The following is a 57671-nucleotide window of genomic DNA, read 5'->3' as shown; positions in this document are numbered from 1 at the left end:
GCGTCGCCCGCCATTTGTTCTGCGCGCAGTGCGGGATCAAGTCGTATTACGTGCCGCGCTCCAACCCCGACGGTATCAGCCTCAATCTGAACTGCATCGAGGAACGTGGACAGCTTGATGTGCGCATCAGCGACTTCGATGGACAGAACTGGGAAGCACACGCCGCGTCGTTGCAGCACCTGTCGGCCTAGCGCGCGTCCTGGCTCAGGCAGTTGCGCTGGAACTGGCGCGGCGACACGCCTGTCAGCGCCCGGAAGGCGCGGGAGAAATGCGCCGCATCGGAATAGCCGAGTTCGAAAGCCACATCGGTGACACGCCCGCCCTCGGCCAGGCGTTGTTCGGCGCGCCGCCGAATCACCGTGTTGAGCACGCTGCGAAAAGCCACACCATGGGCACTCAGATGGCGCTGCAATGAGCGCGCGGACAACCCGATGTGCCGGCTGACCCAGTCGATCGTGGCGGTCCCTTCGAGCACGGCCAGATCAACCACCTGGGTGATGCAGGCCACGATGTCATCCTCACCGGGAATCGGCGCAACCTGCGGCCAGGTCGCCACGCCGAGCTGCGGGCGCGTGCGCGCCAGCAGCGCCGCGGGAAACACCACCGAGGCAAGCTCGCCACGCACCAGGTCGCAGCTCAGCAGCGCCTGTGCGACGCGCCGCTGGGCCTCGCTGGCGTCACGACTCTGCACGTAGTGCGGCGTCCAGTCCGGCCCCGCGTAACGGCGCAGCAGGTCCAGCATGTAGCCATAGGCCAGCAACTCGTTGCTGTTGCGCCCCACATCAACCGGGGTGGTGACCTGATAGCTCCAGTGCGCCCACGGACCGGTGAGTGTCAGCGTCATCGCGGTGCCGGCCTGCAGGCCGGTGCTGATGCTGCGGTTGGCAGCGGCAATCGCATCGCCCAGCGTTGGCGCCGACAGCACGGCACTGCCAAACGCGCCGAGGCCCGCCAGGCCGCCCTGCGTGGAAAGCCGCAGCGCCAACACCGGATCATCCAGCTCACGCGAGGCACCATCGACGATGCGCAGCTGATCCTTGAGCAGCAAGGTGCGTTCGGGCTCGTAAGCCAGACGCAGGGGCACGTCGGCCCGCTTGAAAACGCGCTCCAGACTGCCACCTGCACGCCTCACCACATCCGCAATCGGCCCCATCGAGCGGGCCTTGGTCATGGCGGTACTGGCGCCAGCATGCTTGGACTCGGACATCACACGACACCCCGCAATGCGACGAAGCGGCCATTGTGACCCATCTCCCGGCGCGCCCAAACCGGCTGGCGCGAAATGGCAGGCCCGCCGCTCGCGCCCCTCCTAGAGTACAAGGCGCCCGACCGGGCATGCATTCATCAAAGGAGACTCAAACCATGCAGGAACTGCTCGAAACCGTATCCCGACTGACCCCTTACCCGGTGTCGGAAATCAAATGGCACCGCCTGTTCGAGCCGGAAGCCCTGGGCTACCGCGTCGACTATTGGGTGGCGCCGCTGGGCACCGACCAGGCTGCGGGCAGGGCCGACTTTCTGGTCAAGTGGGAGCCGGACTGCTACTGCCATTTCCACCGTCATACCGGTGCAACCACGGTTCAGGTGCTGCAGGGCGAGCACCACGTGATCGAGGAGAGCGACACCGAAACGGTGCACAAAATTCGCAAGCCGGGCCACGTGGCGAAAAACCCGCCCGGTGATCTGCACATGGAATATGGTGGCCCGCAGGGCTCGATGCTGTTTTTCAGCATGCAGACCGATGACGGCATTCTGTTCGAGTTCGTGGACCGCAACAGCGGCGCCATCCTGCGTGAGGTCAGCGTCGACGATTTCACCAACAGCCACTTCTGAGCAGCACCACGCGGCTGACCCCAGGGCCAGCGGGTCAGCCGTGCCTGGACACCCTCAGGCCGTCAGGGGCAAGGCATAATTGTGCTTTTGCCCTCGCCCGACACCAGCATGACGGACGCACCGCCATCCACAGACACGGCCAAAGTCTTACGCTGGCGCGATGCCGAGCAGGCCAGCGTACGCGCCTTGCTCGGCACATTCGGTCTGAGCGTGGAATCCGTCGCCGATGGCCAGGACATCCCGGCCAGCTACTGGGGCGACGATGAAGCCGGCCTGATCGGCGCGCGGGTCATGGTGCGTGGCGACACGCCGCTGCATTCGCTGCTGCATGAAGCCTGCCATGCCATCTGCATGGGCGCGCAGCGCCGCGCCACCCTGCACACCGATGCCGGCGGCGATGATGCTGAAGAGAACGCCGTGTGCTATCTGCAGATCGTGCTGGCCGGGCGCATACCCGGCTTTGGCCGCCGGCGCTGCTGTGCCGACATGGATGCCTGGGGCTACAGCTTTCGCCTGGGTTCGGCACAGCGCTGGTTCGAACACGATGCCGCGGATGCCCAGGCCTGGTTGGCCGAGCGCGGCCTGCCCTGCGCATAAGGCTCAGCGCAGGGTCACCAACTCTTCCGATGCGGTCGGGTGGATGGCGATGGTGTCATCCAGATCACGCTTGCGCGCCCCCATCTTCACCGCCACGGCAAAGCCCTGCAGCATCTCGTCACTGCCCGGGCCAATGCTGTGCAAACCCACCACCCGCTCATCATCACCGACCACCACCAACTTCACGGCACTGGGTTGCTTGTGGGTCAGCAAGGCGTTGTGCAGGGCCTTGAACTCAGCGCTGTAAACCTTGACCGCGTCGCCGTAGCGCTCTCGCGCCTGCGCTTCACTCAGGCCCACGGTACCGATCGGCGGATGGCTGAACACCACGGTCGGCACACAATCATGGTCAAGCTTGGCCTCGCTCTGGCCACCGAACAGGCGGTCGGACAAACGCCGCCCGGCCTGAATGGCCACCGGGGTCAGGGCCGGCGCCGAGGTCACGTCACCGACCGCGTAAACCTGCGGCTGGCTGGTTTGCTGCCATTCATCAACCGCAATGTGGCCGCCGGCATCCAGCGCCAACTCGGCCTGCTCCAGGCCATCCAGATTGGGCCTGCGACCGGTCGCCCAGATCAGGCTGTCGACCTCCAGATCGTCACCGCTGGACAGCGTCACGCGCACGCCGTCAGCGGCCGGACTCAAGGCCTGCGGCGAGGTCTGCAGATGCAGGTTGATGCCACTTTCCTGCATGTACGGCGTCAGCGTGTGCGACAGAATGTCATCGAAATGACGCAGCACATGGTCGCCGCGCACCAGCAGGTGCACCTCGCTGCCCAGTGCCCGTAGCACCCCGGCCAGCTCCACCGCGATATAGCCCGCGCCAACCAGCGCAACCCGCTGCGGGCGCTGGGTCAGGGCAAAGAATCCATCCGAGGTGATACCCAGCTCGGCTCCGGGCAGATCCGGCACACTAGGCTTGCCACCGGTGGCGATCAGCACATGCTCGCCGCCAATCCGTTGTCCGTCGACCTCAACCTCGTGCGGATTCACAAAACGCGCCTGACCACGGTAGATGTCCACCGCATCTTTGTTCAGATTGTTTTCGTAAATGCCGTTGAGGCGCCGCAGATAGGCTTCGCGGTCGGCCACCAGCCTGGCCCAGTCATGGCTAGGCTGCAGCGGCGCGAAACCATAGCCCGGCGCATCCTCAAGCGCATGGGCAAGCTGCCCGGCGTGCCACATCAGCTTCTTGGGCACACAGCCCACATTGACGCAGGTGCCACCCAGTTGCGCAGCTTCCACCACCGCCACGCGAGCCCCGTACTGAGCCGCCCGCCGGGCGCTGGCGATACCGCCGCTGCCGCCACCGATAACCAGATAATCGTATTTCATAAATTCACATTCGCTGTGCAGTCACAGTGCTAGACTTCAGGCCTTTCCATCCACCGGGGATATTGGCATGGAAGAGGGAGCCAGCAACATTTCGACCTTCGTATTCTGGGGATTGATCGCCGCCGCCGTGGTGTACGCCGTGGTGATCTACAACAATCTGGTCAGTTTAAAGCACGCCGTCTCCAAAGCCTGGAGCAACATCGACGTGCTGCTCAAGCAGCGCCATGACGAACTGCCCAAACTGGTTGAAACCTGTCGCCAGTACAAAGACTTTGAGCAGGAAACCCTGGAAAAGGTCATGCAGGCACGCGCCGATGCACAGAACGCCCGGCAACGCGGCGATGTGAAAGGTGTGGGGCAAGCGGAAAGCGCCATGCGTCTGGGCCTGGGCAACCTGTTTGCCGTCGCCGAAGCCTACCCGGAACTCAAGGCGGACCAGGCCTTCCAGCAGCTGCAGGGCCGCATCACCGGCCTGGAGAATTCGATCGCCGATCGGCGTGAGTTCTACAACGAAAGCGTCAACCTGAACAATGTCCGCATCGAGCAGTTCCCGGACGTCATCATTGCGCGCATGCTGGGCTTCAAATCAGCTGATCTGCTCGAGTTCTCGCAAAGCGAAACGGCCGACGTCAACATCCGTTCGCTGTTCTCCTCCTAGAGGGCTTATCACCGCCCGATGAACCTCACAGAGCTGAGCCACCAAGTCCAGCTGCTGGAGCCCGACGAATTCTGGATCAGCACCGGCGTGCTGGCGCTGCTCTCCCTGATCGGCGCGGTCATGGCCTGGCTGAAGCTGCTCAAGGGACGCCAGATCCAGGACACGCCGACGTCGAAAATTCGCTCGGCCGCGCAGGGCTATGTCGAACTCGAAGGCATCGCGCGCATGCTGCCGGGCGACCCGGTGGTGTCACCGCTCAGCGGCCAGCAGTGCTGCTGGTGGAAATACGCGGTCGAGGAAAAACGCACCACCTACAGCAATGGCCGGCGCAACACGCGCTGGGCAACCATCGAATCGGCGTGCAGCGACGACCTCTTCCAGCTCGTCGACGAAACCGGCGACTGCGTGGTCGATCCCGACGGCGCCAGCATCATCCCCAATCAGCGCGTGCGCTGGTACGGCTCATCGCGACGGCCTCCGAGAAAGCCGGACAAAAGCCCGTTCTTCGGGCTTGGCTCATACCGCTACACCGAGCAGACCATCAGCATCGGCAGCCCGCTGTATGCGCTGGGCTGGTTTCGCACCCAGGGTGGCATCGCACACAGTTTTGACGACCGCAGCGCGGTGCGCGAATTGCTGGCGGAATGGAAGGCCGACCAGGCCCGACTGCTGCGCGAATTCGACAGCAACGGCGATGGCCAGATTGATATGCAGGAATGGGCCGCAGTGCGCGAAAAAGCCGTTCAGCAGGTGCGCCAGCGCCAGCTGGAAACGGCCATCGACCCGGATATTCATATACTGTGCCGCCCGCCGCACCGACGCCGCTTTTTGCTGTCTACCGTGGCCCAGCATGATTTGATCCGCCAGGCACGCTGGTACGTGATCGCTGGCATGACCCTGTTCCTGGGCTGCGGCGCCGCCGCAGTTTGGCTGGCCACCGCGCGTGGCGTCATTTGAACGAAGATTTTTTATGGCTGATGCACAAAACCCCCTACTCGACTGGCAGGGCCCGACCCCACCGTGGGATGCGATCCAACCGCAGCACCTCGAACCGGCGGTTGATCAGGTCATCGCCGATAACCGTGCACTGATCGAGCAGGTCACCGCACAGACCACGCACGACTGGGACAACACCGTGCGCGCGATGGAAGCGGCGGACAATCGCCTGCACAAAGCCTTTCAGCCGGGCTCGCACCTGCATTCGGTGTGCAACACCAGCGAATGGCGAGCCGCCTATGAAGCCTGCCTGCCCAAGCTGACCGCCTACAGCAGCGAGGTGGGCCAGAACGCTGCCCTGTTCGCCGCCTATCGCGCAGTCAGCCAACAGGACGGGCTCGATCAGGCACAGCGCCAGCTGCTGGATCATGCCCTGCGCGATTTCAAATTGTCCGGCGTGGCCCTGCAAGACACCGCCAAGCAGCGTTACCGCGAGATCCAGCTGCGCCTGGCCGAGCTGACCAATCATTTCGAGCGCAATCTGCTCGACGCCACCGACGCCTGGCAGCACCATGTCAGCGACGAGGCCGAGCTGGCCGGCCTGCCCGATTCGGCACGCCGCATGGCGGCCGGCAAGGCCCGCGAGAAAAACCTGGAAGGCTGGCTGTTCGGGCTGGACTTCCCCAGCTTCGATGCCGTCATCACTTACGCCGACAACCGGGATTGGCGCGAAACCGTCTACCGCGCCTACAGCACCCGGGCCTCCGATCAGGGCGAGGCTGCGGGCCACGACCCGAGCAAGGACAACGCGCCGCTGATGCGCGAGATTCTGGCCTTGCGCGCCGAAGAGGCCGAACTGCTCAGCTTCGCCAACTACGCCGAGCTCTCGTTGGCCAGCAAGATGGCCGAAAGCCCGGCCCAGGTTGAAAGCTTTCTGCTCGACATGGCCGCCAAAGCGCGACCGGCGGCCCAGCGCGAACTGGCCCGGCTCAGCGCCTTTGCCCAGGAACTGGGTGGCCCGAGCGAGCTGCAACCCTGGGACATCGCTTACTACTCAGAAAAGCTCAAAACCCGCCTGTTTGGCCTGGAAGACGAAGCGCTCAAGCCCTACTTCGCCCTGCCCAATGTGCTGGAAGGTATGTTCAGCGCCGCGCAGAAGTTGTTCCGGGTGAGTTTCCAGGAGCAGGATCTGGCGGTGTGGCACCCCCATGTGCGCGCCTTTGAGGTGCGCAACGAAGCAGGTGAGCTGATCGCCTGGTTCTATCTCGACCCCTATGCACGCGAGCAGAAACGCGGCGGCGCCTGGATGAATGACATGGCCGGCCGCATGCGCACCAGCGACGGCACGCAGCTGCCGATCGCCACGCTGACCTGCAACTCCGCGCCGCCCAGCGATGGCCGCCCGGCCCTGCTCACGCATGATGATGCGGTGACCCTGTTCCATGAATTCGGCCACGGTCTGCAGCACATGCTGACCCAGGTCGATCACTTGGGCGTGGCCGGCATCAACGGCGTGCCCTGGGATGCGGTCGAGCTGCCCAGCCAGTTCATGGAGAACTGGTGCTGGGAGGCCGAGTCGCTGCGCGAGTTCGCCCATCATTATGAAACCGGCGAACCCATCCCGGTCGACTGGATTGACCAGATTCGCGCCTCACGCACCTTCCACGCGGGCCTGGGCGCCATCCGCCAAATCGAGTTCGCACTGTTCGACCTGCGCCTGCACAACCGTCGCGATGAGGTCGACGTGCAAGCCCTGTTGCAGAGCGTGCGTGAGCAGGTCGCGGTGCTTCAGCCGCCAGCCTGGAACCGCTTCGCCAACAGCTTCTCGCACATCTTCGCCGGCGGCTACGCGGCCGGTTACTACAGCTACAAGTGGGCCGAAGTGCTGGCCGCCGACGCCTTCGAAGCGTTCCGCGAGAACGGCATCTTCGACCCAGCCACCGGCCTGCGCTTCCGTCAATGCATTCTGGAAACCGGCGGCAGCGAAGACGCCATGGCGCTGTTCAAACGCTTCCGTGGGCGCGAACCCAGCGTCGATGCACTGTTGCGCCAGGATGGCCTGCTCGAAGCCTCAGCCAGCTGACGTCAGCCGGAGCCCACTCTGAATTGAGCGCCGGGCGTGCCCAGCCGTGCAAGCTTGCCCAGCCTCCCACCATCGACCACAAGCCTTCACCATGAAAATCGCCACCTGGAACGTCAATTCGCTGAAAGTCCGCCTGCCCCACCTGCTCGAGTGGCTGGCCGAGGCCCAACCGGACGTGGTCGGACTGCAGGAGACCAAACTGCAGAACGAGAACTTTCCGGCCGACGCCTTGCGTGAGGCCGGCTACGAAGTGGCGTTTCACGGCCAGAAAACTTACAACGGCGTCGCGCTAATCGCGCGCAGCCAGCCGCAGGATGTGTGGACCGGTCTGTCCGATGGGCAAGCCCGTGTGATCACCGGCAGCGTTGATGGCGTGCGCATCATCTGCGCCTACGTGGTCAATGGTCAGGCCGTCGGCTCGGAAAAATTCGCCTACAAGATGTCCTGGCTTCAAGAACTCAAGCAGCGCCTCAGCGATGAGCTGCAGCAGCATGAACAGCTGGTGCTGATGGGCGACTTCAACATCGCACCACGGCCTTGCGACACCCACGACCCGGAACAATGGGAAGGCAAGATTCTGTGCTCGGACGAGGAGCGCGCCGCGCTGACAGAACTGCTGGATCTGGGCCTGGTCGACCCCTGGACGCGCTTTGATCACGGCGACGAAAGTGCCGCCGACAACAAGGACCGCTTCACCTGGTGGGATTACCGCGCCGCCGGCTTTCGCCGCAATCTGGGGCTGCGTATCGACCACACCCTGATCACGCCAGCGCTGGACGCACGCTGCACCGATTGTCGGGTTGATCTGGCGCCGCGTCGCCTTGAGCGCCCCTCAGACCATGCGCCGGTGGTGGTCACGCTGGATTGATCGCTCAATCCAGCGGCATGATTTTCACATCGTCACCGCGATAAGAACCGAGACTAGCGGTGGCATGCTGGTGAATCTCCACCGGGCGCTCGAACACCGATTCACCGGCCACGACAACATCCTGGCCCAGCACGATCACCACCCGCTTGGCGAGCTTGCGATTGTTGCCGGTATCCTCCACATGCAGCCCGCCATCGACACGCGTACCGTCACGCAAATCGATCCGCCCGTGGACCGTCTCAACGCTGCCGCGAACGGTCGCTGCAGTGGCCGTCAAGGCGCCGTTGACGGTGCTGATGTCACCGCCGATGCGCACCTCGGCAAGCAGTTCGATGTCGCCGTTCACGACTTCGATGTCGTCACCGATGGTACTGCCCGCACCGACATGCATGCGGCCATTGACCGACTCAATGCTTTCAATGCGGCAGCGCTGGCCAATCCGGATATCACCGTTCACCGAGGTCACCGACTCCGCCACGCTGGTATCACCGATGTCGATGTTGCCGTTCACCGATGACACGTCCTCGACAAAGCTGCCCGCCGGCAGAGTGATGTCACGGTTGACCGAATTGCGGTCGGCATCGCGCGGCTGGTCGTAACGGGCCTCGCCGGCATTGACCACCAGCACACAGGAACTCAGTGCCACGCACGCAGCCACAGCAGACATTTTCACAAACAGGTTCATGACGCACTCCGATAGATAAGTTTCATACCGACCTATCAAGCCTCATGCCAACATGTAAGCTCCTGTTTTTATTGAATTCACCCACGAAGAAATGAACATCGCGGGTGCTTTTCACCGATTAATGGTGTTTTTCACACCTGCTTCACCGCGAATCGCTGGATGCATCGGATGAAACGTAGGCTGCGCCAGCGGGCAGCGGCGCACCCCGCAACACCCGCCAGAACTCGGGAAATTCGATCACCAGCGTCGCCAGCACGCCAAGCCCGCTGAAAACCAGCGCCAGCGTGGAGGCCAGATGACCATGAGGCAGCCACAGGATCAGGGCCAGCACGACCAGACCGCTGGCCACAAAGCCGCCCAGACTCATGGCGCAGAACTGACGCGCACTGTTCACCGACGTATCGAAACGAAACAGAAACGGACTGGCCAGCAGACTGTCAGGGAAATGAACGCGCGCCCGCAGCAATCGCGCGCCCAGCAGGTGACCCCATTCATGCACCAGAAAGCCACACAGCACGGTCATCGCGGCCACCAGCACACTGATCACCACAGACGCACCACCACCCGCCGCAGGCAAAGCCCAGTGCCAGGCGGCCAGGGTGACCGCCAGCACCAGAGCATCTCGCCCGGCCAGTTTCGCAGCGCGCACGGTCGCAAGACCTAGGCGCGGCGCGGCGGCAAGGGCACCAGCCCCGAAACCTGACGCATATGCTCTGCGTAGGCCGGGCGGCGCTGCATGCTGCGTTTGTCCATCATCGGAATGCTCACAAACACGAACATCACCGTCATCGACAAGGCCCCCGGCACCAGCCACCACCAGGACTGTGGCGACACCACCAGGCCAAACAGCATCAGCCCCCACCAGAACGCGACCTCACCGAAATAATTCGGGTGACGCGACCACGCCCACAAGCCTTCATTGATGATGCCGCCGGGCTGCCGCCGGCGCAGGTAAGCATGCAGCTGCAAATCCGCGAACATCTCGATCAGGATGGCGCCAAAGGTCAGCGCAAACGCCACGGCATCCAGCCAGCCCAGCGGACCTGTGCCGAAGCGCATCACCGCGTAAACCGGCAAACAGCCGAGGAAAACCTGCACGGTGGGAAAGACGTGAATGCCCCCAAGATCGGCCCACATGGCCGCCTTGCCGGCGCCCTCACGGACCATGGGGTAGCGCCAGTCCTCGTGATGCAGACCGGGCCAGTTGACGGTCCAGTTGGCGGTCAGCCGGATCGCCCAGAACCACACCAAGCCCATCACCAGCCAGGCCCGTGCGCTCTCCATCGCTGCCGGGTAGCTGTACATCCAGTACACCGCCAGCAAGGGCGGAATAACGCTCCAGTAAGGGTCGTACATGCTGGAATTTCGTAAGCCGCGACTGAAGCCGAAAATCACAACCGTGGCCGCAATGTCTGCGGCGAAGGCGTCCCACGGCGCCGGCCACGGCACCACGTAGAGCACCCCCAACGCAGCCGCAACGCACGCGACATAGGCCACAAAAACCCAACCGAGATCACGACAATTCGGCATGGACATCTCCTCATTTATCTTGGTTTTAAGGAGATCATCTTACAAAATCATGCAAGCCTCGCGCGACACCTGCGCATGATTTGTATGCGTAGACGCTACGCCGCCTGCAGAGTGTTGTGGCAACGCTGAACTTCGAGCAACGCCTCGGCAATCAGGAATTCCGGAATATGCAGGTAACTGCGCAGCACAATTTCAACCGTCTCTTGGCTGATCGGCGGTGAGGCGGCAAAAAAGTGGCGCACACGCTGCAGATGGAGTGACCGCGTACTGGAATCAAGCGACATAGTGTTATCCGGCGTAGTGAACATCACCATCATCACCAAGCCGATGTGAAAACTTCGTCAGTGCCCGTTCCAGCATGCCGACCATGAATGATGGCTCTTGACCTAAAGCCGACTTCAAGTGACACGCTTATGTTGTTGCCCCACCGGGGCCCTTGTTCAGGAAACACACCGTGAGCGTTACCTTTCATGTCATTGCGCTCGGCATTGGCGCCACACTGATCGTTGATCTGTGGGCCTGGCTGCGTCTACGTATATTCCATATTCAGCAACCGGATTACGCACTGGTGGGACGCTGGTTTGGCCACATGCCGCACGGCCGGTTTCGTCATCAACGCATCGGCGACTCCACACCCATTCGAGGTGAACTGATCATCGGCTGGACGATGCATTACCTCATCGGCATCGCCTTTGCGGCGCTGCTGATCGGCTTTACCGGCCCGACCTGGCTGCACACCCCCAAGCTCTTGCCTGCACTGACACTGGGAGTAACCAGCGTGGCCGCGCCTTTTGTCTTGATGCAACCCGCCCTCGGCGCGGGTCTTGCCGCCCGGGCGACACCCCAGCCCGGCCGGGCACGCGCCCACAGCCTTGCTACGCACGCCATCTTTGGCATCGGCCTGTACCTAACCGCGGTAGCACTCAAGACTCTGAGCTGAACCTGAGACCGTCCATCACCCCGCCTGGCGCAGAAAGCAAACGGCCCGCGTAAAGCGGGCCGTTTTCATCCTGATAGCACTGCCGATCAGCGGTTAAGTGCCTCCGCAACTGCGGCAAACACATCGACCAGACCATGGCCCTTATCGAACGAGGTTGGCGTCGTCGGATTGGCTGGGTCAGCCTGGTACGCCGCGCCCGTTGTGATCGGTCGAGCGGTGTCTTCGAGAATGTCTTCAACCTGTGCCGGCGTCAGGCTCGGGTTGGCCTGCAGCATCAGCGCGACGATCCCCGCAATATGCGGCGCTGCCATCGAGGTACCGGACATCGTGGCGTACTCGTTGGAGCCGTTGGTGCCGGTCAGACAAATCGGCAAGGTCAGGCGGCACGGCGACAGAATGCCGTCCCCAGGCGCGGCAATGTCCGGATAGGTGTTCACCGCACCAGCCAGACCACGCGATGAAAAATCGGACATCGGTCCATTTTGAATGCCGCTGTCCTGGTCATTGTAGGACGCCACACAAATCACACCCGGCGTCGGATCTACACAGGTCGGGCTGGTGTTCTGAACCGAACCATCGCCACCATCATTACCAGCGGCAAACACCACCACCACGCCGGCATCGACCAGCGCACGGGTGGCAACCGAGGTTGCGCTGCCCGGGTCATAGGCACCACCACCGGCGCCCCAACTGTTGTTCACCACACGAATGGCCGGGCTGACCTGATCATGGTTATCCAGCACCCACTCCAGACCCGCCAGCGCATCATGCATGCTGATCGCCGTGCCGCCGGATACGCCATACAGCGTGGCACCGGGTGCCGCGCCATGATAGATGCCGTCGGAAGCCGCACCGGTCCCGGCAATCGTGCCGGCCACATGGGTGCCATGACCGCCCGCACTGATGGTGTCTGAATCAGTGACCGGAATCGCGATACCGGTCAGCGGCACGAGTTTGACGTTACCGCCCATGCGGTCGGACAGATCCGGATGGGTGCCGTCAACGCCACTGTCGACCACAGCCACACCAACGCCCGCGCCGTCATAAGCCACACCGCCAACAGCACCATTGAGCACATTCTGACCGCCGGTGGCCTGGTGCGAGGTATCCAGCAGGTACTGCAGCGGCTGGTTGTATTCGACCCGCGAGACCAGACCGGTCAGGGCCAGCGCCTGAAACAGACTGGCCGTGCCGGTGGCGCCAAATACGCCGATGTTGTCGAACACGCCGTTGATATCCAGCCCCACCGTCTGAGCTGCAGCAATCACCGCATCCAGCTCAATGCCCTCAGCGGGATGAACGATGGCCAGGGTGGCTGTGGTGGCGTGGGCCACCTGCGTATCGATCGCATTGAACAGAGCGCTGTTCAGCGACAGTGGACCAAGAGCCTGGGCCGAGGTGACCATGGCAAGCGAAGCGAAAGCGCTCGTTTTCAGCAAGCGCGCGAGTGAGTGATTCATGCAAATCCTTTCCTAGATTTTCGCCAACGGGTCTCTAACCCGACGAGTTTCCGCGTGCCGGAAGCCGAATCACCATGCCGCTTCGATCCGATATCGCCAGGGTCAAGCTGGTGTTCGCCTGACGATCGATCTAGCACGCGGATAAGAAGGAGCACGAACAACTCCCAGGAAAGGTTCCACACCCGTCCAGGTTGAAAACCCTGGATACTCCCCAGCGTCAGCGCGGCTCTAAAATCGCCAGTCCAGACGCAACCGCACTTGCCGTGGCTCAACCGGATGGAAATGAATATCCTCCACCGCACTGTTTTCGTTTTCGAGCTGTGATGCATAGAAGTACGTGATATCGGCATCGCTGCTGTCCAAAACGTTATACAAGCCAAGTTCCAGCTTCGCGCGTTCATGCAAGCGATATCCGACCTCAAGATTGACGACCGTGGTGGAATCCGAGCGCACGCTGTTGTCTTCGATCAACGGCGCTTTGCCCAGATAACGCACACGCACACCAGCCGACCACCCCTGAAAGTCGCTGAGCCCCAGCCCGGCTGACACCACGTGCTCGACGGCGCCAGGTATGCGGTCAGCCGGGCTATCGATATCGAAGCGGGCATGTGACCACGCGTAATCGATATCGGCGACAACCCGTGAAAATGGGCGGAAGTACGCCGCAGCTTCGATGCCGTAACGCTGACTGGCATCAGAGGCTTCCGTCGCACCACCATCACCCACGTAAACCAGCTCGGAATCAAGCTCAAGTGCCCACAGGCTCAGCGAGGCCTGAAGTTTCTCGCTTGGTCGCCAGACCGCGCCTAGATCCGCGCCATCCGCAGCCACCAGCGGCTGCACAGGCCTAACCTGGGCGAAGTTGTCATCAGCCGGATCAACCCGAATCACCGTTCCGCGCGCATCGTTGCTGTGGAAACCACGCCCCAAGTTGGCAAACAACTCAATACGCGGCGCTACCGACCAGGTCAGGCTGAACTTTGGTGCGACGATGGTATCGCTGGTTGAACCGGAATTGTCAGGCGTATCCGAACGCACATCAAAGCGGTAGGTGTCTGCCCTCACACCCGCAACGATACGCAGCGTGTCCGTTAATGGCATCTGCCATTCGGTAAATACGCCAAGGCTGGTTTCGTCAACCTTGTCCAGACGCACGGTGCTCAGGCGCTGCCGCGCTTGCGTGGAGAACAGCCCGACATCCCCAATCGCATCGTGTCTCAAATCTGCGCCAAGCACGAGCAACCCAGACATGATGCCCTGATCGATGGGCAGATGACGGTGCGCTGAGGCACCGTAGATTTGCCGACGATCAAGCTGCTCAAACTGATCACCGTTCTGCGTATCCTCAAGGAAATAGGTGAAGTTGGAGAACAGTTGCAAATCGTAACGGATGGCATAGACATCCAGCGCCCAATGCCCAACGCCTTCTTCCTGTTGCAAGCCAAATGACACGCTGTAACGTGACGTCTTGCCGCCAACCGTTGGATCAATCGCACCCAGGGGTGAAATGAGGTCAGCGCGCACCGCCCGGAGCGGGATTTGATCAGTGGCATCCCATTCGCTGTCGTAAGCCATCAATGTCAGGTGAAGGTCGCGCTGCGATGTTTTTTCAGCGTATCGGGCCAACAGCTTCAAACTACTCAAGTTCTGATCCAATACCCAGGGGCCATCGTAGCGGGTGGCATCTACCGCCATCAGCAGCGTCCCATCAGCCAAACGCGGAGCGCCAGCCATCATGGCTCTTGCAAAGCCGTCCTCGCCACCAGCGAGACTGAGCTGATTCGCATCCAGCGTGCGACGCAATCGAAATTGCGCGTTGCCTGCAGCAGCAAAGTCCCCGACATCAGCGTAGTAAGGGCCTTTTCTGTAGCTCAGGCTCTCGACCATCTCCGGAATTACAAAGTTGATGTCCGAATAGCCCTGACCGTGCCCATGAGACCGCATGTTGACGGGCATACCCTCAACAAAGGTGGCGAAATCCGTACCGTGGTCCAGATTGAAGCCACGCAAGAAGTATTGATTCGCCTTGCCTTCACCGCTGTGCTGCGTGGCGATCATGCCCGGAATGAACTCAAGCAATTCCGCCATCCGCGTTATGGGACGCGCCGCCAATTGCTCTTGCAGGACCACGCCTTGAGAGGCGCTGACTGCTCCTAAAGCATCCGAGGATTCGCCGATGACGGTGACATTCTCAAGTTGCGTTGCAGGCAATCCGCCACACAGGGCGACAGTGCTGAACAGCGCGATGGTCAGAGCGGCGAAGGATCGAGTGAAAGCCGTAAGCTGTTTCACGCTCGTATTGTCTCCATGTCCATTGCATTTGGTCTTTAAGACCTCGCACCGAACGCTACTATCGTGGCGAGATTTGCTGAGCATTGTTTTTCTGAACATCTTCAGCCTGTGACTGGTGCGGCGCATGTGGCCGCCACTGCCTGTGCGCAAGACGATGTTTGAGCTCGCTCTTGATGTCTCGCGCCCACAGCGCGCTAGCATCGGTGTGATCTTCTGGGATGTTCTCCAGAATGGACAGGGTCGCGCGGATCTCATCTTCTCCGGAGGCAACCTGACCAAGGCACGCCGCGACGATCCAGTCGGGCATCTGCGTACTCAGCGGGGCGCAGCTCGCACGCGCCCGCGACCAGTGCCCCGTTGCAGCTTCAACCGCAGACAGCACCAGCAACGCTTGTGGATCACCAGGATGTGCATCCAGGTGGCGCTTGAGCAAGCGTCGTGCACTTACAAAATCGTGTTCATGCTGCGCACGCATGGCTTCGGCCAGATCAGCGTGAACACCCGAAGGCAATTTCAGGTTGCCGTGTCCATGCACAGCGCCAGCCTTTGCTGCCAACGGCGCAAAAAGAAGAGCCGCGAGAATCGCGGCCCTCCTGATACTTCTGACAACCCTACTCACTGGAACACGTCCGAAAATGCTGAGTCATCCTCAGGAAAATCGAATTGTGTCGTTTCGATACTCACCGGCTCCAATGACGTGTTGGTGGGGTCAACCAACTCAAGCAATAACTCATCAAATGCCACAACTGCCGGCGTGGGCTCAGGCACTCCGGACAGTTGATCATTGGTCTCGCATGCCGCCACAAACATGACGGCCACAGCCATCAGTGTTAGCCGGCTCATGCGCCCGCTCCAGCAAACGGCGGTGCCAGGTAGGGGAAGCGCTCCAGATACGCTGACGGATCAGGCTTGGCTCCGTCGTTGGCCACGGCGCCAGCGTTCACCACGACAGGTTCAGGGCCAGAAACATCGCAGGTCTGCAAACTGTTCTGATTGGTCCCATCAACGGCACCAAGAACAACGTTCAGTGCAATATCCACCACGTCATCAATCGGGCGGCGACCGTTCGGGAAACCACTTAGATCGCAAGCCAGAAAGCCCAGGTCACTCTGGTCAGCCCGCGCGGTGGCAGGCACGGCAGTGTTTAAGCGCAGCATCTCGCCGACCCCAGACTGATTCTGTGGCTGAGTGAAGTTGAAGCTTGAACCATTCACATCAGCGGTAATCCCTGTCACAAAGGCAGCGACAAGATCGTTGCGAGGTGTTGCCGGAACCAGTTCACCGCCCCCTTCATTAAACAGGATATCGAGCAGAACCGGCAGGCTGGGGTTGGTCACGAAAGCTGCGAACTGGTTAAGGTCGTCCTTGGGCTCACTGGCGTTAAACGCATCTTTGCGATCCAGGCCGATCACGACCTCATTGACCAAAGGCGAGCCCAGGCGAGAAACCTGAACGGGCGCGCCTCCTTCTACCGCAGGCCCGGTGTTCGAGTCAGCGTTAGCCGGCGCCTGCGTTGCCGGATTCAGGATACGGCCCTGCGGCAAGCTCGCCGTTGTCCAGGCACCGATGATCGCCCCCTGGCCACCCGTCAGACAGCTGATCGGCAACTCCAGTGCCAGGCTCGTGATGTTGGTGTTCCCAATCACATTACTGCGTCCATCTCGAGGCCCGAAAGGATTGAGATTGACCAGATCGAAAACTTCGCCAAGGTTGACTACAAAACCTTCGGCTCGTTGACCGGCGAATACGCGCCCCTGGCCGCAGCCAGGAATAGATATGTCCCAAATATGGTCATCCGCGTAAGCGGCATAATCACTAAAACTCTTTGTGCCGATATTGTCTACCGGCTTTGCAAACTCGCTACCACCCAGCTCGGAGTTTTCCGCCAACGTGCTGGTACCGGTGCGACGATCACCCGAGATCATTCTGAGCTGATAACTCTCTTTAACCCCCACGAAGTCGGTATCCGCGGCATCGGGCCCAATCGGACCGATATTGATCAGGGGTACGCTGATCTGGGCACCATCAATATCAAGCACCGCGGGTGTAAAGCTCAGATCGAAGTCGAACTGGAAGGTCAGATCTTCAATCGCATCCCCATCGTTGTCGATGTGAATCTCGTAGATGGCCTGCGGGTCCAGATTGAAATAGTTTGGCCCACCGTATGCATCCTGCAATGGCAGGTAGTTTGCAATCAGGGTCACAAAGCCTTCACGCCCGGGCTCGTAGCTCCGAAACATGTAGAAATCAGTGCCATCAACTTTAGGCATTTCCGTGATGAACGGCGCCTCGCGATGACTGGATGACAGCGCGGGAAGCGCAAGGGTTGTGGCGAATGCGGCCACCAGGAACTGCGAACGTCGCATGGGAGTCTCCTTCGGATAGACCCCCTCTTTACGGATGTTTAACCGCTTTGGATGCAGTGGCCACAAAATCGCCCGTAATTAAGCGACCTATGGGGTCGCGCTAAGCGCGTAACCCTGCCGGGGAAAGTGCACGTGCACAAGGCCAAGAGCACTTGTTGCCCGGCGCAAAACAATGCGTTCATCGTTCACGCAGGCGAGCTCTCCAGTCACCGCAACAACACCATAGTCCGTGGGGGCAACCTGAACCCGCCTCCCCACCGCGAATTCACTGTCTGCGTTGTGGGCGGGCAAAGGACGCGGCTCAACATTGCGCGCCGCGGACCACGCGGCATCCGCATCGATTTCTTCGCGATGACCATGCCCAATGCGGGTCATGCGCTCGAACCAGTCGCGCACCCGCGGACCGCCGGGCGGCCCACTTCGTGAACAGCTCATGTTCAGCCAAAGCGGGTGGTAGACGGCAAAGTCCGCGAGCGCGGGCTCATCTCCTGTCACCCAGGCTTGATGGGCAAGGCGGACTTCCAAGGTATCGAGATGCCTGGCAAATAGCACCTTGGCCTGAGCGCCTTGAGCTGGGCGTACAGATGCCCCTTTCATGAGCCGCACCCGATCAGCCACGAAGCGAAACATGCCGACCGGCCCCATCCCAACCAACAGCGTGGTCAAGAGTTTGAGCGGCGATACCGAAGCAATAGCCGCGAAGAAAATCTCTCTTTCAGCTTCTTGCATCAACGCAAGCGCATCCTGATCCATGGCATTCACATCAAGCCTTTTTTCACCGCTCAATGCGACGATCTCCTGCGTGATGATGGCGGTATCACAAAACACATCAGCCCCCATCTGAGCCACAGGTATACGCCGGTACCCACCTGTCAGCTCATCCAGGTGTGGGCGAGGCGGCTGGATGGGCGCAATCAGAGACTGCCACTTGAGCCCAGTGAACCCCAACATCAGTCTGATTTTCTCAGCGTACGGCGACTCGTCATAGTGATGCAGGATCAAGGGCGCTGTCATGGTACGAGGTCTTGCTTCAATAGGACGTTCAATTCTGCCTTATTTAGCGTCCCACGCCGCACTTACTCGCCGGCGATCAGCTCCACCGCCTGAGCGAACCCCTGCCGCCCAGAGCCATGTTCAGCTAAAGCATCAAGTGCTTTACGGGTGACGAGCATCCAGCGCTGGTGCGATAAAGATGGGCGGATTCCAAGCAGGCTTTACGCCTTCTAGACCACAAAGGCCTAGCCTGCCGTTTTTCTCACCATCCTTGTGCCAGATGTCGACACCACGTGCGAACTGGCGACTGGTCTGCGTGCTGCTCACCGCCAGGCACCTGAAAACTTAGCGGTGGTCTTGTCGGCGTTTTTCATCCCCCCTCTGCTACGCAATGAACACACCAAATCACTGGACGCGGCCAGTAAAGGTATTTAGCCTTTGGCAAGTTTCTCGCGCTAATAATGCACCTGCTCGTGGCTGCAAGCTGACAAGGACGGCAGAGCCTGTCGGGCTGTTTACGAAAAGCCATCGATCACATGTCGAAGGCAAAACGCACTCAGAAGCCAACTCAACAGTTGGCTAAATCAGGGGGTGGAAGCATGCCCATACTGAAGCCACTCAAGAGCAGCCTGCTGGTTTCTTGCCTGACTGTTGGGTTTAATTTGCCAGCGTGGGCAGACGAATGTGATTTGCCGGCGTCGTCAGCCGAATGGCCCATCATGGAATTCGTGTTCGAGGACGACGACCCCAGCACCAGTTCGCCGCTTGACGCCCTGAATCCATTCACTGGCTACAGCACCGACCAAAAGAAGGCGATAGCTGAATTTGAGTGCTACCTTTCGAAGGTCGCTGACTATTACCGATCCATGGGCTTCAGGGCGCCGAACCTGTCCACCGTGAAGGGTAAGCATGGCGGTCAGGCATATCGGGTCAATGTCTACGATTATGCCGATGACGACAAGATCGCCAAGGCTGCCCCGCGCAAAGATAGCTCATCAATTCTCATTGCAGACTTGTCCCGCGCCGTCGTCGATGGCAAGCCCGCGCGGCCCATGTATGACCATTTGGCCCACGAGCTTTTTCACAACGTTCAATATGCCTACTTAAGCTACGAGCAAGTCGACAATCGTGAGTGGATTCTGGAGGGCCAGGCACAGGCCGTCGGCATGGAGGCCGCTCGCACCTTGGCTGGTGTTGATCTGCACAAGGTCAAGAAGGATGGCTTCCGGCTCGGCGGCAGGCCCTATTACAAGACCCTTTGGCAGGTCGACACCAGCAAAGAAGCCCAGGAAGACTATCGGACGTCCTCCTTCTGGCGTTACGTCGCCGAGCATATGGCGGCGAGCAAGACGAATGGCCGCGCAGGCCTGAAGCCGATCACCCCTGACTACAGCTACCTGACGACGGTCTTGAGTCAGCCCCTGAACGATCGGGCATCCGGCCCTGCAGATGGGCAATGGCTGGACCGCGGGCTCAAGCAAGCAAGCGGGCTCGGCTTGCAGCGTTTGTACGCCGCCTTTGCATCCACCTTTGCCGGTTACGTGCCAGACCGTCTTACCAAGGCGCCCGACGGCACGCCGCAACAGGCGCAGGACAACTGGCTCAAATACGTCTTTGGTGGCTGCACCGAGTTGGCACTCTCGGGCAGGGCCCCGTCTGCGGACACGCTGTTACCGCAGCGCAAGAATGGCGCGCGCTGTTTCAAGGTGAATGTCGCCGGTAGCGGTCGCGCGGACGTGTCGCTGCAGACGCGCGCCGAAACAGTGACGGCTCTACAGGCGTTGCAGATCGGGACTGCGGGCGGCACGCGCATCGGCAGCCCCCAGATTGTGCCGTCACCCGCCGGGGGTGGGTATCTCGGGCACTGGCGCTTTCGCATCGACGGCGGCGTACCGAACGTTTTTATCGTCAGCAACATGGCGGCAGATCCCGCAACCACGCTGAACATGGACCTGCGTCTGAATGCGACTTACAGCCGTTGGGTCAGCGACTTGAGTCAACCGCGAGTACAGTCCAAAGCAGGCGCACAAAAAGCGGCACCCGCCAAAGCGAAAACAGCCCCTTCGAAGCCGGCCACAGCCAAGGACGCGACCCGCAACGCGGCTCAAAACGAAGTCGAAACCGGACTGGAAGCGCTAAGCAGCCAGAGCGCACTGGGCGCCCATGCCAACTTTGAGAGGAAGCGCGCGCGCTGCGTGAAACCCTTTGGGGCCAGCAGCTGCGGGCCGATTACCTCCATTCAGTTGTCGCTGACCCCGGGGGCGATGGGCGATATGACCCAAACCACCGGCACGGGCGGGGCGCTGGCCCAATTCATGGCGCAAATGACGGCGATCGCGGACCACGGCGCCTTGCAGACCGATTCGCAGTGGAAAAAGGCCATGGAGGAGGTCAGGGACACCGAAGGCTCCACGGTCACCATCACAATTCCGCTGATCGAGTACGGTTTCTCGGGTGCTTTCGACAATGCGGAAATTGTCGTGAACGGCGGCGCTGGGCGTGGCAACTTGCAAGCCAAGGGCCCAGAAGACGCCATTCCAGGCCGGGGGCAGGAGTATCGCCAATCCGGTCGGGTCAACATCGTGGAGTTCACGCCCTACGTGATGCGTGGCCGCTTCGAGGCCCAGCTGACCGATTTGAGCGCAGTGGACTTCAGCAAGGCCGGCGAAGACATGACGCTGCCGGTTGATCGAACGATCAGCGGCGAGTTCGTGATCGCAGCACCCTGGGAAGGTGACCCCGAAGCGGCGGATTACCTGCAGCAGACCACCGAGGCCGCTATGCAAGACCTATCCCAGGCCTTCCCCAGCCTGGGAAATCAGGACCTTGCGTCAATCATGCCGTCCGGTGCGCAGGGCGGGCAGCCAAGTGGAACCAGCGGCCATCTGCCGTCCAGCCCTGTGCAGGACTTCCCGCGCTGCACCTGTGACTGCCAGCCCATTGCAACGCTCTCGCCGGAATGCAAACCCATCTGCAAGGTCAAACTCCGCGCTTGCTGGGCCGAAGACAGCCGCCAGAAAAAGCTCGCAGAGCAGCTTCGGCCCACAGCTGAACCGGCTGCCTCCGCTCGCCAGAGTCGCGCTGAATATATTGAGGGCCTGCGCCGTGAAGGCATGAGCCAGGCGCAGATCGACCGCATCATGCCCGGAATCGACGCCTTCTGGGCAGAAAACGGCGGATGGCCGAAGCAGTGACGTTTTTGGCGGCTTGCACCGCACGGTCGCTATGAGACCGACGCTCGGCTGTCGATGAGCGTTTGTTCGCACGCAACGCAAAGGATACTTAAGTATGAAAAAGGCTCTCACCATCTTGCTCTCGATGCTGCTAGCAGGCATCGCTCATGGCGCCGATCTATCAAGCGCGAGCCTGTCCGGCAAGTGGACATTCACCCATATGATTCTGGATGGCGAAAAGACAGTGCCCGTCAATCTGGGCATGGAGTTCCTGCCGTCGGGCGAAGTTGTCAATTACAGTCGCGCGGGTAAAGAGAAAAATCGCGGCAACTACGTCATCGATCAAGGGGTGATCACCTACACCGACAAAAGAGGCCCACAGCGCTGGGAGGTCAAGCAGTTTGATGGGGACACCTTGATCGTTGATCACAAAGGCGCCGAAATGTTTTTCACAAGACCGTAGGCGCAGAAGTGCCCTAAAGCGATGTCTCAGCACCTTCAGAAAGAGTGAAATGTGATGTTGAAATTGAAAGCTGCCGCACGTCATACGTTGCTATTGGCCGGCTTCATCAGCGGCGCCGCGCATGCCAAGAACATCAAATGGCAAGTGGACATTGAAGGACAACCACCATTGTCTGGAACGATGGTGATGCCTTCAAAAATGGGGCCACTGACAAATTTCAACCTGATCGGCGCGAATGCCATGGTCAGCTTCGGCGTCAAGGGGGAATCCCCGACAGAGCCCTACTCTGCCCAGGTGCTATACCTCGACAGCAAACTGGCCTGCCACCGCGGCGCCGGCGATGTACAAACCGACGAAGTCCAACTCTCCCACGAACACGACAAAATCATGATTTCCGGAACTATCGGCTGCCGCAAAGGGGATGGCGAAGTGGTGATGCACCCCATCGCGGGTTGGTTTTTCAAGTAGCCGGCGCGTCATCGACCCGGGGATCATCCGGCCGGTTGTATCGAATCGAAGCCCTCACACCCGCCAGCCTTACTTGGCAACGACCACAACGAAGGTCCTGAAACTACGCAGACACACTCTGCTGCGACTGGCGGAGCGCTGGATATTGAACGCCTGAGAAGGGGCGACTGCTACCGACCCTATGGGGTCTCGGTGCTTTGTCAGGTTCGTGCCTGAAGGAGGGTTTCAGGATTCTCAGAAATACCCCGATTCGCGTTGATGGCGGATCCGCAGGACCAGGGCAACCTCGCCGTTGTCTTCCAGGCTGTACATCGCAACATAGCCGCTTCGACCACGAGAAATCACAAGCTCACGTAGCCCGTGACTCAAAGGACGGCCGATCAATGGGTGAGCTTCGAGCATGGTCACAGCTCCGGTGATCAAGCCAATGGTCTCAGGAGCCCGTTCCGGGAATTCATCAACGAGAAATTCTGTGAGTCGCTCCAGGTCTTCAAGGGCAGCGGCCGAATATACTACTTTCGCCATGATTGCGGCTTCGGCCGACTTGCCTTGCCGCCACGTGCCTTATTCAGAATGTAATCGTGAACTTGGTTTGCGGCGTAACCTTGGCCAGAGTCGCGAGCGTGTTGCCTGGCTTCAATGGAGTCCTCAACAAACTGCTGATGAAGTGCGTCTTGCTCCGTTGCCCGTCGGATAGCTTCTACCATGTAGGCATGCGGAGACAGATGTTGCGCCTTGGCCAAGTCTGCGGCCCTCGCTTTCAAGTCGTCAGGCAATTTCAGTGAAGTCGTTGACATGGCACACCTCGCTCGTTGGTGTCACTATAGTAACACCTGCGGCTTTTGGCTGAAACTCTTCGTCCGCTTTCGACCCAAAGGAGACCATCAAACCACCCTAATGTAAATCCGCCTAGTCCCCGATAGCGGTCGTTCAGGACTTGCCCCCGTGTAAGCACTTTCCTTACGGATTCAGCTGGCTCAGCGCACCGCAAGCGGTCCAATTAGGGTGAATGCGATACGAGCAGAAACCTGCGTGCCAACCCTGCTTGGAAAGGCGCCTCGATCTGCCAACGCTTCAGTGCCCAATTCGGGGATTTGGATGTACGTCTTATCTCCGCTGACTGCCTTGACTTCGCCCTGAAACTTCTTGGCGGAACCGCTTTTATCTCGAAAAAAGCAACGTCGAGCGTACCGAATATGGCTCGCAACGTGTTGTTGGCGCAATTCAGAAAATGTGGCAAAGGCTCTTGGGAAAAGGTGGAGATGGTAATAGGCAACAGCCTGCGCAAACATCAACATAGGATCTCTTGAGAATCGTTCGCTTTCGAGAATTGCATTGACGGCAGCCGCAAACTTCTTCCAGTCAATCTGAGAATCTCGGGATCTTAGGACCTTCCATTCGAATGTTGTCTTCACCTTTTCGAATAAAAGATCAATGGGGGGGTGTAGTTCGCGATTCTCTATATGTTGGATACACTGATCGATGAAATTTGCGACGCGATTAAAGTCGTTATCGTCGCTATTCTTGTTGCTTGACACTTTCGCCAGCATAGCGGCAGCGACCACATGACAGATTCCCAGATGTTCGCGCTGTTGCGCGTGTTCAATCGCCAGTTTAATTGCTTCATCAAAGTCTAGGTTGCCAGCAATCTTTGCAATCAAAGAATTTACCAAGTCGTCTCTCGGATCCTCTTTCTGAGCGCGGCTATTGCCGCCGTAAAGGCGCATTCCTTCATCAACAAAGCGCAGGGATTCACAAAGTGATATCCGACGTTTTTCTTGATCAGATTCAGCAAGAGCCCCTTGTAGAAGGATGCCTCCGGATATATGAAGAGTGTGTAGATCTAGACCGCGAGGCGAGCACGCGCGTTCCAGGTGCTTCCATGCCATGGGAAGGCCACTATCTGCGGAAATTTCCCCTCGCTGAACCTGCTGAACGATACAGGCGGCTTGCGAAGTTTCGATTAGCTCGATTCGCTCCTCACTCTTTGAAAAAATGTAGGGAGAAACCGCTTTTGCATCTTCAAGCTCCCGATAGGCCCATTCAAAATCACCAATTTCTGACTTTATCCACAGTCCTCGATGGTGAGCAATCGTTCTATCTTGATCAGGAAAGGTGGCAATTGCAGTATCAAAGAGCTTCAATACTGCATTCGCGTCCAGCCTTTTCAGCTCGCTCCTTCGGTTTACAAGAAGTTCTACAATAAATTCTCTGTAGGCCGGATTTGAGCTTACGCATCCAGCAAGTGCCGTTTCCAATACCGTGGCATCTGCTTGACGATCAGTGTCTCCTGCTCGAACGATGTGCAGCAATACCTCTGTAACAACGTCATTGCGCGTCCAGATTGCATAGCTTCCAACATCGGACAACTCCGACTGATCAAGAAGCCCCCAAAGGGGTTCCCCCGCCTTCCACAGGTTCTGCCAATCGGAAAAGCTTATGCCAACTGCGGAGGCTAGTACCTCTATCGGAATTCCTATTCTTAACGACGAAGTAACGGCAACAATTTCGTAAATATTTCTCGCGATCTGTCCTAAATCATCGGTTTCAACAGCTTCGGCTAGCTCTTTGATGACTCGTTTAGATGAGTCTAGTCCGGTATATGCGCTGGTAAGTGATTGCCGGATGCAGCCCTTAGTTTCTGGAAGGAGAAACCAGAGCGCACACAAGATGTCTTTTGAGTGGCGAGCCTCCTGGCGCTTAACCATGCCGTCGGCTTGGTCTAAAGATTCACACAGACCAAGCCGTACGAGATAATCTGGAAGCCTCGCCCACTCAGACTCCGTTAGATCCAAAGGCACGGTCAACCGAGAGTCGAAGCGAGAGCGAGATTCCAAGCCGCCATCTTGGCCTCCATCAAATTCTTGCTCGTATGGTCTGCCGCAAACAACTACGCAAACGCGGCAGTTCAGCCGACTCTCTAAGCCAACTACTGCATTACGCTCGAAATCGGCTAGAGCCAGACGATCAACCAAGATGGCGAATTTTTTGTCTCCAGTGGCACTCTCGAAGTATGCCGAGTCGAGTTCTTGGATGGCTTGGGTAAATCCTATGGAAGTTGGGTCTCCGCCCGTGGGTCTAAGCCAGTACGCTGGGACGCCCGCAGTCGCCAAGTCGAATCCAATTCTCTTGAGGACTGTGGTTTTTCCAGTACCCGCCTCTCCGTCAAGTCTCAGAATTGACAGTTTCTTCTCGGTAAGTAGCCTTGAGATTTCTTCAGAGGCCAACGAAGAAATGTCGCGGCGGAAATCGATTTCTAGGTCAAAGGGGGCCCATTCAAGACCAACTGGCCGAAATAATTGGTCTCGTGCCCAGAGTGAGTCAGGTTGATTGGCGCCTTTCGACTTGCTTGGGATTTTGAATAATCTGTCGGCAACCGACAACTCGGCTTTGCCAATCGTCGATGCCGAGTCAAATAGTTGGAGCTGCGCTCCTTCACGTTTACTACTTTTAGATACGAACTCATAGATGTCGCCATCTAGCTGATATAACTGTAGCTGTCCCGCACAAACTCGCTCCACATTTTGATAAAAGGCATCAGAATGGAGCTCACAAAAAACCATCTTTGTTGGCGCTTGGGGCAAACATGCCACCAATTCGTTCACAAAATCTAGAAACTCCTGCCCCATCTCTGATATTCCAGAAACAAAAAGAGCACCTGACCTGACCTTGTCGTATAAGAGCGGGATGAGATTGCGCCAATATCGACGGCGCACCAAGTAGTCTTCTGCCGAACAGGGAAGTCGAATTTCAGGTCTGTTGTCGACGCAGCTTCCGAGCAATCGCAATGCTGGAATTTCGCGGGCTGACAAGGCTTGGCGTGAGGTGCCTAGCTCGATGAGGTCAGATGATGTCCCCATCTTGCTCTGAACGGATCGTATCTCGACTTCTAGGTTGCGATCTGGAGCAAGCGAACAGATAGCCTTCCATGGATGGCTGGCTACTTCAGCCAAGTGGGGGCCTTTCCCAAGGTTCGGCTTTTGATAGTACGAGAGCAATTCTGATGAGAGGAGCTCCGCTGAGGCCAGCGTGGCAAATCTGCCAGTTAAGTCGATGAAATTTCGTGCCGAAGAGACGTCGACGTTTTCGCCACCTGGAAGATGTCCCAAGGCTTCTGCCAAGCCTGGCAAATGACTGGCATCCCCGGATGTTGCCGGTCCATATAGAAGTGCTGCACAGCCGTAAAAGCTCTCAATCGCTTGATTAATTGAAATGTGCTGCATTCTCAGTTCTCCCACTGCAAAGTGGCACTCTCAGCCAATTTTTCGTCGAGGTAGCGCGGAAATTCTGCACTCGGGAATTGCGGGGGCATGTATGGCGAATCTGTCGCAATGTGTCTGCAGACCTCTGCCAGGAATAGTGCGGCCGCAGTGTTGCTTGCTGAACATGCCTTGATAGTCAAATGCTTATCGGGGCCATCTTGTCCATCATTGATGTAGTAGGCACCTACTCCGAGTACAAAGATTGCTTTGGGCAGGGTATAGGTGGGGCTTGGAAAGATGTTGTCCTTTGAGATCTGTTCACTGTGCTCCCGTACAGCAGCCAATACGGTCTGAAAAATGCTTGTGCAATCCCTTCCATTGGATCCGTAAAAAAAACCTAACCCGATTGTCTGTCGTGGCTCATAACTTAGGCCTAGAACAGAGCTCATTTCTCGTGTTCCTTCAAGAATCTCAACTAGTTGCGCCTTGGTGAATTCGCTCTTCGAGTGGATATGGCATCTGAGGGAAGGGGGAGTCACCACACTAAGCCAATCGTTCCGGAGCAATGGTGCTGAAATTGAATGGTCACAGACCAAGATGTCCGTCTCCTTAGATACACGACCTACTGGAGCTATCGATCGCACAAATCCCGTGCTGACCGACAGGGAAGTTGGCAAATATCCCGTGAGAAAGTCCATTAAGAGGGATTCACGCCACCTTCCATCTGACGGCCAGTGCTTATCTCCGATGAGGAATCTAAGGCGGTCCTTTTTGATTTCCAGCTCTTCGTTTATGGATTTCAGCAAGCTTCCTAGATCTGGCTCCATCGCAACCTCAATCGATACTCCCGGTATCAAAATAGCAGCTATGTAAGTTGCGTGGGAGCATCTGCCAGAGCATCGTTGATGCTCCTTGGTTCGAACAGTGAGACGGGGTGATACATCGCTGCTGCTCGAACTGTTTGTCCATGGCTCTAAGAGCGTCCGGTTTCTTCGCGTCGAGGGCTTCTGAACGCTGAACTGGCGATGTCTGCGATTAGCCGGAAACATAGTTCAGGCACCGCTATACAGTGAGAATTTCCACACCAAGGTCGGATGGTACTTGGCTGAAAAACCTCGAACTGGAAAATTTATGTTTTAAAAATTCTGATACGACTCCGCAAGAGGCAACGTTGAGCCTCAGTCATTGGAAGTGCTTTATTTGTGAAATGTGCAGCCATGGCGCACAAAATGCAGTGATTTTCAATCCCATGACAAAACCGAGAATGTGTTTGCATCGAGGTTGATCTTCGCTGACACCGTATTTGGAATGAGGGCCCCGAAACTGTTTTTGCCTCGAAAACGCATGACAACGTAGACGTGATCGCCACGATCAGAGAACCGAGTCTCAATGTGATCGTATGAACTGGGGTCCTTCATGTTGCTTTTCACATGCTTGACCAAAGGTGGGTAAGAGCCGTCCCATTGAGAGAACATGGCGTGAATGGTTTTCTGGCGTTCAATCTTGCCCTTGTAGAAAGCCACCTTCTCTTTGAATCCGGCGTTCTTGGGGTCCAACTTTGCCAGTTTCTGGTAGATCTTCAGGTTGTCCTCGTAAGGCTCGACCGGCAGGGCCTTGGCTTTGGTCAACAAATCCTTGATTTCGGCATTGCGCTTGGCCTCGGTGGCTTTGGCTTTGTAGTTGGCGTGACCAGTACGGTACTGACTGTTGCCAGAATCCAACTGGACGAGGCGTGCATACGCTTGAGCCTTGGTTTCGTAGTCGGTGGCAGCGGCTTGGCGCACGCGTGTCTCCAGCGTTTTGATTTCCACTTGCGCGGCCCGCTGCTTTAACGCATTGATAGGTTCGCCACCGATGTCCTCGAACTTGCGAACAATCATGTTGGGGAATGCGAAATCGCCAGCGGCCAGTCGCTCATCCGCTTTGGCGATCAGTTCTGGCCCTTGGCTCTTCCACTCTGCCAATTTTTCGGCCTGCAGCTTCTCACGCAGTTCCTTTTTCGCCTGCATGTCGGCTTGGGCTTTTTCATGCGCTTGGGATTCCGACCAATTGGATGTGATCGTAGAGAAAATTGTGCCGACGATGAACACGCCCAGCGTAATACCAAACCCTCGGCCACTGTAGGATTTACGACCCATTGACGGCAGAGCGCGATCGCGCACAAAGGGCAGACAGAATCCACCAAACAAGAAGAAAAACAGACCTGCATACAGGTCATGCGTACTGCTGGTCATTTGTATGGCGCCCACAAGCATGAAAATCGCGCCAATGAGTGTCGTGCAGATGTCCAGCAGGGACTTGAGCCAGGGTTTCATCTCGGATTGCGGTGACGCCGCTGCCGGGGAGAAAATCTCCACCGATGCTTCAGACGCTGTTGAGTTGTCCTGCTTACCAGGATCTACTTCGCCGCAATGCGGGCATGTGGGTGCTTGCGCGGAGACTTTGCCGCCGCAAGTTTTGCAAGTTGTCAGTTGCGCCGTACCCATCGTGTCCCCCTTGGACGTATTCTCGTTCTGTGTAACGTGGCCTGCGAAAACCATAGCACCACGATGATGCACATGGTGGAATGGACGAACAAAAGCGCTATGACAAGTATTGAGCTGTAGTCCAAACCTCGCTAGCTGCCACTTTCTGGGCCCCTGTTTAGGGTGAAGGTCCGCTTGCTTGATCCTGCCCTTCTCATCGATCGCAGTCCGGATGACTGCTAATGGCCGGCTGCAACCACTCATAATCTGGGCAGACTTTATTCCACAGGTTGGACAGACCTTATTCCACGTGGACAGACTTTATTTATACGGAACAACAATCGATCCGCCTCACACCGCACTACTCCACAGTGACTGACTTAGCCAGATTCCGTGGTTGATCGACATCCGTACCTTTGAGTATTGCAACGTGATACGCCAGTAACTGCAGCGGAATGGTGTAAACAACCGGCGCGATAAGGTCATCCATATGCGGCACAGCGGTCACCCGGATGGCGGGCTCTGAACGTATACCGGTATCTGCATCCGCGAAAACATAAAGCTGCCCACCTCGTGCCCGCACAACTTCAAGATTCGATTTGAGCTTGTCGAGCAGATCGTTGTTGGGTGCCACAACAATGGTTGGCATGTCTTCATCGATCAATGCCAGCGGACCATGCTTGAGCTCGCCGGCCGCGTAGGCTTCGGCGTGAATGTAGGAAATTTCCTTGAGCTTCAGGGCGCCTTCCATAGCAATGGGGAACTGCGTGCCGCGGCCCAGGAAAAGCGCATGCTGCTTGTCGGCGAAGTCTTCCGACAAGGCTTGAATGGCCTTATCCATCTTGAGCGCGTCCTCCACCAGGCCTGGCGCCTTGCTCAGATGACTCACCAACTCGGCTTCACGGGCAGACGTCAGACGGCCACGCAGCTTGCCGAGCATGCCGGCGATCAGCAGTAGCGAGATCAACTGAGTGGTGAACGCCTTGGTCGACGCCACGCCGATCTCTGGGCCTGCGCGAGTCATCATGGCCAGGTCAGACTCACGCACCATAGAGCTTTGCGCCGAGTTGCAGATCGTCAGCGTAGCCAGGTAGCCGGCACTCTTGGCAAAGTGTAAGGCGGCCAAGGTGTCGGCGGTTTCGCCGGACTGCGACAAGGTCACGAACAGCGTGTTGCTGGGTACAACCACGTCGCGGTATCGGTATTCGGACGCCAGCTCCACATTGACGGGCACACCGGCCAGTGTTTCGATCCAGTAGCGCGCCACCATGCCGGCGTGATAGCTGGTGCCGCAGGCGACGATATGTACATTTTCGGCAGTGGCCAGCAATTTTTCCGCCGCAGGACCTAAGGATTGCGGCAGCAGGGCGTCGTGGCTGATGCGTTCCTGCAGGGTATCGGCCAGTGCGCGGGGCTGCTCGAAGATTTCCTTGAGCATGTAGTGGCGATAACCACCGCGATCGGCCACATCCGATTGCGACGCTTCATGCACAACCCGCTCAACGGCCTCGCCTTGCGCATCAAACACCTGCCAGGTTTCGCGACTCAGCTGCGCCACGTCGCCTTCCTGCAAGAACACCACGCGCTGGGTCACCGGGACCAGCGCTGCGACATCAGAGGCGACAAAGTTCTCGCCGATGCCCAGGCCCAAAACCAGCGGACTGCCAGAGCGTGCCACCACCAGCTCGTCCGGCGTATCCAGGGCCATCACGGCCAGACCGTACGCGCCTTTGAACTGAGCCACCGCAGCCTGCACTGCCGCCAGCAAGCTCGGGCAACGGCGCAACTCGAAATCGATCAGATGCGCAATCGTCTCGCTGTCGGTTTCCGAGACAAAGACATAGCCCTCGGCCACGAGCATTTCACGAATCGTGGCGTAGTTTTCAATGATGCCGTTGTGGACCACTGCAACCCGCTGGCTGGACACATGCGGATGCGCGTTGCGCTCGCTGACCTCACCGTGGGTTGCCCAGCGGGTGTGCGCGATACCCAGAGCACCGCGCACTGCGGTGTTGTTGAGCGTGTCCTGCAAGGCCGCGACCTTGCCCACCGCGCGGGCCAGCTGCAGCGCGCCGTTGTCGACCACCGCCACACCGGCCGAGTCGTAACCGCGATACTCCAGGCGCTTGAGGCCTTCCAGCAGAATCGGTGTCACATCTCGCTGAGCTATCGCCGCGACAATACCGCACATATCACTTGTCCTTTTTTTGTGGACGCTGCCAGCCATCCACGGTGACCTGACGCCCGCGCGCCACGGTCAGCTTATCTGCCGGTGCATTTTTGGAGATCACCGAACCGGCCCCAATCGTGGCGTTTGCGCCGACACTGACCGGCGCAACCAAGGCGGTATCGGAGCCGATGAAGGCACCGTCGCCAATGTGAGTTGTGTGTTTGTTCACACCGTCATAGTTACAGGTGATGGTGCCTGCACCAACGTTGACGTGATCACCCAAAATAGCATCACCAACATAACTCAGGTGATTGATTTTACTGCCTGTTCCGATCTGCGCTTTCTTGGTTTCCACGAAGTTGCCGATACGCGCATGATCCGCCATCCGGGTGCCGGGGCGCACACGCGCGAACGGCCCAATGCTGCAGGACGCGCCGATCTGCGCGTCTTCCAGCACACTATTGGCTTCAATCCGTGTGGCATTGCCGATCCGCACATTGCGTAGTACACAGTTGGGGCCAATGTGCACGCCGTCCGCCAGCTGCACCTCACCTTCGATCACGCAATTCACGTCGATCAGGCAATCACGCCCTGCGCTGAGCTGGCCGCGCAGATCGAAGCGCGCCGGGTCGATCAGCTGCACGCCTTCGCCCATCAGTCGGTCGGCCTGTCTGGCCTGATAGGCCCGCTCCAGTGCAGCAAGTTGGCGGCGATCATTAACGCCGGCGACCTCCACCTCGGACTCGGCCAGCACCGCATGCACATCCATACCCTCGCCTGCCGCCTTGGCAACACAGTCGGTCAGGTAAAACTCGCCTTGTGCATTGTTGTTGTCCAGCGCACCGACCCAGCGCTTGAGCGCTGCGGCTGGCGCGGCCAGCAGCCCGGTGTTGACCTCACGGATCTGACGCTGCACGTCGCTGGCATCTTTGTGCTCGACAATCCCCACCACACGGCCATCATCACGCAAGATGCGCCCGTAGCCTGTTGGGTTCTCAAGCTCCACGGTCAAGATTGCCAGGGCGTCCCGGGCGGCGATCTCGCACAGCGCTTGCAAGCTGTTCTCACCCACCATGGGCACGTCGCCATACAAGACCAGCACAACAGCATCGTCCGGAATCTGCGGCAATGCCTGAGCCATTGCATGGCCCGTTCCGAGCTGTTCGCGTTGTTCGACCCAGCTCAGATCAGTGGCGTCGGCAAAGGCCTGCCGCACCGCATCTCCGCCATGCCCGAACACGATATGGATGACATCACTCAAGGGCTGGGCCTGGCCGTGCAACACATGCGACAACAGGCTGCGACCAGCCAATTGCTGCAAAACCTTGGGGTGTGCCGAACGCATCCGGGTGCCTTGCCCTGCGGCCAGGATCACACTGTGTACAGCCACGCGATATTCTTCCTCAAACATTGTCCGTGCATGATAGCGCCGGATACGAAAAAGGGCCGTAAACGGCCCTTTTATCTATCGAAGTTCAGGTGTCGAAGCTCAGCGTTTGGTCTTCAGCTTGCTGACCAGATGCAAACGCGCCGCGGCTTCAGCCAGTTCGGCCTGAGCACGCGCCATGTCGATATCCGATCCCGCCTGCGACAGCGCCTCTTCAGCACGCTTCTTGGCTTCAATCGCCGCGGCCTCATCAATATCGTGTGCACGTTGAGCGGTGTCCGCCATGACCGTGACTTTATAAGGCTGAACTTCCAGCAGGCCACCGGAGACGAAGAACTCCTGCTCTTCATCACCGTTCTTGACCCGCACAACCCCCGGGTTAAGACGCGTCAGCAAGGGTGCGTGGCGGGGCGCGATGCCCACCTCGCCCATTTCTGCCGGCGCGAACACCATGCTGGCGGTACCAGCGTGGATTTCGCCTTCGGCGCTGACGATGTCGACCTTGAGTTCCATCGGGGTTTAAACCTTCTCGGCTTTTTCGACGGCTTCTTCGATGGTGCCCACCATGTAGAAAGCCTGTTCCGGCAGATGATCATACTCGCCGTCGACAATGCCGCGGAAACCACGGATGGTGTCCTTGAGCGAGCAGTATTTACCCGGCGCGCCGGTAAACACTTCAGCCACGTGGAACGGCTGCGACAGGAATCGCTGAATCTTACGCGCGCGGGCCACGATCTGCTTGTCTTCTTCAGACAGCTCGTCCATGCCCAGAATCGCGATGATGTCCTTCAGTTCCTTGTAGCGCTGCAGCACGCCCTGAACTTCACGGGCGGTGTTGTAGTGCTCGGCACCGATGACCAGCGGGTCAAGCTGACGGCTGGTCGAATCGAGCGGGTCCACAGCCGGGTAGATACCCAGCGAGGCGATGTCACGCGACAACACGACGGTGGCGTCAAGGTGAGCAAAGGTGGTTGCCGGCGACGGGTCAGTCAAGTCATCCGCGGGTACGTATACGGCCTGAACGGAGGTGATCGAACCGGTCTTGGTCGAGGTGATGCGCTCCTGCAGAACGCCCATTTCCTCAGCCAGGGTCGGCTGGTAACCCACCGCCGACGGCATACGACCGAGCAGTGCGGACACCTCGGTACCGGCCAGGGTGTAACGGTAGATGTTGTCGACGAAGAACAACACGTCACGACCTTCATCACGGAAGAACTCGGCCATGGTCAAACCCGACAGCGCCACGCGCAGACGGTTACCCGGCGGCTCGTTCATCTGGCCGTAAACCATCGCCACTTTGGACTGGGTCAGGTCGTCAAGCTGGATAACGCCAGCCTCGGACATTTCGTGGTAGAAGTCGTTACCTTCACGGGTACGCTCACCAACACCGGCGAACACGGACAGACCCGAGTGCTCTTTGGCGATGTTGTTGATCAGCTCGAGCATGTTCACGGTCTTGCCTACGCCGGCACCGCCGAACAGGCCAACCTTGCCGCCTTTGGCGAACGGGCACAACAGGTCGATGACCTTGATGCCAGTTTCCAGCAGATCGGTAGAACCGGACTGCTCTTCGTAGCTCGGCGCTTCACGGTGAATCGACCAACGCTCTTCGGTCTGCACCTCACCACGCTCGTCCTGCGGCTCGCCCAGTACGTTCATGATGCGGCCCAGGGTGCCCTGGCCAACCGGCACCGAAATCGGTGCGCCGGTGCTTTCCGCCGACATGCCGCGCTTGAGGCCTTCCGACGGCCCCATGGCGATGGCACGGACAACCCCGTCGCCCATCTGCTGCTGGACTTCCAGGGTCAGGCCCGCTTCAGCAACACGCAGGGCGTCATACACCTTGGGCATCGCATCGCGCGCGAATTCGACGTCTACGACGGCGCCGATAATCTGGACAATCTTTCCGGAACTCATCAATAAAGTCCTCTTTTCCTAAGCTTTTTCGCCGCGTTACGGCAAGATTCAATTCAATTCGTAACCGCTACACCGCGGCTGCGCCACCGACGATTTCCGCCAGCTCCTGAGTAATCGCAGCCTGACGGGCCTTGTTATAGGCCAGCTGCAAGTCCTCAATGATCTGACCGGCGTTGTCCGATGCGCTCTTCATGGCGACCATACGCGCAGCCATTTCACAGGCCACGTTCTCGACCACGGCCTGGTAGACCTGCGATTCGACAAAGCGCATCAGCACATCGTCAAGCAGCTCTGCCGGTTCCGGCTCGTAGATGTAGTCCCACAGGTCAAGCAACTCACCATCATCCTCACCCGCCTGCTGAGCCACCGGCAGCAACTGCTGCACATCGGGCTTTTGGGTCATGGTGTTGACGAATTCGTTGCTGAGCAGCAGCACACGATCAACCTTGCCGTCGCGGTAGGCATCGAGCACCACCTTCATCAGACCAATCAGCTGGTCCAGATGCGGGGTGTCGCCCAGATTGCTCTGCTCGGCAATAACGTTGCCGCCAAGACGCTTGAAGAACGCACGCGCCTTGTTACCAACCACTGCGATGTCCACATCCACATTCTGGCTTTTCCAGTGCTTCAGCTCACCCAGGGTTTTACGGAACAGGTTGATGTTCAGGCCGCCGCAAAGACCACGGTCGGTCGACACCACAATAATGGCGACGCGCTTGACTTCACGCTCCACCACAAAGGGATGCCGATATTCCGGGTTGGCCTTGGACAGATGGCCCATGGTCCGGCGCAGGCGCTCGGCGTAAGGCCGGGACGCCATCACGCGGTCCTGAGCCTTGCGCATCTTCGAGGCCGCAACCATTTCCATGGCTTTGGTGATCTTCTGCGTATTTTTTACGCTGCCGATCTTGGTGCGGATTTCTTTGGCACTTGCCATATCAGACTCTGGTCAACAGTGGGGGCTTACGCCGCCCACTGCTTCTTGAAGCCTTCGAGCGCAGCTTTGATGCCGCTCTCGATCTCGTCGTTGTAGTCACCCTTCGCATTGATGGTGTCCAGCAACGCCTGCTGTTCCGATGCGAGGTAACGATGCAGATCTTCGTCAAACTTGACGACTTTGTTGACCGGCACATCGTCGAGGTAGCCTTTGTCAGCGGCGTACAGCGAGATCGCCATGTTGCCGACCGACAGCGGTGCATACTGAGCCTGTTTCATCAGCTCGGTCACACGCTGACCACGCTCCAGCTGCTTGCGGGTTGCCTCATCCAGATCCGAAGCGAACTGGGCAAACGCGGCCAACTCACGATACTGAGCCAGTGCCAGACGAATACCGCCGCCAAGCTTCTTGATGATCTTGGTCTGTGCAGCACCACCCACACGCGACACCGAGATACCGGCGTTCATAGCCGGGCGAATGCCCGCGTTGAACAGGTCGGTCTCAAGGAAGATCTGACCGTCGGTGATGGAAATCACGTTGGTCGGAACGAACGCAGAGACGTCGCCAGCCTGGGTTTCGATGATCGGCAGTGCGGTCAGCGAGCCCGTTTTGCCTTTGACTTCACCGTTGGTGAACTTCTCAACGTAGTCGGCGTTTACGCGCGCAGCACGCTCAAGCAGACGTGAATGGAGATAGAACACGTCACCCGGGAATGCTTCACGGCCCGGCGGGCGGCGCAGCAGCAGGGAGACGGAACGGTAAGCCACAGCCTGCTTGGACAGATCGTCATAGACGATCAGGGCATCTTCACCGCGGTCGCGGAAATACTCGCCCATGGAGCAACCGGCGTACGGCGCGATGAACTGCATGGCTGCCGATTCCGAAGCCGAAGCCGCCACCACGATGGTGTGCGCCATGGCATCGTTTTCTTCCAGCTTGCGCACCACGTTGGCAATCGACGACGCCTTCTGACCGATGGCGACGTAGACGCATTTCACGCCGGTGTCTTTCTGGTTGATGATGGCGTCGATAGCCAGTGCGGTTTTACCGGTCTGACGGTCACCAATCACCAGCTCACGCTGGCCACGGCCAACCGGAACCATGGCGTCAACCGATTTGTAACCGGTCTGCACCGGCTGATCGACCGACTGACGCTCAATAACGCCCGGCGCGACCTTCTCGATCGGCGCGCTTTCCTTGGCATCGATGGCGCCTTTGCCGTCAATCGGCTGGCCCAGCGAGTTCACCACACGACCCAGCAGCTCGGGGCCGATCGGCACTTCAAGAATGCGACCGGTAGTCTTAACCGTGTCGCCTTCCGTCAGGTGTTTGTAATCACCCAGAATCACCGCACCAACAGAATCACGCTCAAGGTTGAGCGCCAGACCGTAGGTTTCACCCGGGAATTCCAACATCTCACCCAGAACGGCGTCAGACAGACCGTGCACACGCACGATGCCGTCGGCCAGGCTCACGATGGTGCCAGTGTTGCGGGCTTCGGTGAGAACTTCAAAGTTCTCGATTCGGGATTTGATCAGCTCGCTGATCTCAGAAGGATTCAACTGCATCGTCTGCAATCCTGTATTTATTGAGTGAGTGCGCTACGCAGACGAGACATCTCGCCACGCACCGAACCATCGATGACTAGGTCACCGGCGGACACCACGGCCCCGCCGATCAGATCCGCGTCCACCGCCCACTGCACCTGAACATCATCGCCCAGGCGCTGCTTGAGCGCGTCGACGATTCCGCTTTGCTGTGCCTCGCCCAGCTCGGAGGCTGAAGCGATACGCACATTGCGCAGATGTTCATAGGCTTCGCGCAAGGCAGAAAACTCTTCTGCGATGGCGGGCAGCAGGGCCAGACGACGATTCTCGGCCAGCACTTTGAGCAGATTGCCCAACGACGCATCACCAGGTGCTCCGGACAGCTGCTGCAACATCTCCAGCAGCTGTTCAGAACCGACACCGGGATGGCCGATCAAAGCCGCCATGTCGTCGTTGGACGCAGCCTCGGCCAGACGCGTCAGCGCATCACCCCATTGGGGCAATGACTGGGCATCACGCGCCACGGAAAACGCAGCGCGGGCGTAGGGGCGTGCCAAAGTTTGCAACTCAGCCATGATGGCCCTCAGATCTGCGCCGCGAGGCGGTCAACGATATCGGAATGTGCTTTCGCGTCGATCTCGCGACCGAGAATCTTCTCGGCACCGCTGATCGCCAGACTGGCCACATCCTTACGCAGGGCTTCACGTGCGCTGGAAATGCTCTGGTCGATTTCGGCCTGAGCCTGACCCTTGATGCGATCACCTTCGGACTGCGCCGCAGCGCGGGCTTCCTCCAGGATCTGGGTCGCCTGACGATTAGCACCAGCGATGATTTCGCGAGCCTCTTCGCGAGCCTGCTGAAGCGCTTCATCCGCTTTCGCGGCCGCCTCCTGCAGATCACGAGCCCCTTTATCCGCCGCAGCCAGACCGTCAGCGATCTTCTGCTGCCGCTCCGCCATTGCGCTGGTGATCGGCGGCCACACGAACTTCATAGTGAACCAGACGAACAGCGCGAACGCGATCATCTGGCCTATCAGTGTGACGTTAATATCCATATGCGACTCCCGCGCCTAAGCTGATATCAGGAACCGACGGCAGCTTTGACGGCTTCAGCGAACGGGTTGGCGAAGGTGAAGAACATGCCGATACCGATGCCGATGAAGGTCACGGCGTCAAGCAGACCGGCGATCAGGAACATACGACCGGTAAGCAGACCAGCCAGTTCCGGCTGACGGGCAACGCCTTCGAGCAGCTTGCCACCCAGCAGGGCGAAGCCGATAGCGGTACCCAGGGCGCCCATGGCCAGAATCAAACCCACGGCAATTACCGTGGAACTCTGTACGCTAGCAATAGCCTCAACCATTGAATTTACTCCTATAAGGTAAGTGTCGAGCTAAAAAAACTGATCAGTGGTGCTCAGCCGCCAGGCTGAGATAGACGATGGTCAACACCATGAACACAAAGGCCTGAAGGGTTACAACCAGAATGTGGAACACCGCCCACAGCCAGTGCAGCCCCAGCCCCAGAGCCGAGAGAACCCAGCCCTGCATGAACAGAAGGGCGATCAGAATGAAGATCAGTTCGCCCGCAAACAGGTTGCCGAACAAACGCAGGCTGAGCGAAACCGGCTTGGCCAGATCCTCAACAATGCGCAGCAGCAAGTTGAACGGCGCCATCCAGGGGCCGAACGGATGGGTCAGCGCTTCCTTGGCGAAGCCGCCTAAACCCTTGAATTTGATATTGAAGTAATACAGCAGAATGAGAACGCCGAGGGCCAGGCCCAGGGTCACGTTAACGTCTGCCACGGGCACGACCTTGAGGTAGTCAATGCCGACGCCGGCGGCCATGGTCGGCAACAAATCAACCGGCAGCAGGTCCATGCAGTTCATCAGAAAGACCCAGACGAAGATGGTCAGACTGAGCGGCGCTACCAGCGGGTGGGTGCCAGGGAACGTTTCTTTGACCTGACCATCGACAAAGTCGACAACCATTTCGACAAAATTCTGCATACCAGAGGGCACGCCCGCGGTGGCCGACTTGGCGACCTTGCGGAACATCCACAGGAAAAGCGCACCGAGGAGCACCGCAAAAACGATACTGTCCACGTGCAAAACCCAGAAACCCTTGGCGTACGGATCCAACGTCATCGTCGTCAAATCCAGTTTCAGATTGGTCAGATGGTGGACGACATAATCCGTCGATGAGACTGCTTCACCGTTACCGCTGGCCATTCGTTATCCGTCTAGTGATTCGTGATCCACAAGCAGTCCGCCGACTATGTAGGCCATCAAGCAGGCCACAAAAGCTGACATCACTGCCATAAATTCGGTCGGGAAGCGGGCCATGCACAACGCGAACAACACGAAGGTCAAGGCAAACTTTCCAAACTCTCCCCGGTACACCGTGCCCACCAAACGTTTGGGCTCGTCGACCAGACTTAACGCCTGAAGCAGGCGCCAGCGCATGTAAGCCGCCGGCAGCACCGCCGTACCGACGCCGCACAAGGCGGCCAGTGCAGCCGTCTGACTCTTTGCCAGCCATGCTGCGGCCACGACCATCCCGATCAGACACTGCATCGCGATGATTTTGCTGGCTTGTTGCATATTTCAGGCGAGTCAAACGCCCACTCTCCAGGAGCGGGGCGCGCAACTATAGCCACCGCGCATCGGGAGGTCAATGACATCCCGGGGAATTGCTTTTTGATCAGTAAGTTGAATGCGCGCACCCAACTTGGCGCAGCGCACAATGGCAGTGCAGAACTAGCCCAGGCGCTCGAAAATGGCCTGCAATTCGGCGGCTGTGGTGTATTGAATCACCAGACTGCCGCGCTCTTCGTCGCGCGGCTTGAGCACCACTTTAGCCTTGATCCGCTCGGCCAGACGATCGCGTGCGATCTGCAAACGGTCGTCAATCTCGGCCGTCTTGAGCTCCGCCTTCGGTGCACTGGGCGCATTCATCTGCCGCACCAGTGCTTCGGTCTGGCGCACGTTCAAGGCTTGCGCGCGGATTTTTTCGGCCGCACCGGGCTGCAGATCCACCGGCAAGCCCAGCAGCGCCCGCGCATGGCCCATTTCCAGTTCGCCCTCGCGCACCAGGGTCTGCACATCAGCATGCAAATTGACCAGGCGCAGCAGATTGGTCACCGAGGCCCGCGAACGGCCCACAGCTTCGGCGCACTGCTCGTGGGTCAACCCACATTCATCAATCAGACGCCGCAAGGCCTGCGCCTCGTCCAGAGGATTGAGTCCTTCGCGCTGAATGTTTTCGATCAGCCCGACGGCCAGCACGGTCTGATCGGGCAGGTCACGCACCAGCGCCGGGATATCGGCCATGCCGGCCAAGCGCGAGGCACGCCAACGACGCTCGCCGGCAACCAGCTCGTAGCTGTCTTCAGCCAGCGGGCGCACCACCACAGGCTGAACCACCCCCTGCGACTTGATCGAGGCAGCCAGCTCCTGCAGCGCCTCTTCATCCATCTCCGTACGCGGCTGGTAGCGCCCGGGCTGAATCTGATCCAGCGGTAAACGGCGAACCTGCTCATCCGCTTCGGCCTGCGCCGGCACATCCCCCAACAACGCGTCGAGCCCGCGCCCCAGTCCTCGTCTTGGCTTTTTCGCCATCTCCCCGTTCCTTCTCGTAATTACAGTTTGACCGGCTTGCGCCCCAGCATTTCGCCGGCCAGTGCCAGATAGGCAATTGCCCCGGTGGACCGGGGATCATAGGCGATCACGGGCTGGCCGTAACTCGGCGCCTCGGCCAGACGCACATTGCGCGGCACGATGGTGCGGAACACCTTATCGCCAAAATGGGCGATAAGTTCCTCCGAAACCTGGCGCGCCAGATTGTTGCGCGGGTCGTACATGGTGCGCAGGATGCCCTCGATCTGCAGCCCCGGATTGATGCTGCCGCGAATCTGCTGAATGGTGCTGACCAGCGCGGATATACCTTCCAGTGCGTAGTACTCGCATTGCATCGGAATCAGCACACCACTGGACGCCGCCAGGGCGTTGACCGTGAGCATCGACAGGCTCGGCGGACAGTCAATCAGAATGAAATCGTAATCATCGGCGACCGTAGCCAACGCTTTTTTCAGCGTGAGCTGGCCACCACTACCCTTCAAACCGACGTCCGCAGCCGTCATGTCATCATTGGCGGGCAGCACGTCGAGCTTGTATTCGGGGCAGGCGATACGCGCCTGAGCCACCGTGGCATCGCCGAGCAGGACATCGCAGCCGGAAAACTCCAGCTCGCCCTTGTCGACCCCGACCCCCATGGTGGCGTTGCCCTGGGCATCCAGGTCAACCAGCAGCACACGGCGCTTGGTCGCCCCCAGGGAAGCGGCCAGATTGACGCTGGTGGTGGTTTTGCCCACGCCACCCTTCTGATTGGCTACGGCAAGAATCTTCGGCACGGTCACGCTTCCTGTTCTTCCGGCCCATGCGGGCCTGAATGTGCGCCGCCGCCACGCTCGAGAATCACCAGATGGCGATCAGCGCTCAGCGACGGGACGGTCAAACGCGGCATTTTAACCACCTGCCAAGGTGTCGGCACAGCCTCACGCTCATTCGCCTCGGCTTTACCCTTCATGGCCAGCATCTGTCCACCCGGCGCCAGATGTACGCCCGCCAAGGTCACGAAATCAGCGAGCGAGGCAAATGCCCGGCTGATGATCTGCGGATACGGCGCATCGGCCTGCCAGGCTTCAACGCGGCAGGCTTCAGCCTGAAAGTTATTCAACCCCAGCACCCGGGCAACATGCCGCTGGAAGGCGATCTTCTTGTGCCGACTTTCCACACTGAGCACGTTCACATCAGGGCGCGCCAATGCAATCAACACACCGGGCAGGCCACCGCCACTGCCCACGTCCATCAAACGCCCGCCCTGCACATGCGGCAATACGCTGAGCGAATCCAGCACATGCTGGACCAGCACCTGGCGCTCATCGGTTATCGCGGTGAGATTGATCCGCCGGTTCCAGTGCAGCAACTCCTGGGCAAAGCTCAGCAGCGGATCGGCCAGACCGGCATCAAGCCCAAGCTGGTCCAGCCCGTCGCGCAAAAACGCTGCGTGCGCGTGCATCAGCGCGGCAAAACCGCAGCGTTACTCGTCAACATCGTCCGCATCGACCTGACCACTGAGACGCCGCCGCACATGCGACCAGCTGATCCCCACCGCCATAACAGCGGAAATGACGAAAATCACCAGATAACTGACCACCCGCAGCGATTGCGTGTCGACCAGCTTGAAATCGATCAGCACCCAGACCATGCAGCCGAACAGCGCCAGCGCCAGAATCATGCCCACCGGGCCCAGCGAGCGCAGGGTTGCGCGGATGTAGATGGTCCAGCCAACCGCAAGCAGCACCCCGGCCAGCGCCTTGAGCGCGATCATCTGCGAGACATCGCGCGACACCCAGTGCAGGAACGACCAACCTTCCGGGTTGTAGGTCAGCAGGACCAGCAGCAATGCAAAAACAAAACGCAGGGCGAAACCACCCCACCCAAACGACGAACTGGCCATGCTCAGGCTCGCGAGGAAGAAGCCCTTAAACGTACCACACGCTCACCGGGGGCTTTGTCCCGGCGCGTTTCGCCGCGATCCTTCATGCGCTGCAAACAGGCCTCGAAGGTGCGCGAGATGACGCTGGAGTTGCGGATCCGCTCGATCTGCGGCCAGGTTCGGCGCTCGCCAGAGCGAATGAAGTGGCGCATGTCCTCTTCGGTCGGGCTGGACAGCATGCGCATCAGCTTTTTGGGATGCTGGCTGGGGAAAATGTTGATGTCGCCGGAGAAGCGCTGGTTGGTCAGGGCCAGCAGCTTCTCGGCCACCCGCCACCAGCCTTCCGGGTCCATGCGATGACGCGCGGTTTCCACGATGTGTTTGCTGTAAACCCCGTAACTGCTGCGGGCCAGCTCGGACACCAGCGACACCAGACCGGTTGAATTGCGCGCGCGGTCATCCTTCATGAAGGGCACCACATGCGGATTGGTCTGGCTCACGATGTAGTGATTGACGTTGTGCAGACGGGCGATGCGCAACATCGGCAGGTCGCTGCGCAGGGTCCCGTCCTGCCAACGCTTGCTCGGCATGTAGCCGATGATGTCGCCGTCGTAGCTCTTGGCCTGCAGCATCACCGGCGGAAACACCCCCGGAATGGCACATGACGCCAGCGACGCACGGTTGATCAGCACATTGGGTGCGGTCAGGTAGTTGAGCAAACGCCCATGCTGATGCGGCTCGATCGGCGACACCGTGATGCCGACGATGCGCCGGGTGCGCTCGAAGGCTTCTTCGAAAGTGTAGTCGCCCATGTTCTGCTGCAGGCAATGCCACAGCTGACCTTGATCCATGAGTGAACGGTTGCGCATGGCGCTGCGCAGATCGAACAGGCGAAATGCATCCAGATACAAGCCGCCCGGCTCGAACATCTCGGTCAGCTCTTCGTCGGTGCGCGTACCCACTGCGCCGGCAATGATCGAACCGGCGCTGGAGCCCGACAGCACCCGCGGCAACACATCTTCACTCCACAGCGCCTTGATCACGCCCAGATGGAACATGCCCAGCGTTGCGCCACCCGACAGCATCAGGCCGGAACGCCCGAAACTGGAGCCGGTGCGCTTGAAGAAACGAATCTTGTCGTCCAGCGTGAAGTCTGGGAACTCGTTGTCGCACAAATAGTTAAGACAAATTGCGACTTCGTGCAGGTACTCTTCGATGAGCAGCTTGGTGCCGACCCGGCAATAGGTATAGATCTTGGGGTTGGCGATACCGCCCAGATTGCCGTGCAAGCCTTCGTGCAGGGCGTAGACCAGCTCGCTGACGCGTTGCTCTTCGCGCAGCTGACGCAGCTCGTTCAGACGAGCGCGAATCAGCCTGAAATCGTAATCCCGCGATTCATCCTCGGCGCGCCAGTCGGCCTTGCCCTCAAGCTCATCCAACTCCAGTGCAGCCGCCCGCCAGCTGCGGTAATCCTCGGCGTTGTCGAGATCGCGCTGTAGTCGTTTGTCCTTGCGCATGCCCTATCCGTTTATGTTGCAGTGCGCAAAACTAGCACGACCAGGCTGTGCGGCAAAGCGTGACTAACCGCCAGGCACCTTGAGGCGCTGCCCAGCCCGGATCCGATTGACGTCGGACAAGGCATTCGCCGAAGCAATAGCGCTGACCGACACACCGTACTGCCGGGCAATGGTTTCCACGGTCTGGCCCGACCGGATGGTGTGCCAGGCATAGGCTGGCCGACCCGATGCCGGCACCTGCAGACGCACCCCAACACGCAGGTATTCCGGGCGATCAATGTCGTTGAGGGCCTGCAGCTGGCGCACCGACGCACCGTAACGCCGGGCGATACCAATCAGGGTTTCACCGCTGCGCACCTTGTGAATGACCGGCCGCTGACCGTTGGGCGGGATTTTCAGCACCTGGCCAATACGGATGAAATGGCTGCTGCTCAAACCGTTGGCCTGACGGATCGCCCGCACGGAGGTGCCGTACTGCTGGGCCAGCCCACTCAAGGTCTGCCCGGAGCGCACACGGTGATTGCGGTAATAGACAAACTGACGACTGAACAGCTCAGAGTCATCAAGCCGGGCATAGGCTGAACGAAAATGCTGACCGTGGCCCCGTGGCAAACGGATGCGGCGCTGCGGCGGCACCAGCAACTCGCCTCGCTGAACCGCGGTAGAGAAGCTCGGATTCAGCTCGAGAAAACGCTCAGCATCCTGACGCGACAGGCGACGCAGGGTGTCGTAACGCACGAAGTGCTCGGTGGTCACCTCGTCAAAATGATCCGGCGCATCGCGGCGCAGCGGCCCAAAGTACTGCAGCGCGTTGGATTCGACGTCAAGCGCGGCAAGGAATTCGGCATAGAAATTCTTGGCTGCAAAACCCCAGCGCGGATGTTCGTAATCTTCAATCAATTCGACCAGTGAACTGCCACCAATCTCATCCAGGCCGCGAGCCAGACCGTAGCGCCCAAAGTTGTACGCGGTAACCGCCAAGGGCCAGTCCTGCAGAAGGGAATAATCATCACTCAGATGTTGGGCCGCACCCTCGGTCGACAGCCACGGGTCACGTCGATCATCGCCGACTTCGTCGTAGCTCATGTAGCGCTTGGCCGTACCCGGCATGAACTGCCACATCCCGGCTGCACCACTCTTGGAATAGGCCCGGGTATTGAAACTGGATTCAACCAGCGGCAAACGCGTCAGCTCAACCGGCAAGCCGGCATCGGCAAACACCTTTTCCATGTAGGGCAGATAGCGCCCGGAACGCATGATCGCCGCTTCGGTTTTCTCACGCAGTCCGGCTTGCCCGCGCAGATCCTCGGCAATCTCCCGCAAGTGCTCGGGCTTGAGCAAACCGTGCGTTTTGAGCGTATTGCGAATGCTGCGCGCCTCATCATCCAGGCCACGCTCTGACGGATCATCCGCCAGGCGCAGCATCAAGCTGCGCAGAGCGGCTTTTTCTTGCTCTTCGATGCGCCGTTTGTGCATGCGCAGCTCGGTGTCATCGAGCAAATCGACCACATCGGTGAAATCCAGCACCTTGTAAACAACCGACACATTCTTGCGGTCATGGAGAATGATCTGATGCTGCGAATATTCACCGAACACGCTGCGCCAGAAGGCAATCTTGTGCTCCAGCTCGGGCGGGCGCGGAAAAACATCGCTAGCCGCAGCAGCGTGCGCGGCAAACAACCCCAGCATCACCGCGGCGACGAACCGGGCGACACGCAAAGACAGCATGTTTGAGCGTATGACCATGGCCATCAATTTAACAAAAAAGCCCGGCAAAACCGAAGTCTTGCCGGGCTTTTTAAGCCGTTTTCGCGTTAAGCCAAACGACGGCGACGCAGCAGACCGAACAGGGCAATCAACAAGACGCCGTAGCCCAGCGCACCACCACGCGACGGCAACAGGCCACCGCGCTCGCCACCACTGACGTCGTCATCGGCCACAGCCTCATCAAACTGATACAGCTTGACGCCACGCCCGAAGGTGCCCGCGAACAGCTTGCGGTTATCGCCCGGCTGCAGCACCAGCTGGTTGACCGGCACATTTTCCAGATCGCCCAGCGGTGCCCATTGGCTACCTTCCAGATCGCTGGAAATGAAGACACCGATATCGGTACCTACGATCAACTGGTTACCACGCTTGAGAATAGCGGTGACATTGGTGTCCGGCAGGTTGCCGGAAATGTCGCGGAAGTTCTCACCGGCATCATCGGAACGGAACACATGGCCTTCACCGATGTTGGCGTTCTCGTCCAGGTAGCCACCCGGCTGAATCCAGCGCGCCGTGGAGTAGCCACCCAGGGTCACAAACACGGTCTCAGGCTGAGCCGCATCCATTTCCACACCGTAAATGAAGCGATTGGGCAGGCCGTTCAGACTGGCTTGGTGCCAGCCGTCCGAGGTCCCCGACGCCGGCGGCGCATCGCCCCCAACATTGGTGGCCAGACCGCGCTGGAACTGGGCGCTACCGGTTGTGACGGTGCACGGCCCGCACCAGGCGGTGTAGACGTTGGCACCATCGACATCGAGTGAACGGTGACGCGCCTGATGCGCGGTGCCGCTGGCTTCATCCACACCCAGATCGAAGACTTCAATCCACTCGGCATCGGTCGATGCATTCAAGGTTTCAGCAACCTTGGTACCCACCGCAACCAGATGGTCCGCGTCACGCGGGTTCATCATGAACGGGCCGAGGAAGTGGGCGGTGCCAACTTCGGCATCCGGCGCAATATTGCTGTGACTGCGGCCACCATCAGTGGTGCGGTTGATCGACAGCCCCGGGGTTTGCACATAGGCCACGTTGGCGCGATCGGGATCGACCGCCGTCCACATGCCATCACCCACATAGGTGCGAATCTGGCGCCCGGTTCCAGCTTCGATTTTGCCCGAAGCATTGTCCTGCAGCCCGTAGAACACGGTGCCGTCCTTGGCCACGCTGATGCCGTAGTTCATGAGGGTATAGAAGCCCTGATTGGCCCCATCGCCCCATTTGTTGTTGGCGAAGTCATCGGTGATCGGGTTGCTGCTGTACTGCTTGTAAACACCGCCATCACCACCGGCGAACAGCCACACGCCACCACGCACAGGATCAGGGATGAAAATCCCATCATGCTGGTCAGGGTGGGTGGTGGTGCCATTGATCACGCCGTCATAGGTCGGGCACACCGGAACCGCCGGGCCCAGCTGCCCCACCAGGAACAAACAGGTCTCGCCAGCGAAATACGAGCCAAACACCTCCCAATCGAACGCCGGCAATTGCTCCACGGCACCGACCACCGGCAACAACGACAGACTCAACTGCTGGATGGCCGCTTCCAGGCCAATATCGGCAGCCAGTTCAGTGATGGTTTCCTGCAGCACCGGCACCGGCGGCAAGCCGGACAAGGTGTTCTTCCAGATTTCTTCCATGCCGAAAGCGACACGGGTAGGCGCATGCAGAACCGGGTCAGCAAGCGTGGGATCGGGCTGAATCCACAGGTCATACCAGGCCTGAACACCCGGCCCCACACCCAACGCCACCGTGGCAACCAGCGACGAGCCGCTCAGCGCGCTGGTGTAGGTCAGGTTGATATCGTCAGCCAGGCGCACCCAGTTGGAGCCGAAATCCTGCGACACATAGATGCCGTTGATGGAGGTCGGGCTCAAGCCACCGGTAATGGTTTCGCAGATGAAACGCGGATCACCATCCGGCAGCTGGGAGCAGTCCAGCGGAATTTCCGGCAAGCCCTGATCCAGCGGCAAATCGAGCAATGGCAGACCACCGTTCAGCAGGACAGCGTCCTGAACGATGGCGTAAACCACGTTGTGATTCTGCTCGGGGCCGATGGCCGCGCCCAGTTCAACACGGCCGATACGTTCTTGCGGCGCGAAGCCGATCGGCGGAATACCGCCCAGCGCGGGAATAGCCGGAGAGTCGACACGCTCGAAGGTGCCAGGCTTGCCGTTGGGGGAGCGGTACAGACCGTTACCCGGTGCCATCGGCGTGCCGTCGGCGTACGGGGCATTGCCGCCACGATAGCCGACTGCAGCGAGCACGGCGCAACCGTCGGCTTCACAGGTGATGCCTTCCAGAGCCACCGTTTCCAGCGCCAGCGGACCAACACCACCCGGCTCCTGCACGACCACATCGGAGACGACGTTGGCGAGTTGGCACGGACCGGAGTAATCCACCACCCCGGCGCATTCTTCAGACACCGGCAAGCCCACATTTACAAACGTGGCACCGGCATCTTCCGAGCGGAACAGACCCTTGTGGGTTGCGGCATAAACAATGTTCGGGTTGGACTGATCGACGGCAAGCGTTGAAGCGCCAGCCGCATCTGGCACACCTGCAGCCTGATTCCAGGTCTGCCCCAGATCATCTGTCCAGTAAGCGCCAAGGCCCACATAGGTATTGCCACCTTGCACATGCTCACCCGTCAAAGCGATCAGACGACCGCCTTGAGCCGGCGTCCAGGCAATCGCGGAGGCAATCGTCGTGGGCATGTTTTTGCCCAGATCAATCCACAGATCGCCCAGGGTGCCGACATCGCCATCAACCGCCTCAGACATCCAGACACCACCGGTGCCCACCGCGGCGAACAGACGCTGGTTCGCCTCGTCGTAGGAAAAATCGTCCACACGCCCTGCGACTGACGGAATCCCGTCACGCGAACCGTCGACATACTCGGCGAGGGAGATCTGCGGACCCTGGCCATAGTTCTGCCACTGGCCCGCCGCGTTTGCGACGTCCGCTTTGAGCGGCTGCATGGCCGCTTTGTGCTCGACTGCGGCACGCATCGCGCCCTGCGGAATCACACCCAGCGGCGCCGCAGCAGCATCATCAACAACCTGGCCCCATTGACCAATTTCGGCCATCGACTCGGGAATGCGGTTGTAGGCGCAGGTCTGCTCGCCGTAAGTTGCGCGAATCTTGTCGGCAAAATCGTCGCTCAGTCCAGGATTGAACTCGCGCGCGTAAGCCACGGGATCTGTCATCTGATACCCGGGCGGGCATGCCGCTGCCACATCCGATGTGTGATCGACGGTGGCGTGACTTGCGTAATACGCCAGTGCCCCGCCACCAAGCAAAAACCCTGCTACGGCAACTCCCGGCCGACGGGCAATAAACTGAAACATTCCTGAACCCCCAGGTAGCAATTCAAATCATGCTTGCGCACGTCAGCGCTCAAGCTAACCGGCGAGTATATAGAGATATACATCCCTGCATAAACACCGGGCACGCGAAAACCTTCATCCGAAACACGGCACGAAGACCGAGCAAGAAACGTTCCAGATCAAGCCTAATTGGAAAGAATTTGCTCAGGCGTAAGGCCTGAGCGGCCCAACGCTTGCGCAACCGGCGGACAGGTGATTTGTCCGTCATGCACGTTGAGACCTGCGGCCAGATTGGGATCACGCCGCATGGCCTCGCGCCAGCCGTGATTGGCCAGAGCCAGGGCGTAAGGCAAGGTGGCGTTGTTGAGCGCGAAGGTCGAGGTGCGCGCCACCGCGCCGGGCATGTTGGCCACGCAGTAGTGGACCACCTCATCAACCTTGTAGGTGGGTTCGGCATGGGTGGTGGCGCGGGATGTTTCAAAGCAACCGCCCTGATCGATCGACACGTCGACCAGCACCGAGCCGGGACGCATGGCCTTGACCATCTCACGCGTCACCAGCTTGGGCGCCGCAGCGCCGGGCAGCAGCACCGCACCGACCACCAGGTCAGCCGCCAGTACGTATTTTTCAACCGCATCGGCGGTGGCAAAAATGGTGTTCAGGGTTGGGCCGAACTGATTGTCGAGTTCACCCAGGCGACGCAGACTGCGATCCAGCACGGTGACCCGCGCCTCCATCCCCATGGCCATACGTGCCGCATTGGTGCCGACCACACCGCCACCCAGAATCACCACATCGGCCGCCGCCACCCCGGCAACACCGCCCAGCAGCATGCCGCGCCCGCCCTGCTCCATCTCCAGACAATGAGCACCGGCCTGTATCGACATTCGACCGGCGACTTCGCTCATCGGCGACAGCAAAGGCAGACCACCACGGCCATCCGTCACCGTCTCGTAGGCCACCGCAGTGCAACCGCTGGCCAGCAGGGCATCGGCCTGAGCCGGATCAGGCGCCAGATGCAGGTAGGTGAACAACAGCTGCCCCGGACGCAACATGGCGCATTCGCAGAGCTGCGGCTCCTTGACCTTGACCACCATCTCGGCCTGATCAAAAACACTCTGCGCATCCGCAACCAAAACGGCGCCAGCGCGCTCGTAATCCTCGTCCATCAGGCCGATGGCGGTGCCGGCATCACGCTGCACAATCACACGATGACCATGCTGGCATAACTCACGCACGCTGCCCGGCGTCAGTCCAACGCGGTATTCGTGCACCTTGATTTCCTTCGGAACGCCAATCAGCATGCGTGGTCTTCCGCCAAAAACCAGACTATACATGACTGCACTATGGGCAATCGACTTAGCAAACTGACCACCCGCACCGGCGATGCTGGCGAGACCGGCATCGCCGGAAACCGGCGTCTGTCCAAATTTCATCCCCGCATTCAGGCCATTGGCGACGTCGATGAGCTCAACTGCTGCGTTGGCGTCCTGCGCAGCCACCCGCTACCAGCGCCGCTGCAACCCGTGCTGGAACGCATTCAGCAGGAACTGTTCAATCTGGGCGGCGAACTGGCCATGCCGGAGTGCCACCTGATCAATGCCGAGCATGTTGATGCGCTGGAAGCGGAAACCGACCGGTTCAACGCCAGCCTGCCTCCACTCAAGGACTTCGTTCTGCCCGGTGGCGGCGCAGCCGCTGCGGCGGCGCACATGGCCCGGGCGGTATGCCGAAGGGCTGAACGCAGCGTTTGGGCTGCCCATGCCGAAGAAGCGTTGCGACCAGCGCTGGCCCAATACCTCAACCGCCTGTCGGATCTGATGTTCGTGTTCTGCCGACTGCTCGCGCGCGAGGCCGCACACGACGAGGTGCTATGGAACAAACCGGCCGCACCGGGCTCAGGTCATCCAGCCACCGATGGTGAGCAGGGCGAGTAAGGCCAGCAGGATCAGCATGCTGCGGTCGAGCAGGTGCACGGCCCGATCCAGGCATTCCAGCTGGCCGCTGGCCGCATCATCCTGAGGATCACGCGCCAGCGCAGCCAACCCGGTCTGGGCCAGCAAGGGCCAGGCACTGCGCACCCAGTCGCCGTTATAATTCGAAGCCCACTCTCGCCAGCGTGCGAAGGCGTGGTCGGCACTGCCAGCCAGGGCGTAGAGCAAGGCCGCAGCCCGCGCACTGGGCCAGGCCATCGCACCGTGTAGCATTTCGGCCAGGCGCTGGCTTTCATCATCACGCCCGGCATGCCCGAGATGACAGGCCACCGAGGCCAGCATGCGATAGGCCACCGCACCCGGCAGACCGAGCACGAAGAACCAAAGAAGCACCGCGAACCAGCGTTCATGCCCCTGCACGAAACACGCGGCCACCGGCGAACGCCCGCTTGTCGGCCCGTCGTGGCGCAGCGGCCCGGTCAGCAGATCACGCAGCAGGGTTTCGGCCAGCGCATCATCACCGCGCCTCACCGCCGCCTCATAACTGTGCACTTCTTCGCGCAGGTCGCGCGGCCCCAGGCAGGCCAGCAGCACCACCAGGGCCAGGGGCAGAATCAGCACCTCACCGGCGGGCAGCTCGACAATGCTGTATTGCAGCGTGGCAATCACCGCCACCGGCAGTAGCACATAAACCGCCAACGACCAGGCCCGTGGGCCGATACGGTCATCAACCAGCCGAATCCAGCGATCCGTCAGGCTGTGCGTACGCCACTGCGGCGAGTAGCTCAGCACCCGCTCCAGGAAAAGTGCAATGACGATCGCGATCAGAGTCATACTGGCAGTGTACCCGGAGATGACAGCGGCACAAGCATGCACGATTTTGAACTCGATTCGCGCTTACACAACGACTGCGAGATGGTGCTGGACTGGCCACTGTGCCGCGTCCTGCTGATGCGCGACGCGCGCTACCCGTGGTTCATCCTGGTGCCACGCCGTGCGCAGCTGCGCGAGCTGTGCCAGCTCAGCGATGACGATTACGCCCAGTTCGGGCGGGAAAGCCGCCGCCTGTCGCAGTATCTGCTCGACAGCACCGGCGCGCCCAAGCTCAATGTCGCCGCACTCGGCAATGTGGTGGCGCAACTGCATGTGCATCACATCGCCCGTTTTCACGACGATGACGCCTGGCCGGGGCCGGTGTGGGGCGTTGCACCCCCGCGCCCCTATGACGAAGAAACCCTGACGGAGCTGCTGACGATGGCGCGCCAGCAGCTACCTTTCGATCAGGCTTAAACCGCCCGCGCGGCGGCAACTGCCGCGTCGGCGCTGACATCGCGCCCGAGCTTGCGCATACCGGCCGCAATGGCGTTGAGGCAACGCTCAACCGCCTCCAGGTTGCAGCCGTGGCCCATCAAACCGATACGCCAGGCCTTGCCGGCAAAATCACCCAGGCCGGCGCCGATTTCCAGATTGTGCTCGTTGAGCAGGTAAGTGCGGAATTCAGCGTCATCAATGCCTTCGGGAATGCCGATGGTGGTCAGCGGCGGCAGCCGCTCCGCCTGCGGCGGAATCGGCGCGATACCCAGCTCAGCCAGCCCGGCGACCAGCGCCGCATTGACCACCCGATGGCGCGCCCACGACGCATCCAGCCCCTCTTGCAGCAGCAGGCTGAGCGCTTCGTGCAGACCATAAACAGCGTTGACCGGCGCGGTGTGGTGATACGCACGCTTGCCACTGCCCGCCCAGTAGCCTCCGAGCAGGCTGAAATCCATGAACCAGCTCTGCACCGGCGTCTTGCGCTGACGCAAGGCATCCAGGGCACGCTCGCCCACCGTGATCGGGGCGATACCCGGCGGCGCACTGAGACACTTCTGACTGCCGGCATAGACCATATCCAGACCCCAGGCGTCGACTTCGATCGGGCACCCGCCGATCGCGGTCACGCAATCAACCAGGGTCAGGCAACCGTGCGGACGCACCGCCTCGGCCAGCTGCTGACTGTCGCTCAGCACCCCGGTAGAGGTTTCGGCCTGGACCCAGCAGACCAACTTGAACGGTTTGCTGGCACCGAGCTTGTCGGCCAGCTGCTGCGGATCCACCGCCCGCCCCCAGGGGAACTCCAGCACTTCGACTTCAGCCCCGCAACGCCGGGCCATTTCCGCCAGACGCACGCCAAACACACCGTTCTGACAAACCAGCACACGGTCACCTGGCTCCAGCACATTGATCAGGCAGGCTTCCATGGCGCCGGTCGCCGGTGCAGAAAACGGCATGCTGAAGGCATTGTCCGTCTTGAACACCTCACGCAACTGGCCCTGAACCGTGTTCATCAGCTCGATGAAAGCGGGATCGAGGTGGCCAATGGTCGGCTGCGCCGAGGCTTGCAGGACACTGGGGCTGACCGGACCGGGCCCGGGTCCCATCAGGTAACGCTGGGGTGGTTGGTACATGGCTTTGCACAAGAAAAAAGGGCGGGGATTCTAACAGGTGCGTTACCATGCACGCCCTGTCATTCCCGGTCGATCCATTTTGACAAGCCTGCGATCACGCGTGAGCGCCATGGCGCTGCGGCGGATATTGCGCCCCAAGCTCAATCATCAGCATTCCCCCGAGGCACAGCGCCGCGCGGCGGAGCTGTTTGCCCGGCTGCAGTTCATGCCGCGCGACGTCACCCTGGAAAACAGCCAACTTGGCGGGCGACCCACAGACATCCTTACCCCGGCTAACGCCGCAACAGACCGCGCTGTACTGTATCTGCACGGCGGCGGCTTCGTGGTCGGCAGCCCTCGCACGCACCGTGTCCTCACCGCATATCTGGCCAAAGCGGCAGGCTGCAAGGTGTACTCGATGGATTACCGTCTTGCGCCGGAACATGCCTTCCCCGCCGCACTCGACGACACCGTGCTGGCTTATCGCGAACTCAGCGAAGCCATGCCCTCGGACAAAATTGCCGTAGCCGGCGATTCGGCCGGCGCCTGCCTGAGCCTCAGCCTGATGCTCAAGCTGAAGCAGCTTGAACTGCCACAACCGGCCTGCGCGCTGCTGCTTTGCCCGCTCACCGACCTGACCCTGTCGGGCGAGAGCATCCACCGCAATCGCCATGTCGAGCCGCTGCTCACACGTGAATGGCTGGAAGTAAACAATGAGTATTATTCGGCCGACACACCGCGTGACGACGCCCTGATTTCACCGGTTTTCGCCGACCTCAGCGGCCTGCCGCCGATGCTCATCCAGGCGGCCGCCAACGATCTGCTGCTGGACGACGCACGCCGCCTGCATGCGGCAGCGCGCAAGGTCGGGGTCGACACCAAGCTGGAAGTCTTCGCCGATCTTGGGCACGATTTCCAACTGACGCCCGACATGGTCCCGGAAGCCCAGCGCGCTATCGCCATGGCCGGTGCATATGTGAAACTCCGGCAATAACGCCGCGCGGGAACAACGCTCATGATGATCGACGACACAGCGACACAGCGCGAGCACCCGCCCGAGATTCCCAACAAAAGCGACATCCCCGAGCAGCTCGGCAAGTACCTGTTGCAGGACGAGATCGGCCGCGGCACCTGCGGTGTGGTCTACAAGGCCTACGATCCGTTCGTGGCACGCGATGTCGCGATCAAGCTGGCCCTGAACGACACCGCGGTCGACCCAACCGAATCGATGCAGCAGAACCGCGAGTTCTTTGCTGAAGCCCACGCCGCCGGCATGCTGCATCATCCGCATATTGTCTCGGTGTTCGATGCAGGGGTGGTCGATGGCTTCAGCTACATCGTCATGGAATATGTCGATGGCTGCACCCTGGCCGAGGCGGTCAAGCAGAACAGCGCGCCGATGCCGGTGGATCAGGTTATCGACATCATTTTCAAATGTGCCAAGGCACTGGATTACTCGCACAAACGCGGGGTCCTGCATCGCGACATCAAGCCCGGCAACATCATGCTGGCGCAGGATGGATCAACCGCCAAGATCATGGACTTTTCCATCGCCGAGATGCTCCAGGGCAACAAGCTGCGCCCGGAAACGGTGGTCGGCTCGCCCGCCTTCATGTCGCCAGAGCAGATCCGCAAGCAGGACATGGGGCCCAGCTCTGATCTGTACTCGCTGGGTGCGGTGATGTACTACCTGCTGTGCGGCGAACCGCCGTTCGTCGCCCAGGACATCCGCCGCCTGCTCGACATGGTCAAGAGCCTGCCGGCCCCGAGCCCTCGTAGCAAACGACCGGAGCTGCCCGATACGGTCATCGAAGTGGTCGAACGCCTGCTCAGCAAAGATCCGGCGCAGCGCTTCGAAAGCGGCCAGGATCTGGCCGTGCAGCTGACCCGCATCAACAACCAGCTGAGCCACGCCGAGCGCCAGCTCAGCCGCGCGGAAAACCGCGACTCGCTGCGCCGCCTGCGCTTTTTTGATGATTTCGACGATGCCGAAATCGACGAGTTCATGGCCGCCGCCAACATGCTGAGTTTTCACGCCGGCGACACCATCATTCAGGAAGGTGACATCGACAACGCGTTCTACATCGTGGTGGTCGGCAATGTCAGCGTGTCCAAGGCCGGCACCACCATGATGGCGCTGGGCAAAGGTGATGTGTTCGGCGAAATCGCCTTCCTCACCGCCACACGCCGCACGGCCACGGTCAGCGCCAGCAGCGAGGTGCTAGTGCTCAAGATCAACGCCGCGGCCATGGAGCAGGTCTCCGAACGGGTTCAGCTGCGCTACTACCGGGTGTTCTGCGAAAACCTGATCTACCGGCTGTCGATGACCACGGCCAAACTGTCCGCCACCCGCTCGTAAGACCAACATGCCGTTAAGCCGCGCCAAGATCGGCGAGATTTTCCGTATCTGGCAAGACGCCAATCCACACCCCGAAACCGAGCTCGAGTACAACTCGCCGTACGAGTTGCTGGTGGCGGTCACGCTGTCCGCGCAGGCCACCGATGTCGGGGTCAACAAAGCCACGCGCAAGCTGTTCCCGGTGGCCAACACCCCGCAGCAGATCTGGGATCTGGGGGTTGAAGGCCTGACCCGCTATATCCGCACCATCGGGCTGTTCAACGCCAAGGCCAAGAACGTGATTGCTGCGGCGCGCATCCTGCTGGATGAACACGACGGCGAGGTCCCGCGCGAACGCGAAGCCCTGGAGGCATTGCCCGGCGTGGGGCGCAAAACCGCCAATGTGGTTCTGAACGTGGCCTTCGGCCAGCCCACCATGGCAGTCGATACGCACATCTTCCGCCTGGGCAATCGCACCGGCATCGCCCCGGGCAAAACCCCGCTGGCGGTGGAAAAAGGATTGCTCAAACGCATTCCCAAGGAGTATCTGGTTCATGCCCACCACTGGCTGATCCTGCATGGTCGCTATGTGTGCAAGGCGCGCAAGCCGGATTGCCCCAACTGCAACATCAATCACCTGTGTGCCTACAAAGCCAAAACCCTGCTTGAAGGCGCCGGCTGAATCTTCTCCCCACACCCGATAACAGAGGACGACACATCATGAATCTTGCGCAAAGCGTGATCATCATTACCGGCGGCGCTTCAGGCCTGGGCGCAGCCACCGCGCGCCGGCTCGCCAGCGCCGGCGCCAAACTGGTTCTGGCTGATCTCAATGAAGATCTGGGCCAGGCCCTGGCCAGCGAACTTAACGCTCAGTTCGTGCGCTGCAACGTGACCAGCCCGGACGATGCCCAGGCTGCGATCGACAGCGCCATCAACACCTATGGCGGGCTCACCGGCCTGATCAACTGCGCCGGGATCGGCACCCCGGCCAAAGCCGTGGGTCGCGATGGGCCGCTGGCCATGGAAGCGTTCACCAAGATCATCGACGTCAACCTCAATGGCAGCTTCAACATGATTCGCCTGGCCGCACACGCAATGATGCAGGCCGAGCCGAACGATAAGGGCGAGCGCGGGGTGATCATCAACACCGCTTCAGTGGCCGCCTACGATGGACAGATCGGCCAGCCGGCCTATGCCGCCTCCAAAGCTGGCCTGGTTGGCATGACCCTGCCGCTGGCACGCGAGTTCTCGCGCTCGGGCATCCGGGTCATGACCATCGCTCCGGGCCTGTTCAAAACCCCGCTGCTGGAAAGCCTGCCCGAAGAGGCGCAGAAGTCGCTGGGTATGCAGGTGCCATTCCCCTCGCGCCTGGGCGAGCCGGACGAATATGCCCAGCTGGCTCAGCAGATCTTCGAAAACACCATGCTCAACGGGGAAACCATCCGTCTGGATGGCGCGATCCGCATGGCCCCGAAATGAGCGCCGATCCGATTGTCATCGTGGGTGCCGCGCGCACCCCGATGGGCGGCATGCTGGGCGAGCTGTCAGCGCTCAGCG

At 59.8% G+C, this 57671-nt stretch carries 54 protein-coding genes and 1 pseudogene (1 of these 55 running past the window's edge); 17 read left to right on the top strand and 38 right to left on the bottom strand.

All coding sequences use genetic code 11. The features are described from left to right. A protein-coding gene (locus tag ATO7_RS14625; RefSeq protein WP_169712870.1) for a GFA family protein crosses the window boundary here: on the top strand, positions 1–191 show its 3' end. It extends 193 nt beyond the left edge of the window; only the last 191 of its 384 coding nucleotides appear in the window; the start codon falls outside the window, past its left edge; its stop codon occupies positions 189–191. On the opposite strand, the gene ATO7_RS14620 is transcribed toward ATO7_RS14625, so the two are convergent. Then, entirely contained in the window at positions 188–1207 is a 1020-nt protein-coding gene (locus tag ATO7_RS14620; RefSeq protein ID WP_083563036.1) for an AraC family transcriptional regulator, read from the bottom strand. The two genes, ATO7_RS14625 and ATO7_RS14620, sit on opposite strands and share 4 nt — an antisense overlap. Before the next feature lie 155 nt (positions 1208–1362). Here ATO7_RS14620 and ATO7_RS14615 point away from each other — a divergent pair, with 155 nt between their 5' ends. Together ATO7_RS14615 and ATO7_RS14610 are read left to right on the top strand one after the other, a co-directional pair. After that, positions 1363–1833: a hypothetical protein gene (locus ATO7_RS14615; protein ID WP_083563034.1), complete on the top strand. Its 471-nt coding sequence runs from the start codon at positions 1363–1365 to the stop codon at positions 1831–1833. A gap of 108 nt (positions 1834–1941) precedes the next feature. After that, complete coding sequence (locus tag ATO7_RS14610; protein WP_083563032.1) at positions 1942–2430, top strand: hypothetical protein; 489 nt, start codon at positions 1942–1944, stop codon at positions 2428–2430. 3 nt (positions 2431–2433) lie between these two features. On the opposite strand, the gene gorA is transcribed toward ATO7_RS14610, so the two are convergent. Then, positions 2434–3765: a glutathione-disulfide reductase gene (gene gorA / locus ATO7_RS14605; RefSeq protein ID WP_083563030.1), complete on the bottom strand. Its 1332-nt coding sequence runs from the start codon at positions 3763–3765 to the stop codon at positions 2434–2436. 67 nt (positions 3766–3832) lie between these two features. Here gorA and ATO7_RS14600 point away from each other — a divergent pair, with 67 nt between their 5' ends. From ATO7_RS14600 to xth, 4 genes are all read left to right on the top strand, one after another. After that, positions 3833–4423: a LemA family protein gene (locus ATO7_RS14600; protein ID WP_083563028.1), complete on the top strand. Its 591-nt coding sequence runs from the start codon at positions 3833–3835 to the stop codon at positions 4421–4423. 18 nt (positions 4424–4441) lie between these two features. Then, positions 4442–5380, top strand: a complete 939-nt coding sequence (locus ATO7_RS14595; RefSeq protein WP_083563026.1) for a GIDE domain-containing protein — start codon at positions 4442–4444, stop codon at positions 5378–5380. A gap of 13 nt (positions 5381–5393) precedes the next feature. Next, complete coding sequence (locus ATO7_RS14590; RefSeq protein ID WP_083563024.1) at positions 5394–7442, top strand: M3 family metallopeptidase; 2049 nt, start codon at positions 5394–5396, stop codon at positions 7440–7442. 91 nt (positions 7443–7533) lie between these two features. Continuing rightward, the gene (xth, locus tag ATO7_RS14585) at positions 7534–8310 is read left to right on the top strand and encodes an exodeoxyribonuclease III (protein ID WP_083563022.1); all 777 of its coding nucleotides are present in this window, start codon (positions 7534–7536) and stop codon (positions 8308–8310) included. A gap of 4 nt (positions 8311–8314) precedes the next feature. On the opposite strand, the gene ATO7_RS14580 is transcribed toward xth, so the two are convergent. The 4 genes from ATO7_RS14580 to ATO7_RS14565 form a co-directional block, all read right to left on the bottom strand. Beyond that, complete coding sequence (locus ATO7_RS14580; protein ID WP_083563020.1) at positions 8315–8995, bottom strand: hypothetical protein; 681 nt, start codon at positions 8993–8995, stop codon at positions 8315–8317. A 142-nt stretch (positions 8996–9137) separates the two neighbouring features. Further along, complete coding sequence (locus ATO7_RS14575) at positions 9138–9644, bottom strand: hypothetical protein (protein WP_146680382.1); 507 nt, start codon at positions 9642–9644, stop codon at positions 9138–9140. A gap of 11 nt (positions 9645–9655) precedes the next feature. Next, positions 9656–10525 (bottom strand): DUF1295 domain-containing protein, encoded by an 870-nt coding sequence (locus ATO7_RS14570; RefSeq protein ID WP_083563282.1) that lies wholly within the window; start codon positions 10523–10525, stop codon positions 9656–9658. Positions 10526–10620: 95 nt separating this feature from the next. Then, positions 10621–10809, bottom strand: a complete 189-nt coding sequence (locus tag ATO7_RS14565; protein WP_083563016.1) for a hypothetical protein — start codon at positions 10807–10809, stop codon at positions 10621–10623. Between the two features lie 170 nt (positions 10810–10979). Between ATO7_RS14565 and ATO7_RS14560 the strand changes: the two genes are divergently transcribed. Further along, entirely contained in the window at positions 10980–11465 is a 486-nt protein-coding gene (locus tag ATO7_RS14560) for a DUF2938 domain-containing protein (RefSeq protein WP_083563015.1), read from the top strand. Between the two features lie 86 nt (positions 11466–11551). On the opposite strand, the gene ATO7_RS14555 is transcribed toward ATO7_RS14560, so the two are convergent. From ATO7_RS14555 to ATO7_RS14535, 6 genes are all read right to left on the bottom strand, one after another. Beyond that, positions 11552–12925: a S8 family serine peptidase gene (locus ATO7_RS14555; protein ID WP_083563013.1), complete on the bottom strand. Its 1374-nt coding sequence runs from the start codon at positions 12923–12925 to the stop codon at positions 11552–11554. 228 nt (positions 12926–13153) lie between these two features. After that, positions 13154–15217 carry a TonB-dependent receptor gene (locus tag ATO7_RS14550; protein ID WP_158523223.1) on the bottom strand — a complete coding sequence of 688 codons (2064 nt, stop codon included), beginning with the start codon at positions 15215–15217 and terminating at the stop codon, positions 13154–13156. A gap of 58 nt (positions 15218–15275) precedes the next feature. Then, positions 15276–15752, bottom strand: coding sequence for a tetratricopeptide repeat protein (locus ATO7_RS16975; RefSeq protein WP_158523222.1), 477 nt, complete (start codon positions 15750–15752; stop codon positions 15276–15278). An 80-nt stretch (positions 15753–15832) separates the two neighbouring features. Next, positions 15833–16042 carry a hypothetical protein gene (locus ATO7_RS14545; RefSeq protein WP_083563010.1) on the bottom strand — a complete coding sequence of 70 codons (210 nt, stop codon included), beginning with the start codon at positions 16040–16042 and terminating at the stop codon, positions 15833–15835. Positions 16043–16056: 14 nt separating this feature from the next. Continuing rightward, positions 16057–17562 (bottom strand): DUF4331 domain-containing protein, encoded by a 1506-nt coding sequence (locus ATO7_RS14540; protein ID WP_240499491.1) that lies wholly within the window; start codon positions 17560–17562, stop codon positions 16057–16059. A 108-nt stretch (positions 17563–17670) separates the two neighbouring features. Further along, complete coding sequence (locus ATO7_RS14535) at positions 17671–18597, bottom strand: glutathione S-transferase family protein (RefSeq protein WP_083563006.1); 927 nt, start codon at positions 18595–18597, stop codon at positions 17671–17673. Between the two features lie 578 nt (positions 18598–19175). Between ATO7_RS14535 and ATO7_RS14530 the strand changes: the two genes are divergently transcribed. The 3 genes from ATO7_RS14530 to ATO7_RS14520 all read left to right on the top strand — a co-directional run bounded on the left by ATO7_RS14530 (position 19176) and on the right by ATO7_RS14520 (position 22680). Beyond that, positions 19176–21770, top strand: a complete 2595-nt coding sequence (locus ATO7_RS14530; RefSeq protein WP_083563005.1) for a hypothetical protein — start codon at positions 19176–19178, stop codon at positions 21768–21770. A 94-nt stretch (positions 21771–21864) separates the two neighbouring features. Continuing rightward, the gene (locus ATO7_RS14525; RefSeq protein ID WP_146680381.1) at positions 21865–22212 is read left to right on the top strand and encodes a hypothetical protein; all 348 of its coding nucleotides are present in this window, start codon (positions 21865–21867) and stop codon (positions 22210–22212) included. A 54-nt stretch (positions 22213–22266) separates the two neighbouring features. After that, the gene (locus tag ATO7_RS14520; RefSeq protein WP_083563001.1) at positions 22267–22680 is read left to right on the top strand and encodes a hypothetical protein; all 414 of its coding nucleotides are present in this window, start codon (positions 22267–22269) and stop codon (positions 22678–22680) included. 234 nt (positions 22681–22914) lie between these two features. Here ATO7_RS14520 and ATO7_RS14515 read toward each other — a convergent pair whose 3' ends face one another. From ATO7_RS14515 to ald, 24 genes and pseudogenes are all read right to left on the bottom strand, one after another. Continuing rightward, positions 22915–23205, bottom strand: coding sequence for a type II toxin-antitoxin system RelE/ParE family toxin (locus ATO7_RS14515; RefSeq protein WP_083562999.1), 291 nt, complete (start codon positions 23203–23205; stop codon positions 22915–22917). Between the two features lie 452 nt (positions 23206–23657). Then, positions 23658–26903, bottom strand: a complete 3246-nt coding sequence (locus ATO7_RS14505) for a P-loop NTPase (protein WP_146680380.1) — start codon at positions 26901–26903, stop codon at positions 23658–23660. 2 nt (positions 26904–26905) lie between these two features. After that, the gene (locus tag ATO7_RS16970) at positions 26906–27331 is read right to left on the bottom strand and encodes a hypothetical protein (protein WP_158523221.1); all 426 of its coding nucleotides are present in this window, start codon (positions 27329–27331) and stop codon (positions 26906–26908) included. A gap of 15 nt (positions 27332–27346) precedes the next feature. Next, positions 27347–27709 (bottom strand): annotated as a pseudogene (locus tag ATO7_RS17270) (DUF6602 domain-containing protein); the annotation flags it as partial. 414 nt (positions 27710–28123) lie between these two features. Beyond that, positions 28124–29368 (bottom strand): zinc ribbon domain-containing protein, encoded by a 1245-nt coding sequence (locus ATO7_RS14495; RefSeq protein WP_146680379.1) that lies wholly within the window; start codon positions 29366–29368, stop codon positions 28124–28126. 340 nt (positions 29369–29708) lie between these two features. Beyond that, positions 29709–31538 carry a glutamine--fructose-6-phosphate transaminase (isomerizing) gene (glmS, locus tag ATO7_RS14490; RefSeq protein WP_083562990.1) on the bottom strand — a complete coding sequence of 610 codons (1830 nt, stop codon included), beginning with the start codon at positions 31536–31538 and terminating at the stop codon, positions 29709–29711. Position 31539: 1 nt separating this feature from the next. Next, entirely contained in the window at positions 31540–32907 is a 1368-nt protein-coding gene (glmU, locus tag ATO7_RS14485) for a bifunctional UDP-N-acetylglucosamine diphosphorylase/glucosamine-1-phosphate N-acetyltransferase GlmU (RefSeq protein ID WP_240499490.1), read from the bottom strand. Positions 32908–33006: 99 nt separating this feature from the next. Next, positions 33007–33417 (bottom strand): F0F1 ATP synthase subunit epsilon, encoded by a 411-nt coding sequence (locus tag ATO7_RS14480; RefSeq protein WP_083562986.1) that lies wholly within the window; start codon positions 33415–33417, stop codon positions 33007–33009. 6 nt (positions 33418–33423) lie between these two features. Then, on the bottom strand, positions 33424–34821 hold the full coding sequence (gene atpD, locus ATO7_RS14475) for a F0F1 ATP synthase subunit beta (RefSeq protein WP_083562984.1): 1398 nt from the start codon (positions 34819–34821) through the stop codon (positions 33424–33426). A 67-nt stretch (positions 34822–34888) separates the two neighbouring features. Beyond that, a complete protein-coding gene (gene atpG, locus ATO7_RS14470) occupies positions 34889–35758 on the bottom strand; it encodes a F0F1 ATP synthase subunit gamma (protein ID WP_083562982.1) in 870 nt (289 codons plus the stop codon). 26 nt (positions 35759–35784) lie between these two features. Next, positions 35785–37326, bottom strand: coding sequence for a F0F1 ATP synthase subunit alpha (atpA, locus tag ATO7_RS14465; protein ID WP_083562980.1), 1542 nt, complete (start codon positions 37324–37326; stop codon positions 35785–35787). A gap of 17 nt (positions 37327–37343) precedes the next feature. Continuing rightward, on the bottom strand, positions 37344–37880 hold the full coding sequence (locus tag ATO7_RS14460) for a F0F1 ATP synthase subunit delta (RefSeq protein WP_083562979.1): 537 nt from the start codon (positions 37878–37880) through the stop codon (positions 37344–37346). Positions 37881–37888: 8 nt separating this feature from the next. Then, positions 37889–38359: a F0F1 ATP synthase subunit B gene (locus tag ATO7_RS14455; RefSeq protein WP_083562977.1), complete on the bottom strand. Its 471-nt coding sequence runs from the start codon at positions 38357–38359 to the stop codon at positions 37889–37891. 26 nt (positions 38360–38385) lie between these two features. After that, positions 38386–38667 carry a F0F1 ATP synthase subunit C gene (atpE, locus tag ATO7_RS14450; protein ID WP_083562975.1) on the bottom strand — a complete coding sequence of 94 codons (282 nt, stop codon included), beginning with the start codon at positions 38665–38667 and terminating at the stop codon, positions 38386–38388. A 43-nt stretch (positions 38668–38710) separates the two neighbouring features. Beyond that, positions 38711–39535, bottom strand: coding sequence for a F0F1 ATP synthase subunit A (atpB, locus tag ATO7_RS14445; RefSeq protein ID WP_083562974.1), 825 nt, complete (start codon positions 39533–39535; stop codon positions 38711–38713). 3 nt (positions 39536–39538) lie between these two features. Continuing rightward, positions 39539–39907 carry an ATP synthase subunit I gene (locus tag ATO7_RS14440; protein WP_083562972.1) on the bottom strand — a complete coding sequence of 123 codons (369 nt, stop codon included), beginning with the start codon at positions 39905–39907 and terminating at the stop codon, positions 39539–39541. Between the two features lie 156 nt (positions 39908–40063). Next, on the bottom strand, positions 40064–40924 hold the full coding sequence (locus ATO7_RS14435; protein WP_083562970.1) for a ParB/RepB/Spo0J family partition protein: 861 nt from the start codon (positions 40922–40924) through the stop codon (positions 40064–40066). A gap of 20 nt (positions 40925–40944) precedes the next feature. After that, positions 40945–41715 (bottom strand): ParA family protein, encoded by a 771-nt coding sequence (locus ATO7_RS14430; RefSeq protein WP_083563281.1) that lies wholly within the window; start codon positions 41713–41715, stop codon positions 40945–40947. A gap of 2 nt (positions 41716–41717) precedes the next feature. Then, positions 41718–42383, bottom strand: a complete 666-nt coding sequence (gene rsmG / locus ATO7_RS14425) for a 16S rRNA (guanine(527)-N(7))-methyltransferase RsmG (RefSeq protein ID WP_083562968.1) — start codon at positions 42381–42383, stop codon at positions 41718–41720. A gap of 21 nt (positions 42384–42404) precedes the next feature. Beyond that, complete coding sequence (locus ATO7_RS14420; protein ID WP_083562966.1) at positions 42405–42824, bottom strand: DUF6524 family protein; 420 nt, start codon at positions 42822–42824, stop codon at positions 42405–42407. A gap of 2 nt (positions 42825–42826) precedes the next feature. Beyond that, a complete protein-coding gene (locus tag ATO7_RS14415; RefSeq protein WP_083562964.1) occupies positions 42827–44320 on the bottom strand; it encodes a DUF3336 domain-containing protein in 1494 nt (497 codons plus the stop codon). 63 nt (positions 44321–44383) lie between these two features. Beyond that, positions 44384–46066, bottom strand: coding sequence for a LysM peptidoglycan-binding domain-containing protein (locus ATO7_RS14410; RefSeq protein ID WP_158523220.1), 1683 nt, complete (start codon positions 46064–46066; stop codon positions 44384–44386). Between the two features lie 68 nt (positions 46067–46134). Then, positions 46135–49293 carry a WD40/YVTN/BNR-like repeat-containing protein gene (locus ATO7_RS14405; protein ID WP_146680377.1) on the bottom strand — a complete coding sequence of 1053 codons (3159 nt, stop codon included), beginning with the start codon at positions 49291–49293 and terminating at the stop codon, positions 46135–46137. Between the two features lie 305 nt (positions 49294–49598). Beyond that, on the bottom strand, positions 49599–50717 hold the full coding sequence (ald, locus tag ATO7_RS14400; RefSeq protein WP_083562958.1) for an alanine dehydrogenase: 1119 nt from the start codon (positions 50715–50717) through the stop codon (positions 49599–49601). Between the two features lie 42 nt (positions 50718–50759). On the opposite strand from ald, the gene ATO7_RS14395 reads away from it, so the two are divergent. Beyond that, positions 50760–51350 (top strand): cob(I)yrinic acid a,c-diamide adenosyltransferase, encoded by a 591-nt coding sequence (locus ATO7_RS14395; RefSeq protein ID WP_083562956.1) that lies wholly within the window; start codon positions 50760–50762, stop codon positions 51348–51350. On the opposite strand, the gene ampE is transcribed toward ATO7_RS14395, so the two are convergent. Next, complete coding sequence (ampE, locus tag ATO7_RS14390) at positions 51312–52181, bottom strand: regulatory signaling modulator protein AmpE (RefSeq protein ID WP_146680376.1); 870 nt, start codon at positions 52179–52181, stop codon at positions 51312–51314. The genes ATO7_RS14395 and ampE overlap by 39 nt on opposite strands. A gap of 36 nt (positions 52182–52217) precedes the next feature. Between ampE and ATO7_RS14385 the strand changes: the two genes are divergently transcribed. After that, positions 52218–52637 carry an HIT domain-containing protein gene (locus ATO7_RS14385; RefSeq protein WP_083562953.1) on the top strand — a complete coding sequence of 140 codons (420 nt, stop codon included), beginning with the start codon at positions 52218–52220 and terminating at the stop codon, positions 52635–52637. Here ATO7_RS14385 and ATO7_RS14380 read toward each other — a convergent pair. Continuing rightward, entirely contained in the window at positions 52634–53794 is a 1161-nt protein-coding gene (locus ATO7_RS14380; protein WP_206044947.1) for a pyridoxal-phosphate-dependent aminotransferase family protein, read from the bottom strand. The genes ATO7_RS14385 and ATO7_RS14380 overlap by 4 nt on opposite strands. A 109-nt stretch (positions 53795–53903) precedes the next feature. On the opposite strand from ATO7_RS14380, the gene ATO7_RS14375 reads away from it, so the two are divergent. From ATO7_RS14375 to ATO7_RS14360, 4 genes are read left to right on the top strand one after another with little or no spacing between them, the layout of a single operon-like run. Next, positions 53904–54767, top strand: coding sequence for an alpha/beta hydrolase (locus tag ATO7_RS14375; protein WP_083562951.1), 864 nt, complete (start codon positions 53904–53906; stop codon positions 54765–54767). Positions 54768–54788: 21 nt separating this feature from the next. After that, positions 54789–56132: a serine/threonine-protein kinase gene (locus ATO7_RS14370; protein WP_206044946.1), complete on the top strand. Its 1344-nt coding sequence runs from the start codon at positions 54789–54791 to the stop codon at positions 56130–56132. Positions 56133–56139: 7 nt separating this feature from the next. Continuing rightward, on the top strand, positions 56140–56793 hold the full coding sequence (nth, locus tag ATO7_RS14365) for an endonuclease III (RefSeq protein WP_083562949.1): 654 nt from the start codon (positions 56140–56142) through the stop codon (positions 56791–56793). Between the two features lie 38 nt (positions 56794–56831). Then, the gene (locus ATO7_RS14360; RefSeq protein WP_083562947.1) at positions 56832–57593 is read left to right on the top strand and encodes a 3-hydroxyacyl-CoA dehydrogenase; all 762 of its coding nucleotides are present in this window, start codon (positions 56832–56834) and stop codon (positions 57591–57593) included. Positions 57594–57671: the final 78 nt, after the last annotated feature.

The sequence above is a fragment of the Oceanococcus atlanticus genome (assembly GCF_002088235.1).
Classification (GTDB): Bacteria; Pseudomonadota; Gammaproteobacteria; order Nevskiales; family Oceanococcaceae; genus Oceanococcus; species Oceanococcus atlanticus.
Note: the sequence above shows the minus strand (reverse complement) of the source record. Positions and strands in the feature narration are given on the sequence as shown.

What these genes read in the sequence shown, in the direction of transcription:
- ATO7_RS14620 (WP_083563036.1), bottom strand. Translation starts at nt 1,207, where the DNA reads ATGTCCGAGTCCAAGCATGCTGGCGCCAGTACCGCCATGACCAAGGCC.
- ATO7_RS14615 (WP_083563034.1), top strand. Translation starts at nt 1,363, where the DNA reads ATGCAGGAACTGCTCGAAACCGTATCCCGACTGACCCCTTACCCGGTG.
- ATO7_RS14610 (WP_083563032.1), top strand. Translation starts at nt 1,942, where the DNA reads ATGACGGACGCACCGCCATCCACAGACACGGCCAAAGTCTTACGCTGG.
- gorA (WP_083563030.1), bottom strand. Translation starts at nt 3,765, where the DNA reads ATGAAATACGATTATCTGGTTATCGGTGGCGGCAGCGGCGGTATCGCC.
- ATO7_RS14600 (WP_083563028.1), top strand. Translation starts at nt 3,833, where the DNA reads ATGGAAGAGGGAGCCAGCAACATTTCGACCTTCGTATTCTGGGGATTG.
- ATO7_RS14595 (WP_083563026.1), top strand. Translation starts at nt 4,442, where the DNA reads ATGAACCTCACAGAGCTGAGCCACCAAGTCCAGCTGCTGGAGCCCGAC.
- ATO7_RS14590 (WP_083563024.1), top strand. Translation starts at nt 5,394, where the DNA reads ATGGCTGATGCACAAAACCCCCTACTCGACTGGCAGGGCCCGACCCCA.
- xth (WP_083563022.1), top strand. Translation starts at nt 7,534, where the DNA reads ATGAAAATCGCCACCTGGAACGTCAATTCGCTGAAAGTCCGCCTGCCC.
- ATO7_RS14580 (WP_083563020.1), bottom strand. Translation starts at nt 8,995, where the DNA reads ATGAACCTGTTTGTGAAAATGTCTGCTGTGGCTGCGTGCGTGGCACTG.
- ATO7_RS14570 (WP_083563282.1), bottom strand. Translation starts at nt 10,525, where the DNA reads ATGCCGAATTGTCGTGATCTCGGTTGGGTTTTTGTGGCCTATGTCGCG.
- ATO7_RS14565 (WP_083563016.1), bottom strand. Translation starts at nt 10,809, where the DNA reads ATGTCGCTTGATTCCAGTACGCGGTCACTCCATCTGCAGCGTGTGCGC.
- ATO7_RS14555 (WP_083563013.1), bottom strand. Translation starts at nt 12,925, where the DNA reads ATGAATCACTCACTCGCGCGCTTGCTGAAAACGAGCGCTTTCGCTTCG.
- ATO7_RS14545 (WP_083563010.1), bottom strand. Translation starts at nt 16,042, where the DNA reads ATGGCTGTGGCCGTCATGTTTGTGGCGGCATGCGAGACCAATGATCAA.
- ATO7_RS14535 (WP_083563006.1), bottom strand. Translation starts at nt 18,597, where the DNA reads ATGACAGCGCCCTTGATCCTGCATCACTATGACGAGTCGCCGTACGCT.
- ATO7_RS14530 (WP_083563005.1), top strand. Translation starts at nt 19,176, where the DNA reads ATGCCCATACTGAAGCCACTCAAGAGCAGCCTGCTGGTTTCTTGCCTG.
- ATO7_RS14525 (WP_146680381.1), top strand. Translation starts at nt 21,865, where the DNA reads ATGAAAAAGGCTCTCACCATCTTGCTCTCGATGCTGCTAGCAGGCATC.
- ATO7_RS14520 (WP_083563001.1), top strand. Translation starts at nt 22,267, where the DNA reads ATGTTGAAATTGAAAGCTGCCGCACGTCATACGTTGCTATTGGCCGGC.
- ATO7_RS14515 (WP_083562999.1), bottom strand. Translation starts at nt 23,205, where the DNA reads ATGGCGAAAGTAGTATATTCGGCCGCTGCCCTTGAAGACCTGGAGCGA.
- ATO7_RS14505 (WP_146680380.1), bottom strand. Translation starts at nt 26,903, where the DNA reads ATGCAGCACATTTCAATTAATCAAGCGATTGAGAGCTTTTACGGCTGT.
- ATO7_RS16970 (WP_158523221.1), bottom strand. Translation starts at nt 27,331, where the DNA reads ATGAGCTCTGTTCTAGGCCTAAGTTATGAGCCACGACAGACAATCGGG.
- ATO7_RS14495 (WP_146680379.1), bottom strand. Translation starts at nt 29,368, where the DNA reads ATGGGTACGGCGCAACTGACAACTTGCAAAACTTGCGGCGGCAAAGTC.
- glmS (WP_083562990.1), bottom strand. Translation starts at nt 31,538, where the DNA reads ATGTGCGGTATTGTCGCGGCGATAGCTCAGCGAGATGTGACACCGATT.
- ATO7_RS14480 (WP_083562986.1), bottom strand. Translation starts at nt 33,417, where the DNA reads ATGGAACTCAAGGTCGACATCGTCAGCGCCGAAGGCGAAATCCACGCT.
- atpD (WP_083562984.1), bottom strand. Translation starts at nt 34,821, where the DNA reads ATGAGTTCCGGAAAGATTGTCCAGATTATCGGCGCCGTCGTAGACGTC.
- atpG (WP_083562982.1), bottom strand. Translation starts at nt 35,758, where the DNA reads ATGGCAAGTGCCAAAGAAATCCGCACCAAGATCGGCAGCGTAAAAAAT.
- atpA (WP_083562980.1), bottom strand. Translation starts at nt 37,326, where the DNA reads ATGCAGTTGAATCCTTCTGAGATCAGCGAGCTGATCAAATCCCGAATC.
- ATO7_RS14460 (WP_083562979.1), bottom strand. Translation starts at nt 37,880, where the DNA reads ATGGCTGAGTTGCAAACTTTGGCACGCCCCTACGCCCGCGCTGCGTTT.
- ATO7_RS14455 (WP_083562977.1), bottom strand. Translation starts at nt 38,359, where the DNA reads ATGGATATTAACGTCACACTGATAGGCCAGATGATCGCGTTCGCGCTG.
- atpE (WP_083562975.1), bottom strand. Translation starts at nt 38,667, where the DNA reads ATGGTTGAGGCTATTGCTAGCGTACAGAGTTCCACGGTAATTGCCGTG.
- atpB (WP_083562974.1), bottom strand. Translation starts at nt 39,535, where the DNA reads ATGGCCAGCGGTAACGGTGAAGCAGTCTCATCGACGGATTATGTCGTC.
- ATO7_RS14440 (WP_083562972.1), bottom strand. Translation starts at nt 39,907, where the DNA reads ATGCAACAAGCCAGCAAAATCATCGCGATGCAGTGTCTGATCGGGATG.
- ATO7_RS14435 (WP_083562970.1), bottom strand. Translation starts at nt 40,924, where the DNA reads ATGGCGAAAAAGCCAAGACGAGGACTGGGGCGCGGGCTCGACGCGTTG.
- rsmG (WP_083562968.1), bottom strand. Translation starts at nt 42,383, where the DNA reads ATGCACGCGCACGCAGCGTTTTTGCGCGACGGGCTGGACCAGCTTGGG.
- ATO7_RS14420 (WP_083562966.1), bottom strand. Translation starts at nt 42,824, where the DNA reads ATGGCCAGTTCGTCGTTTGGGTGGGGTGGTTTCGCCCTGCGTTTTGTT.
- ATO7_RS14415 (WP_083562964.1), bottom strand. Translation starts at nt 44,320, where the DNA reads ATGCGCAAGGACAAACGACTACAGCGCGATCTCGACAACGCCGAGGAT.
- ATO7_RS14410 (WP_158523220.1), bottom strand. Translation starts at nt 46,066, where the DNA reads ATGGTCATACGCTCAAACATGCTGTCTTTGCGTGTCGCCCGGTTCGTC.
- ATO7_RS14405 (WP_146680377.1), bottom strand. Translation starts at nt 49,293, where the DNA reads ATGACAGATCCCGTGGCTTACGCGCGCGAGTTCAATCCTGGACTGAGC.
- ald (WP_083562958.1), bottom strand. Translation starts at nt 50,717, where the DNA reads ATGCTGATTGGCGTTCCGAAGGAAATCAAGGTGCACGAATACCGCGTT.
- ATO7_RS14395 (WP_083562956.1), top strand. Translation starts at nt 50,760, where the DNA reads ATGGGCAATCGACTTAGCAAACTGACCACCCGCACCGGCGATGCTGGC.
- ampE (WP_146680376.1), bottom strand. Translation starts at nt 52,181, where the DNA reads ATGACTCTGATCGCGATCGTCATTGCACTTTTCCTGGAGCGGGTGCTG.
- ATO7_RS14385 (WP_083562953.1), top strand. Translation starts at nt 52,218, where the DNA reads ATGCACGATTTTGAACTCGATTCGCGCTTACACAACGACTGCGAGATG.
- ATO7_RS14380 (WP_206044947.1), bottom strand. Translation starts at nt 53,794, where the DNA reads ATGTACCAACCACCCCAGCGTTACCTGATGGGACCCGGGCCCGGTCCG.
- ATO7_RS14375 (WP_083562951.1), top strand. Translation starts at nt 53,904, where the DNA reads ATGGCGCTGCGGCGGATATTGCGCCCCAAGCTCAATCATCAGCATTCC.
- ATO7_RS14370 (WP_206044946.1), top strand. Translation starts at nt 54,789, where the DNA reads ATGATGATCGACGACACAGCGACACAGCGCGAGCACCCGCCCGAGATT.
- nth (WP_083562949.1), top strand. Translation starts at nt 56,140, where the DNA reads ATGCCGTTAAGCCGCGCCAAGATCGGCGAGATTTTCCGTATCTGGCAA.
- ATO7_RS14360 (WP_083562947.1), top strand. Translation starts at nt 56,832, where the DNA reads ATGAATCTTGCGCAAAGCGTGATCATCATTACCGGCGGCGCTTCAGGC.